Consider the following 57,671-nt stretch of genomic DNA (forward strand, 5'->3'; position numbering starts at 1 on the left):
CTCGCGGTCCAGGTTGTGCACGGAGGTCAGGACGGGAAGGCGGCCGATGAACTCGGGGATCATCCCGAACTTCACCAGGTCCTCCGGCATGACCTCCTGGAACTGGTCGCTGGCCTCGATCTCGCGCTTCGAGCGGATCGTCGCACCGAAGCCGATGCCCTTGGCACCCGCACGCGACTCGATGATCTTCTCCAGGCCGGCGAAGGCGCCGCCCACGATGAAGAGCACGTTCGTCGTGTCGATCTGGATGAACTCCTGGTGCGGGTGCTTGCGGCCGCCCTGCGGCGGCACGGACGCCGTCGTGCCTTCCAGGATCTTCAGGAGGGCCTGCTGCACGCCCTCGCCGCTCACGTCACGCGTGATCGACGGGTTTTCGCTCTTGCGGGCGACCTTGTCGATCTCGTCGATGTAGATGATCCCGGTCTCGGCCTTCTTGACGTCGTAGTCGGCGGCCTGGATCAGCTTCAGCAGGATGTTCTCGACGTCCTCGCCGACGTACCCGGCCTCGGTCAGCGCCGTCGCGTCGGCGATGGCGAACGGGACGTTCAGCATGCGGGCCAGCGTCTGCGCGAGGAGCGTCTTCCCGGAGCCCGTGGGGCCCAGCAGCAGGATGTTGGACTTCGCGAGCTCGATCGCGTCGTCACGGCCCTGCGCGCCGCCGTTCTCGCCGGCCTGGACGCGCTTGTAGTGGTTGTAGACCGCCACCGAGAGCGCCTTCTTCGCCGGCTCCTGGCCGACGACGTAGCTCTCCAGGAACTCGTAGATCTCACGGGGCTTGGGGAGTTCCTCCCACCGGACCTCGGAGGTCTCCGCGAGCTCCTCTTCGATGATCTCGTTGCAGAGGTCGATGCACTCGTCGCAGATGTACACACCGGGTCCTGCGATGAGCTTCTTCACCTGCTTCTGGCTCTTTCCGCAGAACGAGCACTTGAGCAGATCGCCGCCGTCACCGATGCGTGCCACGAGGTGCTTCCCCTTCGCCTGGGAGACGCCTGGTTCAGCGCTCCTGGTGCCTCATATCCGACGGTACCTTGCCGGGGGCCCCGTGCGGGGCCCCCTTGACGCGGTTCACATCCCCGAATCCGGTGGTGTGCCCGCGCCAACTGTCGGCAAGGGTCAGAGCTTGTTGCTCTTGCGGGTGGAGATGATCTGGTCGACCAGCCCGTACGCGAGCGCGTCCTCGGCCGTGAGGATCTTGTCGCGCTCGATGTCCTCGCGGATCTTCTCGATCGGCGTCGTCGAGTGCTTGGCCAGCATGGTCTCCAGCTGGTCGCGCATGCGCAGGATCTCGTTGGCCGCGATCTCCAGGTCGGAGAGCTGCTCACGGCCGGTGCCGCCGGAGGGCTGGTGGATCAGCACGCGGGCGTTCGGCAGGGCCATGCGCTTGCCGGGGGTGCCGGCGGCGAGCAGGACCGCGGCCGCGGAGGCGGCCTGGCCCATGCAGACCGTCTGGATGTCCGGCTTCACGAACTGCATCGTGTCGTAGATCGCCGTCAGCGCGGTGAAGGAGCCGCCGGGGCTGTTGATGTAGATCGAGATGTCGCGGTCGGGGTCCATCGACTCCAGGCACAGCAGCTGCGCCATGACGTCGTTGGCCGAGGCGTCGTCGATCTGCACGCCGAGGAAGATCACGCGCTCCTCGAAGAGCTTCGCGTACGGGTCGTACTCGCGCACGCCCTGCGAGGTGCGCTCGACGAAGCGCGGGATGACGTAGCGGTTGTCCACCTGCGGGCCGGTGTAAAGGCCGCTCGCGGAGCTCGCGGAGAAGTTGTTCTGCATCTGGGTGTTCACCATCCTGGTGGCGTTCTGCGGGCTGTCGGCTGCTGGGTACTGGCGGTGGCCTGGGCCGACGGGATCAGGCCCCGGTGCCGCCGCCGCCCGGAACGTTGGACGCGGCCGAGATGATCTCGTCGATGAGGCCGTAGTCCTTGGCCTCCTCCGAGGTGAACCAGCGGTCGCGGTCACCGTCGCGGATGATCGCCTCGACGGTCTGGCCCGAGTGGAACGCGGTGATCTCGGCCATCCGCTGCTTGGTACGCAGCAGGTACTGGGCCTGGATCTTGATGTCCGACGCGGTGCCGCCGATGCCGGCGGAGCCCTGGTGCATCAGGATGTCGGTGTTCGGCAGGGCGAAGCGCTTGCCCTTGGCGCCACCGGTGAGCAGGAACTGCCCCATCGAGGCCGCCATGCCCATGCCGATGGTCACGACGTCGTTGGGGATGTACTGCATGGTGTCGTAGACGGCCATGCCGGCCGTCACCGAGCCACCGGGGCTGTTGATGTAGAGGTAGATGTCCTTCTCCGGCTCGGCGGCCAGGAGCAGGAGCTGCGCGGTGATCTTGTTAGCGATGTCGTCGTCGACCTGCTGGCCGAGGAAGATGATTCGCTCGCCGAGCAGCCGGTTGTAGACATGGTCGCCGAGGCCGCCACCGATGGACGGCTCACCCGCGGCGTAAGGCTTCAGATTCGTCACGTATCCACCTGCTCGTCTCCGACGGCCATGTGCCGTCTCAGCGTCTCGTTCTGGGGCGCGGTCGAGCCGGAGCGGACGGGTCCGCCGGCGCCCGGGTACTCACGTGCCCTCGTATTCATGGACCCTAACGCGCAGGTCGGACAACGCCATCCCGCTTCCCGAACTGTTCGCTCGGAGCGCAAGCTCCGGCGGCCTTGCGGGGACCGCGCAGCGGCCACGCGCAAGGGCCCGGACGCGGCTGCGTCCGGGCCCTGCGGGGCACTGCTCAGCGGGCTTCGCCCGGGGTGTTACTTGGCCTCGTCGGCCTTGCCCTCGTCGTCACCGTCGACGGCGGCCTCGACGGTCTCGGCGGCCGTCTCGACCTCGTCCTCGTCGTCGGAGAGGTCGACGACCTCACCGTTGGTGTCGACGACCTTGGCGGCCTCGACGACGACCGCGAGGGCCTTGCCGCGGGCGACCTCGCCGACCAGCATCGGGACCTGGCCGCCCTCGACGACGGCCTGGGCGAACTGGTCGGGGGACATGCCCGAGGACTGCGCACGGCGCATGAGGTGCTCGGTGAGCTCCTCCTGGTTCACGCCCAGCTTCTCCTTGTTGACCAGGGCGTCCAGGACGAACTGGGTCTTGATGCCCTTGATCGCCTGCTCCTTGGTCTCGGCGTCGAACTCCTCGACCGTCTTGCCCTGGAACTCCAGGTACTTCGCCAGGTCCAGGCCCATCTGGCCGAGCTGGTGGTGCTCCAGGTTGTGCTTGCGGGTGTTGACCTCGTCCTCAAGCAGCTTCTCGGGGATCGGCACCTCGACGAGCTCCAGCAGCTTCTCCAGGACGCGCTCCTGGGCCTGCGTGGCCTGGTCGTACTGCTTCATGTTCTCAAGGCGCGTACGGCTGTCCGCCTTGAGCTCCTCAAGGGTGTCGAACTCGCTGGCCATCTGGGCGAACTCGTCGTCCAGCTCCGGGAGCTCCTTGGCGGAGACCTTGGTGACCTTGACGGTGACCTCGGCGTCCTTGCCCTCGGCGGAGCCGCCCTTCAGCTGCGAGGTGAAGGTGGCCTCGCCGCCGGCCTCCAGGCCGGTGACGGCCTCGTCGATGCCTTCGAGCAGCTCGCCCGAGCCGATGGTGTACGAGACGTCGGAGGCGACGCCGTCGGGCAGCACCTCGCCGTCGACCTTGGCCTCCAGGTCGATGGTGACGACGTCACCCTCGGCGGCGGCGCGCTCGACGTCCTTGGTGGACGCGAAGCGGTTGCGCAGCTGCTCGACCGACTTCTCGACGTCCTCGTCGGAGACCTCGATGGCGTCGACCTCGACCTCGATGCCGGAGTAGTCCGGGATCTCGATCTCCGGGCGCACGTCGACCTCGGCGGTGAAGGCCAGCAGCTCGCCGTCCTTCAGCTCGGTGATGTCGACCTCGGGCTGGCCCAGCGGGTTCAGGTCGGCCTCGTTGACGGCCTCGGTGTAGAACTTCGGGAGGGCGTCGTTGACGGCCTCCTCCAGCACCGCACCGCGGCCGAAGCGCTGGTCGATGACGCGGGCCGGGATCTTGCCCTTGCGGAAGCCCTTCACCGTGACCTGCTGGTTGATCTTCTTGTACGCCGCGTCGAGGCTGTCCTTGAGCTCCTCGAAGGGCACCTCAACAGTGAGCCGAACCCGCGTCGGGTTCAGGGTCTCAACGGCGCTCTTCACGGTTCGGTCTCCTTGTGGCTGACTGCTGGGGGATCTGCCGTCGCGCTGGAATCAGCGGCCCGGCGGACTTCGGCCCGGTACATCAGACACACGGGCACGCAGCTTGCATAGTAGCCGCAAGCGGCAATCAGCCCACAACGCGATCTTGCGGTGGGCCGCCAGTGGTCGGGGTGGCCGGATTCGAACCGACGACCTTCCGCTCCCAAAGCGGACGCGCTACCAAGCTGCGCCACACCCCGTCGGTGCGACACGTAGGGTACATGCCCGGAGACCCTCTGATGCGCGGTGTTTCCAGAGGCGTTTCGGCCGGCCGACGGCGCGGGCACGAATGTGGTGTGCGTACGGCCTGATCGACCCGCTAGGATGCTGTCCGTGCCGCGGTCCCCGGACCTGCGACGCACGCAATGCGGGCGTAGCTCAATGGTAGAGCCCTAGTCTTCCAAACTAGCTACGCGGGTTCGATTCCCGTCGCCCGCTCTGAAGTACGAAGGGCCAGGTCAGAGGGTGTTTCCTCCGCCTGGCCCTTCGTCGTTCCCGGGGCGGTCGGGCTCGGCGGTGCCGGCTGCTCCTCGGGCTCCCAGGCGATCAGACGCTCGAACACCCGCGGGTCGCCCTCGGTCTTCATAGGAGCCAGGAGCGGCCCTCGGTGGCGTGGTGGCGGATGGTGGCGGGCTCGTGCGGCCAGGCCGCCGGGGTGGAGTTGCAGCGCCGGCCCGTACCAGGTGCTGCACCAGATCGGACAGCGTCCACCCGGGGCAGGACGGCACCGGCGCGTCAAGGCGGGGCGCGGCGGCGACCGTACTCCTGAAGGCGACCTACCGCTCGTCGATCAGTCGCAGCGGGGCGGAATACTCAGGGCTCTCGGTCACATCGCCTGCCTACACGCCGGCTCGGCCGAACGAACGCACCCTGTTCGCAGGGCACTCAGAGCTTGATGTTGGCGATCATCGTGGCCAGGGAGTTGAGGAAACGGTTCACGTCGTCCGCGATCGAGCTGGACGCCAGGAAGAAGCCGAAGAGGGCCGCGACGATGGCGGGGCCCGTCTTGATGTGGTTGCCGCGGATCAGCACCACCAGGATGACGCCCAACAGAACCACCACTGAGAGCGAAATGGCCACTACTGATCACACCTTCGGTCGTCCCCTGGTCGGCCGGGGGCGCACGGCCTGGAATGCCCCCACATGGACCATCCTCCCACCAACCGGCCACAGTCATACGCCCCGTGACGAAAGGCCATGGTTCCGTTTTCACCGACCGCTTGGGGCCAAGGGTTCAGGGAGCCGTGAGGCCCAGGAGGGAACGGACATACGCGTACTTGGCGGTCAGCCGGTCGCGGGTGGCGGCGTCCAGCACGGCCAGGCGCGCGGGGTCGGCGTTGTGCGCGAGGTCGGCTTCCTTGACCAGCAGAGCGCCCGGCGTGGCCAGGATGCGGGCCGCGTACTGCTCGACCGGCTCGCCGGGGCGCTTGGTGACGGCGAGGACCATGTCCTTCACGGACTGCGGAAGAGCGGCGGTATCCAGCCATGTGAGGCTGAGCGCCTCGTCCTCGATCGCGTCGTGCAGCCAGGCCGCGGCCTGCTGTTCGGGGCTGCCGCCGCGTACGCGCACGCCCTCGGCCACGGCCGCGAGGTGCTCGGCATACGGCCTGCCGGCCTTGTCGGTCTGGCCCTCGTGCGCGCCGCGCGCCAGGGCCTCGACCTCCATCAGGGTCAGGGGACTGCTCGTCATGCGATCTCCCTCGCTGCCGTGCGCAGGGCCCGGGCGGCCCTGTCGACGTCTGCCCGTGTCGTACGCCAGTTGGAGAACGCGGCGCGCAGCCCGGCGGTTCCCTCGTGGACGGTGGGGGTGACGAACACCTCGGCGGCCACCGCCTCGCGCAGGGCGGTCAGCCGGGCCGGATCGGGGTCGTCGGCGAGGGTGAAGCAGACGACGTTGAGGCGGACGGGGGCGAGGAGGGTGAAGGCGGGGTCCTCGGCGAGGGCCGTGCCGAGGGCGCGGGCGCAGGCGATGTCGCGTTCGACGATCTCCCGGTGGCCCTGGCGGCCGTAGGCGCGCAGGGTGAACCAGGCGGCGAGGGCGCGCAGCCGGTGGGAGTTCTCCGGGGTGAGGTGGACGAGGTCGGGGTGCTCGCCGAGGGGGCCGAGGTAGGCGGCGGAGTTCTGGAACACGCGGGCCTGGAGGTCGCGGCGGCGGGTGAACTGGACGGCGCTGTCGTAGGGGACGTTGAGCCATTTGTGCAGGTCGACGCAGAGGGAGTCGGAGGCGTCGAGGCCTGCGGCGAGGTGTGCGTGGTCCGGGGAGAGCGCGGCGAAGGCACCGAAGGCGGCGTCGGTGTGCAGCCAGAAGTCGTGGCGCGGGCGGAGCGCGGCGATGGCGGGGAGGTCGTCGAAGTCGACGGTGTTGACGGTGCCCGCGTTCGCGACGACCACGGCCGGGCCGGGGGTGTCTGCCAGCGCCCGGTCCAGGGCGGCGGGGTCCACGGCCTCGCGGCCGGGCAGGGTGGGGACGCGCACGAGGGCGTTGCGGCCGAGGCCGAGGACGGAGAGGGCCTTGGCGATGGAGGAGTGCGGGGCGCCGGAGAGGACGCGGACCGGGCCGAGGGCGCCGGCGCCGTCGTCGGCCGGGGACACGCCGAGGCGTTCGCCGAGCCATTCGCGGGCGATGGCGAGGCCGGTGGTGTTGGACATGGTGGCGCCGCTGACGAAGGTGCCGGTGTGGGCGTCGGAGAGGCCGAACAGCTCGCGCAGCCAGCCCACGGTCTCGCGTTCGAGGTCCTGGCCGGCGCCGTCCATGGCGGAGTTGGAGTTCTGGTCGTGGGCGGCGGTGAGCCAGTCCCCGGCGAGCGCGGCGGGGGTGGCGCCGCCGGTGACGAAGCCGAGGTAGCGGGGGCCGGCGGAGGCGGAGAGCCGCGGCTCCCAGCGGGCGCGGAAGGCGGCGAGGGCGGCCTCGGTGCCGTGGCCCTGCTCCGGAAGCGGTTCGGGGCCGCCTGCCGGCTCCGCGGCGGCCGGTCCCGGTGCGGCCGGTCCCGGTGCGGCCGGTACGACGGCGCGCTCGTCGAGGGTGGCGAGGGCTTCGGCGGCGGCGCGGCGGGTGGCGTCGAGCAGGTCGGGGAGCCGTGCGAGGTCGGCGGCGAGCGTGCGGTCCATGGGGGCACGGTACGGTCCGCGCGGGCTCGCACGGGTGAGCCAATCCGGGGCGAGTGGCCCACCCGTACCCCGCCTCTCCCCCGCCGGGGCGTCGTACGCTCGACGGATGATCGCGAAGCGGCAGGTGCGGTGGACACGGCAGGTGCGGCAGGTGCGGCAGGTGCGGTGGGCGCGGGGCGTTGCCGGGGGCGTGCTGGCCCTCGGGGTGCTCGCCGGGACCGCGGGCTGCGACACACCGCCGGCTCCGCCGCCCGCGCCCGGCCCGACCGGCGGCCCGCCCGCCCGCCCCACGCAGCCGGGCGCGCAGACGCCCGGGCCGGCCTCCGGACCGTCGTGCCCCGAGGGCGGGGTCCGGCTGGTCGAGACGGGCGGGGACGCGGCGATGGGTCTGCGGGTGGAGGGCTTCCGGCTGGTCAACTGCGGTACGGAGGAGTACGTACTGGAGGGCTACCCAGGGGTCTCGCTGCGCGGCGACCGCAACGAACCGCTGGAGGTCGCGGTGGTGCACGGCACGGCGGGGATCACCACGGGGGTGCCGGACATCGAGGCGGCGCCGCAGCGTGTGGTGCTGGCGCCGGGGCAGGCGGCGGCATGGTCGGTTGTGTGGCGCAACCTGGTCACCGACCCGTCGGTGCCGGCCACGACGGCGGCGGCCATGGAGGTCGAACCCCGGCCCGGAGCGCCCCGGCTGCGGCTGCGGCTCACCCGGCCGCTCGACCTCGGGAACACGGGGAAGCTGGGCATCGGCCCGTGGACGGCGGCCACCCGGTGATCGTCTGGCTCAACCGGCCGTTCGGCGGCGGCAAGACACAGACGGCGTACGAGCTGTGCCGCCGACTGCCGGGAAGCGTCGTGTGCGATCCGGAGCACGTCGGCTTCGGGCTGCACCGGATGCTGCCGCCCGCCCTGCGCGGCGACTTCCAGGACCTGGCGGCGTGGCGACAGGGCGTGTTCGAGGTGCTGGACCTGGGGCGTGTTGCGAAAGTGGCGTCGTCCGCCCGCAGGGCGGTGCTCGCGGTGTCTGGTGCGGTGCCTCGCAAGGCGGAGGGTCGCCCGCGTACCGGTCGTACGCGGGCGACCCCGACAACGCGGCGAGGTGCCGTGCCAGGCGCCGCGAGCCAGACGAGACTTTCGCAACACGCCCTGCGGCCCGGCGGCATCCGGGGGTGTTGGTGGTGCCGATGAGCGTCACGGAGCCGGCGTACTTCGCGCAGACCGTGGGGCGGCTGCGGGAACAGGGCCACGACGTACGGCACTTCGCGCTGCTGGCGGAGCGGGCGACGGTGCTGCGGCGGCTGCGCGAGCGGGGGCTGGGGCGGGGGCTGAAGCGGGAGGGTTTCGCGGTGTCCCGGCTCTCGACGGGTGCCTGGAGGCGCTGCGCGCGCCGGAGTTCGCGCAGCACCTGGCCACCGACCGGTTGACGGTGTCCCAGGTGGCGGACCGGGTGGCCGCCTCCGCCGGGCTGGACCTCGCCGCGGACACGGACGGCCGGCTGCGGGGCCGGATCCGCCGCGCGCTGGTGGGCGTACGGCACATCCGCTTCGTCCAGGCCGTCTCCTGCGGATCCTGCCGGACACCGTCAGGGCGAGCGGCGGATGAGCAGCAGGGCGCGGTCGTCGTTGACGTCCTTGGCGACCTTCTCGATCAGGTGCCAGGCGGCGCCCTCCCAGCCGGCGGAGACGTAGCGGTCGGCTTCGCCGGTGAGGCGGTCGATGCCCTCGCTGATCTCCCGGTCGGCGGTCTCGACGAGGCCGTCGGTGAAGAGCATCAGGACGTCGCCGCGGCGGAGGTTGCCGCGGGCGGGGGTGAACTCGGCGCCGTCGTAGACCCCGAGCAGGGGGCCCTCGCCGGACTTCTCCTGCCAGCGGCCGGTGCCGGCGCAGAGCTGGAGGGCGGGGAGGTGGCCGGCCGAGAGGAGTTCGTAGTCGCCGGTCTCCAGGTCCAGGACGAGGTGGATGGAGGTGGCGAAGCCCTCGTCCCAGTCCTGACGGAGCAGGTAGCCGTTGGCGGCGGGCAGGAAGCCGTGCGGTGGCAGCGCGCCGAGCAGGCCGCCGAAGGCTCCGGAGAGCAGCAGGGCCCGGGAGCCCGCCTCCATGCCCTTGCCGGAGACGTCGGTCAGGACGATCTCCAGGGTGCGGCCGCCGTTGGTGCGTGCGGCGACGACGAAGTCGCCGGAGAAGGACTGGCCGCCCGCGGGGCGCAGGGCCATCTCGCGGTGCCAGCCGCGCGGCAGGGCGGGCAGCTTGCTCTGTACGCGGATGCGTTCGCGGAGGTCGAAGAGCATGGTGCCGCCGCGTCGCCAGGGCACGCCGACGCGGCTGCGGAACTGTGCGATGACCAGTCCGAAGAACCCGCAGGCCGCGACGACCAGCACGGTGCCGGGGGTGACGCGCGCCGGGCCCTGGGTGTAGGGGCCGAGGACGAGGGCTTCGACGACCAGCGCGGCCGCGGAGGCCGCGTACAGGGCGAGGAGGCTGGCGGGGCGCAGCAGCAGGCCGCCGGCGACGATCGGCAGGACGAGCGCGGCGGGCGAGAACCAGACGGGCAGCATCAGCGTGCCGAACGCTATGGCGGGGACGGTGAGCAGCAGCCCGATGAAGGCGAGCCAGTCGGAGGCGTCTCCGCGGAAGTAGTCGACGGCGGATTTGCGCAGGGCGGTGCGGCCCCGGCGCGACCGCATGCGCATCCGGGCCGGCAGGGTCTCCACATGTGCTCGGGCCATTGCTTGGGGACCCTATCCATCCTGGCTGTGAATGCGCAGGGGTACCCCCGGACCCGGCGTCCGGAGGCGTCCGAAAACGCTTCGAGTGCGACGGAATGGCCGGGTGGGGAGGACGGGTACGGATCTTCGAATGCGCGCGATGTGACAAGAAAGCCAGGCAAGGAGGCCGGGCAGGAAGGCCGGGCGAGGAGGCCGGAAGCTCAGCGGGCCTGGCAGGTGGGGCACCAGAAGAGGTTGCGGGCCGCGAGTCCGGCGGTGCGGATCTCGCCGCCGCAGATGTGGCAGGGCATGTTCGCCCTGCGGTAGACGTACACCTCGCCGCCGTGGTCGTCCACCCGTGGCGGCCGGCCCATCGCTTCGGGGAGGTGCTCGTCGCGGACGGTGTCGATGCGGTTGTGGCGCACGCCCTGGCGCATCAGGACGACCAGGTCGGCCCATACGGCGTCCCACTCGGCGCGGGTGAGGTCCTTGCCCAGGCGGTACGGGTCGATGCCGTGCCGGAAGAGGACCTCGGCGCGGTAGACGTTGCCGACGCCCGCGACGACCTTCTGGTCCATGAGGAGTGCGGCGACGGTGGTACGGGAGCGGGAGATACGGGCCCACGCGCGGTCGGGGTCGTCGGCCGCGCGCAGCGGGTCCGGGCCGAGCCGTTGGTGTATCGCCTTCTTCTCGCCCTCGCCGATCAGCGCGCAGGCCGTGGGGCCGCGCAGGTCGGCGTGGTGGTCCTCGTTCTGCAGGCGCAGCCGGACGGTGTCGGTGGCGGGAGGTGCGGGGGCGGGGCCGAAGCCGAGTTTGCCGAAGAGTCCGAGGTGGATGTGGATCCAGGCGTCGCCCAGTTCGAGGAAGAGGTGCTTGCCGTGCGCCTCGGCGCTCTCCATCACGCGCCCGTCGAGCAGGGCCGCGCTCTCGGCGAAGCGGCCCTGGGGGCTGCTCACGCGGACCGGGCGGGCGGCGAACCGCTCGGTGTGGTCCTGGGCGAGGCGGTGGATCGTATGCCCTTCGGGCACGGCGGACTCCTGGGGATGGAAACGGCCGTGCCACCCCCGGGAGGGAGCGGCACGGCCGGAGGCGGGATCAGCCCTGCGGGTGGTGGGCCGGGATCGGGGGGAGCTCGCCGGTCTGCTCGTAGGCGGAGAGCATGTCGATGCGGCGGGTGTGGCGCTCCTCGCCGGAGTACGGGGTCGCCAGGAAGGCCTCGATGAAGCTGACGGCCTCGTCCTGCGTGTGCATGCGGCCGCCGACGGAGATGACGTTGGCGTTGTTGTGCTCACGGCCGAGCTGGGCGGTCTGGACGCTCCAGGCCAGGATGGCGCGGACGCCCTTGACCTTGTTCGCGGCGATCTGCTCGCCGTTGCCGGAGCCGCCGATCACGATGCCGAGGCTGCCCTCGTCCGCGGCGGTCTTCTCCGCGGCGCGGAGGCAGAAGGGCGGGTAGTCGTCCACGGCGTCGTAGATGTGGGGGCCACAGTCGACGGGCTCGTGGCCGTTGTTCTTGAGCCAGTCCACGAGGTGGTTCTTGAGCTCAAAGCCGGCATGGTCGGATCCGAGGTACACGCGCATGTGACGAGTGTGGCACGAGGAGCCCCGACGACCCGCAGCGGGTGTCGCGTAAGTCACTTCTAAAGCTCAAGTAAACCCAAAGAACGCAGATGGGACAGGGCGGGGCGCCGGTCCGGGGCGTTCACCGCGGCGTACCGATCCGGATGAGGGTCTTCCGTCCTGCGTTCATCTCAGGTTTGAATGCCGGGGCTCGCAACCCGAGAACCTAAGGATCCGTCCATGAGCTCCACGACGACCCTTCAGAAGGAAGGCAGCCCCACCGGTAACCCCGGTGAAGGTCTGCCTTCCGACGGTCTGAAGGCCGGTCTCAAGAACCGCCACCTGTCCATGATCGCCATCGGTGGCGTGATCGGAGCCGGTCTCTTCGTCGGTTCCGGTGGCGGCATCGCCAAGGCCGGCCCCGCCATCCTGATCTCCTACGCGCTGGTCGGCGCGATGGTCGTCTTCGTGATGCGCATGCTCGGCGAGATGGCCGCCGCCAGCCCGAACTCGGGCTCCTTCTCCGCCTACGCCGACCGGGCGCTCGGCCGCTGGGCCGGTTTCTCCATCGGCTGGCTCTACTGGTTCTTCTGGGTCGTCGTCCTCGCCGTGGAGGCCACCGCCGGTGCCGCCATCCTGGAGAGCTGGATACCCGCCGTCCCGCAGTGGGCCTGGGCGCTGATCGTGATGGCGGTGCTGACCGCCACCAACCTCGGCTCGGTCGCCTCCTACGGTGAGTTCGAGTTCTGGTTCGCGGGCATCAAGGTCGTCGCCATCGGCGCCTTCGTGGTCATCGGCATGCTGGCGGTCTTCGGTGTGCTGCCGGGCTCCGACAACCCGGGCGCGGGCTTCGCCCACCTGACCGACACCGGCGGCTTCTTCCCCCACGGCTACGGCGCCGTCCTCACCGGTGTGCTGCTCGTCGTCTTCTCCTTCATGGGCAGCGAGATCGTCACCCTGGCCGCCGGCGAGTCGGAGAACCCCCGCAAGGCGGTCACGCAGGCGACCAACTCCGTCATCTGGCGCATCGGCGTCTTCTACCTCGGCTCGATCTTCGTCGTGCTGACGCTGCTCCCCTGGAACGACCCGTCGATCACCGAGAAGGGCTCGTACGTCGCCGCCCTCGACTCGATCGGCATCGCGCACGCCGGCACGATCATGGAGGTCATCGTCCTGACCGCCGTGCTGTCCTGCCTGAACTCGGGCCTCTACACCGCCTCCCGCATGGCCTTCTCGCTCGGTGAGCGCGGCGACGCCCCGAAGTCGTTCGCCAAGGTCAACAAGAACGGCGTGCCGGTCGCGGCGATCCTGGGCTCCACGGTCTTCGGCTTCGTCGCCGTCTACTTCAACTACGCGTTCAAGGACACGGTCTTCAACTTCCTCCTGAACTCCTCCGGCGCCATCGCGCTCTTCGTCTGGCTGGTGATCTGCTTCACCCAGCTGAGGATGCGCGGGATCCTGGTCCGCGAGGCCCCGGAGAAGCTGACCGTGAAGATGTGGTTCTTCCCGTGGCTCACCTGGGCCACCGCCGCTCTGATCATGTTCGTGATCGGCTACATGTTCGTGGACGACGCGAACCGCGAGGTGGTCACCCTGTCCACCCTCGTCGCCGCTGCCGTCGTGGTCGTCGGCGTGGTCCTGGACTTCCGCCGCAAGCGGGCCGCCGTCCAGGGCTGACCGGCCCGGCGCAGTCCCGTACGTACGCCGGAGCCCGGCCCGCCTCGTCAGGCGGGCCGGGCTCCGGCCGATACGGGGGGCGTGCGTCAGCCGCGGCGGCCCACCAGCTTCCAGGCGGCCGGCAGGGCCCCCATCGCGAGGGCCGCCTTGAGGGCGTCGCCGATCAGGAACGGGGTGAGGCCGGCCGCGACGGCCGCGCTCAGGGACATCCCGGTGGCGGCCATCAGGTACGGCACGCCCACCGCGTAGATCACCGCGGAGCCGAGCACCATCGTGCCCGCCGTACGCAGGACCGAGCGGTCGGCGCCGCGCCGCGCGAGGGCGCCGACGACGGTGGCGGCGAGCAGCATGCCGAGCACGTACCCGAAGGAGGCGCCGCCCGCGCCGGAGGTGCCGCCCGCGAACCACGGCACGCCCGCCATGCCGACGAGGGCGTACAGCGCCAGCGAGAGGAAGCCGCGGCGGGCGCCGAAGGCGGTGCCGACGAGGAGCGCGGCGAAGGTCTGGCCCGTGACGGGGACCGGGGAGCCGGGGACGGGCACCGAGATCTGCGCGGCGATCCCGGTCAGGGCGGCGCCGCCGACGACGAGCGCGATGTCGCGCACGCGGCTCGCGGGCAGCAGGTCGGCGAGGACGGCGCCGGGCCGGAGGGAGACGGAAGCAGTGCTCATGAGGGGCTCCGCGGGAGGGTGGGGGTGGGAACGATCACCGACGTTAGTGCGCGGCCCGCGGCCGCCCCACCGCCGGCCGGGACAAAGCCCCACTCCCCCCGTTGGTGGGGTCCGGACAAAGCCTGCTGACCCGATCCGGTCGACGTGATCCTCGTCACGAGCAACATCCGACAACACGTCCGTTTTGCACGGACGACCGCCGCTCAGCAAGACTGTTGGATCCCGCCAAGCCAAGGGCGGAGTCCCCACCACCGCTGGGCCGAACGAGAGTACGAGCACTCCTCATGCGTGAGCGCCTGCCAGACGCACCTCCCACGACGGGCGACCTGCCCGCGGAACCCCTCAGCCACAGCCTCAAGCAGCGCCACCTGACCATGCTGGGGCTCGGCGGCGTGATCGGCGCCGGCCTCTTCGTCGGCTCCGGCGCCGGCATCGCCATCGCCGGTCCCGCGATCATCTGCTCCTACCTCCTCGCCGGCGTCCTCGCGATGCTGGTGATGCGCGCGCTCGGCGAGATGTCGGCCGCGATGCCCGCCTCCGGCTCCTTCTCCGTCTACGCGGAGCGGGCCCTCGGCCGCTGGGCCGGCTTCTCGGCGGGCTGGCTGTACTGGTTCCTGCTGGTCGTGGTGCTGGCGGTGGAGGCCACCGGGGCCGCGAAGATCGCGAACGGCTGGCTGCCCGCCGTCGACCAGTGGATCTGGGTGCTGCTGTTCATGGTGGTCTTCACCGTGAGCAACCTGGCCGCGGTGAAGAACTTCGGCGAGTTCGAGTTCTGGTTCGCCGCCCTGAAGGTCGGCGCGATCGTGCTCTTCCTGATCCTCGGCACCCTCGCCATCTTCGGCGTGCTCCCGGACACGGACCCGGTCGGCATGGCCAACCTCACCGGGCAGGGCGGGTTCTTCCCCGAGGGCTTCGGCGGGGTCGTCGCCGGCATGCTCGCCGTCATCTTCGCCTTCGGCGGCCTGGAGGTCGTCACCATCGCGGCCGCCGAGTCCGACGACCCGGCCCGGTCGGTGTCGCGCGCGGTGCGCAGCGCCGTGTGGCGCATCCTCTTCTTCTACGTCGGCTCGATGGTGGTCATCGTGACCCTGCTGCCGTGGGACTCGCTGGTGCCGGGGCAGAGCCCGTACGTCGCCGTGTTGGACTCCATCGGCATCCCGGCGGCCGGCCAGATCATGAACATCGTGGTGTTCGTGGCCCTGCTGTCGGCGCTCAACGCGAACCTGTACGGGTCCTCGCGCATGGTGTTCTCGCTGGCCGAGCGCGGAGAGGCGCCCAAGGGGCTGCTGCAGGTCTCGCGCGGCGGGGTGCCGCGCCGGGCGGTCTTCGCGTCGGTGGCCTTCGGCTTCGCCTCGGTGGTGCTCAACCTGCTGTGGCCGGACACGATCTTCCTCTACATGCTCAACGCGGTCGGCGCCGTCCTGCTGTTCGTGTGGGCGCTGATCGCCGTGTCGCAGCTGAAGCTGCGCCGCCGGATCGAGCGGGACATGCCCGAGCGGCTGACGCTGCCGATGTGGCTGTTCCCGTACGCCACCTGGGCCGCGCTGGCCGGGATGGCGGCGGTCCTGGTCCTGATGCTGTTCGACGACTCCGCGCGGCCGCAGTTGCTGTGGTCGACGGGTGCGGCCCTGCTGGTCCTGGCCGTGGCGGGGGTCCGCGAGTTGCGGGAGCGCCGGGACGCCCAGGGCGCGTTGCGAAAGTAGCGCCGTCCGCCCGCAGGGCGGGGCCGCGAGCCAGACGGGACTTCCGCGACACGCCCTGACCCCGTCTCACTTCCGGAAGGCCTCCAGGACCCCCCGCGCCGCGGCGCGGGGGGTCCGGCCGTTCCCGGGTCGTGCGGACGTGATCACCATCCGTGAAGCGGTTGTCCGAATATCGGACGTCACACGTCCGGTGATCGGACACTCGGCACACTGGGGCCCGCTCCACCCCGCTCGACCCCCGCACCTGACAGGCATGCACCCCATGAGCCACAGCAGCACCGTCGCACCTCCCGAGCCCCCGCGGCCCGACTCCGGATCCCCGCTCGGCAACGGACTCAAGCAGCGCCACCTCTCGATGATCGCCCTCGGCGGTGTCATCGGCGCCGGACTCTTCGTCGGCTCCGGAGCCGGCATCGCGGCCGCGGGCCCCTCGATCGTGCTCGCCTACGCCGCGTCCGGACTGCTCGTGATGTTCGTGATGCGGATGCTCGGCGAGATGTCCGCCGCCAACCCCGCGTCCGGCTCCTTCTCGGTGCACGCGGAGCGGGCGATCGGCCCGTGGGCCGGGTTCACCGCCGGCTGGATGTTCTGGACGCTGCTGTGCGTGGGCGTGGCCATCGAGGCGATCGGCGCGGCGCACATCATGGCGGGCTGGTTCCCGGGCACCCCGTCCTGGATGTGGGTGCTGGTCTTCATGGCGCTGTTCTGCGGCTCCAACCTGGCCGCCGTATCGAACTTCGGCGAGTTCGAGTTCTGGTTCTCCGCCCTCAAGATCGGCGCCATCGGCCTCTTCCTGGGCCTCGGGGTGCTGGCCGTCCTGGGCCTGCTGCCCGGTACCGGCGCACCCGGTACCGCCAACCTGCTGCACGACGGCGGCTTCCTTCCGAACGGCGTCGACGGCCTGCTGGTCGGGCTGCTGGCGTCGGTCGTCGCGTACGGCGGACTGGAGACGGTCACCATCGCGGCCGCCGAGTCGGAGGACCCGGTCAAGGGCGTGGCCAAGGCCGTGCGAACCACCATGTGGCGCATCGCCGTGGTCTACGTCGGCTCCATGCTGGTCATCGTCACCCTGCTGCCGTGGAACGACCCGAAGGTCGCCGAGCAGGGCCCGTACGCGGCCACCCTGGCCCACCTGGGCATCCCGGCGGCCGGCGAGATCATGAACGTGGTCATCCTGATCGCCCTGCTGTCCGCGATGAACGCCAACATCTACGGCTCCTCACGCATGGCCTACTCCCTCGTCTCCCGCGGGCAGGGCCCGAAGGCGCTGGGCAAGGTCGCCGGCGGCGTTCCGCGCCGCGCGGTGCTCGCCTCCTCCGGGTTCGGCTTCGTCACCGTGCTGCTGTCGTACTGGTACCCGGACACCCTCTTCGCCTGGCTGCTGAACATGGTGGGCGGGGTCATCCTGATCGTCTGGGGCTTCATCGCCGTCTCGCAGTTCGTGCTGCGCCGCCGGCTGGAGCGCGAGGCGCCCGGGAAGCTGGTCGTACGGATGTGGGGCTTCCCGTACCTGACCTGGGTGGCGCTCGCCGGGGTGGCCGCGGTGCTGGTGCTGATGGCACTGGGCGAGGACACCCGGGTCCAGGTGGTCTTCACCGGCGGGCTCACCGCCGCCCTCGCCGTGACCGGCTGGATCATGCAGAACCGCGAGACGCGGCGCCGCGCGGCCGCCGCCCGCTGACGACCCCTCGACCGCAGGTGGGCCCCGTGCGAACGCACGGGGCCCACCTGCGTTTCACAGAGGTGACCCTTACGTGTGCGGCGGAATAGATACTGCTAGCGTGCAGTTGCGCATTAATTGCAATAAGCGATTGGCACGCCGAGGGGACCGGACAACACGCATGGCCATCTACACGCTTCCTGAGCTTCCGTACGACTACGCGGCGCTGGAGCCGGTGATCAACCCGCAGATCATCGAGCTGCACCACGACAAGCACCACGCGGCCTACGTCACGGGCGCCAACAACACCCTGGAGCAGCTGGCGGAGGCGCGCGACAAGGAGAACTGGGGCGCGCTCAACGGCCTGGAGAAGAACCTCGCGTTCCACCTCTCCGGCCACATCCTGCACAGCATCTACTGGCACAACATGGCGAGCCCGAAGACCGGCGAGGGCGGCGGCGAGCCGACGGCGGCCGACGGCCTGGGCGACCTGGCCGACGCGATCACGGAGTCCTTCGGCTCCTTCGCGAAGTTCAAGAAGCAGCTGACCTTCGCCTCCTCCGCCACCCAGGGCTCGGGCTGGGGCGTGCTCGCGTACGAGCCCGTCAGCGGCCGCCTGGTCGTCGAGCAGGTGTACGACCACCAGGGCAACGTCGGCGTGGCCAGCACCCCGATCCTGGTCTTCGACGCCTGGGAGCACGCCTTCTACCTGCAGTACAAGAACCAGAAGGTGGACTTCATCGAGGCGATGTGGAACGTCGTCAACTGGCAGGACGTCTCCCGGCGCTACGCCGACGCCAAGGCGAACACCCCGCTGCTGATCCCCGTCAAGGGCTGATCCCGCCCCAGAACCCGTCCGCCTCGTGATCGTCTTCTCAGCCTTCACCGGCGGACGTGTCCAGCGGAAGACCCCCGTGAGGACGTGACTCACGGGGGTCTTCTGTGCCTTTCGCCGTACGGGCTACTCGAAGGACGGGCCCTTGGTGCGGGTCCGCTTGATCTCGTAGAAGCCGGGGGTGGACGCGACGAGCAGGGTGCCGTCCCACAGCCGGGCCGCGGCCTCGCCGCGCGGGGTCGGGGTCACGACCGGGCCGAAGAAGGCGACGTCGCCCTCGCCGTCGGCGCCCGGAACGGAGATCACCGGGGTGCCGACCTCCTGGCCGACCCGGTCGATGCCGTTGTCGTGGGAGGCGCGCAGCACCTCGTCGTACTCGTCGGAGTCGGCGTAGGCGAGCAGTTCGGCGGGCAGGCCGACCTCGGCCAGCGCCTCGGCTATGACCTCACGGGTCGGGCCCTTGTCCTCGTTGTGGATACGGGTGCCGAGCGCGGTGTACAGCTTGCCGGTGACCTCGTCGCCGTGCTTCTGCTGGGCGGCCGTCACCACGCGGACCGGCGCCCAGCCCTTGGGGCCGAGCAGCTCGCGGTAGACCTCGGGCAGCTCGTCGAGCTTGTTCTCGTTGAGGACGGCGAGGCTCATCACGTGCCAGCGCACCTCGACGTCGCGCACCTTCTCGACCTCCAGCATCCAGCGGGACGTCATCCAGGCCCAAGGGCAGAGCGGGTCGAACCAGAAGTCGACCGGGGTCTTCTCGCGCACCTGGGTCTCGGTCATGTCTCTCCTCGGTGTCGTCTCAGGCGGAAAGGGCATCAGCCGCGCATGTCCTCCGTGCCCAACCAGGACTCCGTCGCGCGCATTCCCCTCGTGCGAGGATTCGACCCAAGAACGCGATCACGCACGAAGGAGTGCAGGTGCCCGGAGAGAATCTGTCCCGCGAGGAGGCCCGCGAGCGGGCCGAGCTGCTGTCCGTCGACGCGTACGAGGTCGTCCTCGACATCAGGTCGGCGGTGGACGAGGCCGAGCCGGCGGAGGGCCCCCGGACCTTCCGCTCGGTGACGACGATCCGCTTCCGGGCCGCGGTCCCCGGCGCCGCCACCTTCGCGGACCTGATCGCCCCTTCGGTCAACTCGGTGACGCTGAACGGGCGGTCGCTCGACGCGGCCGCCGTCTTCGACGGGTCCCGGATCGCCCTGGACGGCCTGGCCTCCGAGAACGTCCTGGTGGTGGACGCGAACTGCGCGTACAGCCGGACGGGCGAGGGCCTGCACCGCTTCGTGGACCCGGAGGACGGCGAGGTCTACCTCTACACGCAGTACGAGCCGGCCGACGCCCGCCGGGTGTACGCGAACTTCGAGCAGCCGGACCTGAAGGCCCCCTACCGCTTCGAGGTGACCGCGCCCGAGGGCTGGCAGGTGTGGAGCAACGGCGCCGAGGAGTCCCGCGAGGGCCAGACCCGGCGCTTCGCCGAGACCGCGCCGATCTCCACGTACATCACCTGCGTGGTGGCGGGCCCCTACCACTACGTGACGGACACCTACACCCGCGGGGACCTGACCATCCCGCTGGGCGCGATGTGCCGCAAGGGGCTGGCGAAGCACTTCGACGCGGACGACGTCTTCCTCGTCACCAAGCAGGGCTTCGACCTCTTCCACGAGATCTTCGACTACCCCTACCCGTTCGGGAAGTACGACCAGGCCTTCGTGCCGGAGTACAACCTGGGCGCCATGGAGAACCCGGGGATGGTGACCTTCCGGGAGGAGTACATCTTCCGCGGCAAGGTCACGCAGGCCTCCTACGAGCGGCGTGCGAACGTCATCCTGCACGAGATGGCGCACATGTGGTTCGGCGACCTGGTCACCATGAAGTGGTGGGACGACCTGTGGCTGAAGGAGTCCTTCGCGGACTTCATGGGCTCCTTCGGGCTCGTCGAGGCCACCCGCTTCGACCAGGCCTGGGTGACCTTCGCCAACAACCGCAAGGCGTGGGCCTACCGTGCCGACCAGCTGCCGTCCACGCACCCGATCACGGCCGACATCCGTGACCTGGAGGACGCCAAGCTGAACTTCGACGGCATCACCTACGCCAAGGGCGCGGCGGTGCTCAAGCAGCTGGTCGCGTACGTCGGCCGGGAGGCGTTCCTGGAGGGCGCGCGCCGCTACTTCAAGGCCAACGCCTACGGGAACACGACGCTGGACGACCTGCTGTCGGTGCTCGGCGAGGTGTCCGGGCGGGACATGACCGAGTGGTCGCGGGCCTGGCTCCAGACGGCGGGCGTGAACGCGCTGACCCCGGTGGTGACCTGTGACGCGGGCGGGCGGATCACCGAGCTCGCGGTCGTCCAGGAGGGCGAGGAGCTGCGGCCGCACCGGGTCGGCGTCGGCCTGTACCGGCTGGAGCCGGACGGCGCCCTGGTCCGCTACGCGCGGGCCGAGGCGGACGTCGCCGGCCCCCGTTCGGTGATCGGTGAGCTGGCCGGGCAGGACCGGCCCGACCTGGTCCTGGTCAACGACGAGGACCTCACCTACTGCAAGATCCGCTTCGACGAGGGTTCGCTGGCGACGCTGCGCGCGCACCTGGGCGACCTGGCGGATCCGCTGGCGCGGGCGCTGAGCTGGTCGGCGCTGTGGAACCTGACGCGCGACGGGCTGATGCCGGCGCGGGACTTCGTCTCGCTGGTGCTGGCGCACGCGGGCCGGGAGACGGACGTCGGCGTCCTGCAGATGCTGCACGCGCAGACGCAGACGGCGGTCACGCACTACGCGGCTCCGCAGCGGCGCGAGCGGATCGGCCGGGACCTGGCGGCGGGCGCGCTGCACCAGCTGCGGGTGGCGGAGCCGGGGTCGGAGCACCAGCTGACCTGGGCGCGGTTCTTCGCGGCGAGCGCGGCGACGGAGGGCGACTTCCAGCTGCTGCTGGGGCTGCTGGAGGGCTCGGCCCGGATCGACGGGCTGGAGGTCGACCAGGAGATGCGCTGGGACTTCCTGCTGCCGCTGGCCGCGCACGGGGCGGTGGACGAGGGCGTCCTGGCCGCCGAACTGGCCCGCGACGACACCGCGTCGGGCAGGCGGCACCAGGTGCGGTGCCTCGCGGCGCGTCCCTCGCAGGCGGTGAAGGACCAGGCGTGGGCGGCGGTCGTGGAGTCGGACGCGCTGTCCAACGCGCTGGTGGAGGCGACGATCGCGGGTATGCAGCAGCCCTCGCAGCGGGGCCTGCTGGCGGCCCACGCGGGGCGCTACTTCGAGGTGATCGAGCGGGTGTGGGCCGAGCGGTCGATCCAGATCGCGATGGACGTCGTGAAGGGGCTCTACCCCTCGCTCCAGGGCGACGCGGCCACCCTGGACGCCACGGACGCCTGGCTCGCCGGGCACGCGGACGCCGCCCCCGCGCTGCGCCGCCTGGTCCTGGAGTCCCGTGACGACCTGGCCCGGGCCCTTGCCGCGCAGCGGTGCGACGCGGCGGCCGGCTGACGGGGGCTCCGCCCCCGCACCCCGCGCCTCGGACGCCGGCGGGCTGGAACTGCCGACCCGCCGGCGTCTGAGGACCGGTCCGTTCACCCGTACGGGCGCACCTCATCGGCAGTCGAACGTCCGTACTTTAGCCCCGGCTTGTCCGGATTTGTCGACGAGCGTGTAACAGGGGTTAGCAAGGCCATGGCCTGAGGGAATCACCGCGTCATGAACCACAACGCACCCCTCCCCCTCGCCCACCTCACCGGCAACCGCCCCCGCGTGCTGACCCTCGCACAGCTGCGCGAGCACGGCGTCACCGCCTCCGAGGCCGCCGAGCGGCCGTGGCGGCAGATCCTGCCGGGCGTGTTCCTGCTCCACTCCGGGCCGGCGACCAGCGAGGAGCGGCTGCACGCCGCACTGCTGTACGCGGGGCGGCGCGGCGGGGGCGAGGTCATGATCACCGGATCGGCGGCGCTGGCCCTGTACCGCTTCGCCTCCGCGCCCCCGCTGCTCGCCCTGTCGCACATCGACGTACTGGTGCCGGGCACGCGGCGGCTGCGGTCCACGGGCGACGTACGGATCGTGCGCGCGCGCACCGCGCCGCGGCCGCAGGAGGTCACAGGGCTGCCCGTGGCACCCGTCGCGCGGGCCGTCGCCGACGCCGTCGCGCAGCTGTCCGACACCGGCGCCGTACGCCGGCTGCTGAGCGAGGCCGTCCGCAGCGGGCACTGCGAACCGGCCGCGATCGTACGGGAGCTGACGGTGGCCCGGCTGCTGGGCCGGCCGCACATCGTGGACGCCGTCGAGTCCCTGCTCGCGGAGGGCCGGGCCATGGCCGAGGACCGGCTGTACCACCTCGTGCGCGGCTACGAGCTGCCCGACCCGGTCTGGAACGCGGACCTGCGGATCCCGGGCGGCCCCCACCTCGGCGGGGTCGACGCGTACTGGCCGGAGCACGCCGTGGCGGTGGAGATCGACACGCGCGCCCCGCGCCAGGGGGAGGACGAGGAGTGGTCCGAGTGCGTGCGCAAGCGGGAGACCCTGGAGCGGCTCGGGGTGACCGTCGTCCACGTCACCCCGCGCAAGCTCCGCGACTGGCCCGAGCAGCAGGCCGCGGTCATCCGCACCGCCCTGACGGCGGCCGACGACCGCGAGCCCGCCGCCTACCTGGTGGTGCTCCCCAGGTGAGGCGAGTACTCCGGGGTGCTCCACAGCAGCCGCCCCGGGTGCACGGCCTCCACCACCGACTCCACCCGGAAGCGGGTGCGGCGGCCGCCGTCGGCCGCGAACTCCGTCCGGGCCCGGCCGCTGAGCTGGAGCACGGCGCCGCTCTCCCAGTCGGGGAAGAGCAGTCCGGCCCGCGGGTCGGCCGTCAGGTTGCCCAGGGTCAGGAACATCGCGTTCCCCGCATAGTCCGGCCAGGCCAGCTCGACCGGCGACAGCACCTCGACGAATCCCGGCAGGCCGCCGCGGTGACTGGCGTCGGCTCCGTCCGCCTCCGCCGTGGTGGCGACGAAGAAGGTGTCGGCGCGCCGGACGGCACGCACCTGGCCGGGGGTCAGAGCATCCCCGCGGCGCACGACGCCCGAGCCCCGCGCGACCCGTTCCAGCGGCTGCCGCTGCTGAAGGTACTTGGGGCAGTTGGCGAAGACCTGCTCGGCCTCGACGGCGAAGCCCCGCGGTGTCGCCGAGAGGGTTCCGTTCAGCCGCATCCGGCGCCGGGTGCGCGGGTCGAGCGCGATGGTCCCGACCCGCGTCCCGTCCGCGGCCAGCGCCTCCGCGAGGGGATCCCCGGCCGGCACCCCTCCGGCGACGGCGATCCGGTGCGGACCGGTGGCCCGTACGAAGCCGGGCGGGCCGGTGAGCAGGGAGGCCCACATCCGGCCCGCGCCGTCGGCGGCGCCGACGACCAGGTGTGGCTGGAGCTCCAGGAAGGCCGCGGCGACATCGCGGATGCCCGTACCGATCGAGCGGCCGACGTGCTCGGCCGGCCCGCGCACGCCCACCCGCTCCTGCACCGCCAGCGACCCCCAGTGGTAAACGCCGCCCATTAGAAGAACCCGCAGGTCGGCGCCCCCGCGACGGGGGCGGGCTCGTTCTCGGCGCCGGTCGGTACGGAGATCTCCAGGCGGGTGCCGTCGGGGTCGTGGAAGAAGATCCCGCCGGAGGCCGCGCCCTCGCCGTGCGCGACGACGCCCTCGTAGGCGAACGCGACGCCCAGGCCGCGCAGCCGCTCCTCGTAGGCGCGCACCTCCTCGACGGCGCCGGCGGAGAACGCCAGGTGGTGCAGTCCCGCGGCGGCCGGGGCGTAGGCGCCGTCGGCCTGCTCCCAGAGGGTGAGGACGAGCTCGCCGTCCAGGCCGAGGAAGGCGAAGCGGCGGCCCTCCTCCTTGCCCTCGCCGATCACCTGGAAGTCGAGGGCGTCCCGGTAGAAGTCGAGCGAGCGCTCCAAGTCGGTGACGTTCAGGCCGATGTGCCCGGTGCGGAGCTTGCTGATGGCAGTGGTCATGACGGGTCCTTCCCCGGAGGCCGTTCCACGAGTCTAACCTTCTAAACCCAAGTTAAAGGTTAGGATGGGTGGCGTCAACCGCTCACGTACCCTTGAGGGGTTAGCGAGCGAGGAGACGGACATGACGACGGCGGACGCACGGCCCCTGACCGGGGAGCCGATCGCCCTCGACCTGTTGAACACCCGCTGGATGCGGGAGGGGGAGATCGCCGACCTCTTCGCCGGCGCCTTCGGGCTGAGCCGGGTGGAAGGCCTCGCGGTCTGGCTGGAGTCCACCGGCCTGGCCGGCCGCTTCCGGGCCGACGCCCCCACGCTCGTCCACCTGATGACCGCGCGCGAGGCGCTGGCCCGCGCGGTGGCGGACCCGGCCGACGAGAGCGCCCGCACCCTGGTCGACGCCGTGCTGGAGCACGGCCGCATCCGCGCCACTCTGACGGCCGAAGGACCGGGCGAGCGCGCCGAGTTCGACGACGCCAGCTGGGGGCCGGCCTGGACGGCCGCCCGCAACTACCTGGAGCTGCTGGCCACCGCGCCCGACCGGATCCGCAAGTGCGCCTCGGAGAGCTGCGTGCTGCACTTCCACGACACCTCGCGCAACGGAACCCGGCGCTGGTGCTCGATGTCCGCCTGCGGAAACCGGGCGAAGGCCTCACGCCACTACGCGCGCACGCGCGAGCGCTGACCGGTCGAAATCTGTCACACCCGCATCGGCGAACATCCCCGGCAGGGTCCTGACTTGAGGCCATCAAGTCGACAAATCAACTCCTCGACCTCGATGGTTCGCACCACTGCGCCCTGATACGGCCCCACTGGCGGATTCCGTTCGGTGGCGGGTCTCCGCCACTGTAGGTCTCGGTCGATGACATCCCTCCCCAAAGACCTGTCGCTTGAGGAAAGCTGACCGGTCATCCGGCACCGAAATCCGGACCGTATCTTTCACTTACCAGGGATGCTGATGACCCTCGAATCCCCCAGCTCCATACCCGGGGCCAGACGCGTCGCGCGCGTCGCGGCCGCGGCCGGCCTGGTCGCCGCCCTCGCGGCGACCGGCGCCGGGCCCGCGTTCGCGGCGACCGGCGCGGACACCCCGGGCACCTCGCCCGCGGTCAAGTCCGCCGACCAGAAGCTCGGTTCGGCCGACGTCGAGCTCCTCCAGGAGGCCAAGGCCAAGGGCGAGGCGAACGTCACCGTCATGGTGGCCACCGCCCCCGGCCAGACCAAGCAGGTCGCCGACCAGCTGGACGCCGTCAAGGGCGCCTCGGTCGGCCGGACGTACGACAACCTCGGCTACGTGCGCGCCACCCTGCCGACCGGCCAGGCGGAGGCCGCGCTGAAGGCGGCCGCCAAGCTGTCCTCGGTGCACGGCATCGACCTGCGCCACGAGATCCAGCTGCCGAACCCGCGTCCCGACGCCGACCGGGAGACCGGCACGGTCAAGAAGACCGCGGCCGAGACGTACCCGGCGCCGGACAGGAACACGCCGGCGAAGAACCCGTACAACCCGTCCTTCGAGACCGGCGCGGTCGACTTCGTCGCGAAGAACCCGCAGGCCGACGGCCGCGGCGTGACCATCGGCATCATGGACTCGGGTGTGGACCTCGGCCACCCGGCCCTGCAGAAGACCACCACCGGCGAGCGCAAGATCGTCGACTGGGTGACGGCCACCGACCCGATCACCGACAACGACGGCACCTGGCGCGCCCAGATCACCCCGGTGACCTCGGCCGGCGGCACCTTCACCGCGGGCGGCCAGAGCTGGAAGGCGCCCGAGGGCAGCTTCCAGTGGAGCCGGTTCAGCGAGTCGATCACCGCCACCGGCGACATGGCGGGCGACGTCAACCGGGACGGGGACACCACCGACCGGTTCGGCATGCTCTACGACGCCGCCGCCGGCACCGTCCGCGTCGACACCGACCAGGACGGCGACTTCACGAACAACGAGCCGATGAAGCCGTACAAGGACGGCTACCAGATCGGCTACTTCGGCACGGACAACCCGGCGACCGAGGTCGCCGAGCGGATCCCGTTCGTGATCGAGATCCGCAAGGACGTCCCGATGGACCCGCTGGGCGGGGACTGGGTCGGCAAGAAGGCCGACTTCGTCAACATCGGCATCATCGAGTCCGAGCACGGCACGCACGTCGCCGGCATCACCGCCGCCAACAGCCTCTTCGGCGGCAAGATGAACGGCGAGGCGCCCGGCGCCAAGCTCGTCTCCTCGCGCGCCTGCTCCTGGTCCGGCGGCTGCACCAACATCGCGCTGACCGAGGGCATGATCGACCTCGTCGTCAACCGCGGCGTGGACATCGTCAACATGTCGATCGGCGGCCTGCCCGCGCTGAACGACGGCAACAACGCGCGCGCCGAGCTCTACCGCAACCTCGTCGACACCTACGGCGTCCAGCTGGTCATCTCGGCCGGCAACTCCGGTCCGGGTGTGAACACCATCGGCGACCCGGCCCTCGCGGACAAGGTCATCTCCGTGGGCGCCTCGGTCTCCAAGGAGACGTGGGCCGCCAACTACGGCTCCGGCGTCAGCACGAAGTACAACATGTTCCCCTTCTCCTCGCGCGGTCCGCGTGAGGACGGCGGCTTCACGCCGACCATCAGCGCCCCCGGCGCGGCCATCAACACCATCCAGACCTGGCTGCCCGGCGCGCCGGTGAAGGAGGCCGGCTACGGCCTTCCGGCCGGTTACGGCATGCTCCAGGGCACCTCGATGGCCTCGCCGCAGGCGGCGGGCGCGAGCGCGCTGCTGATCTCGGCCGCGAAGCAGCAGGGCATCAAGCTGACCCCTGCCTCCCTGCGGGTCGCCCTCACCAGCTCCGCGAAGAAGATCGACGGCGTTCCGGCGCACGCGCAGGGCTCCGGTCTGATCGACGTCGATGGCGCGTGGGAGTCCATCCAGCGCGACGCCAAGGCCAACGAGTTCACCGTCAAGGCGCCGGTCGACACCGCGATCGACCAGTTCCTGAAGACCCCGGGCTTCGGCACCGGCCTGTACGACCGCGAGGGCGGCCTCAAGGTCGGCCAGAAGAAGGTCTACAACGTCGTCGTCACCCGCACCACGGGTGTCAAGTACGGCACCCGGCACGACCTGAGCTGGCGCAACAACGACGGCACCTTCAAGGTCGTCGGCGGCTACGACTACGTCACCCTGCCGCTGAACAAGCCCGTCACCATCAAGGTCGAGGCCAACGCCAAGACCGCCGGCGTCCACAGCGGCATCCTGCAGCTGGACGACGAGACCACCGAGGGCATCGACAAGCAGATCCTCACGACCGTCGTGGCTTCCGCCCCCCTGGCCGCGCCGGCGTACTCCCTGTCGCAGTCCTCCACCGTGCAGCGCAACTCGCACAAGTCGTACTTCGTGACCGTGCCGCCGGGCGCCAAGAGCCTTGAGGTCGCCCTCGGCGGTCTCGCGGCGGGCGCCCAGACGCGCTTCATCGCGATCCACCCGTACGGCGTGCCGGTCGACCCGACGGCCACGACGAACTGCTACCCGAACTACGACAACCCGGCGAACACCTGCCGCCCCGACGTGCGCTCGTACCCCGAGCCGACGCCGGGCGTCTGGGAGATCGAGGTCGAGGCCCGGCGTACCTCGCCGGTGCTGGACAACCCGTTCAAGCTGGACGTCTCCGTGCTCGGCGCGGCCTTCGACCCCGCGGTCAAGGTCCTGCCCGAGGTGAAGCAGGGCACCCCGGCCGCGGTCCAGTGGAGCGTCAAGAACGCGGGCGCGGCCATCACCGGCGGCAAGCTCAAGGGCGGCCCGCTCGGTTCCGCGAAGGTCGCCAAGCCGACCCTCGCCAACGGTGAGACCCACACCACCGAGATCGCGGTGCCCGCGGGCACCTCGCGCCTCGACGTCGCCATCGGCAAGGTGTCCGACACCGGCGCCGACCTGGACCTTGAGGTCTACAAGGACGGCGTCAAGGTGGGCTCCGCCGCCGACGGCGACTCCGAGGAGGCCGTGAGCCTGGTGAACCCGGCCGCGGGCACCTACACCGTCAAGGTGATCGGCTACGCGATCCCGTCCGGCTCCACCACGTACGACTACCGCGACGTGTTCTTCTCGGCCGCCCTGGGCTCCGTCCAGGTCGACGAGGCCGCCGCGGTGAACCTCGCCACCGGCGCCACCGCGCAGGTCTCGGCGAACGTCCTGGTCACCGGCGCGGCCCCCGAGGGCCGTCAGTTCTTCGGCCAGGTCGAGCTGCTCAACGCCCGCGGCACCGCCGCCGGCACCGGCAGCGTGCAGATCGAGAAGGTCCTCCCGTAGCACCTTCCGCAGAAGGACCCCGAGGGGGCGGCGCTCTTGGCGAGCACCGCCCCCTCGGGCCGTTCCCCGGCGTGCGTTTTCGGCCCCCGGTCGATCATGTCCGGATACCGGACGTGACAGATCGGTTGTTAACCGGCCCCGACCAGGCAAAACGGCCGTCCGGAGGCCGTGAAACAAGGCCGCGACGCACACGTCACAGGTGTTCACATTCAGAACACCGTCCGGTCCTCGGACAATGGATTGGACAAGGCTCGTGGGGTCGAACGCATGATGGCCTCACGCGCGCCCGCGACACATGGATCAAGAGGAGTCAACGTGAGGGTCGGAATCGTCGGAGCCACCGGTCAGGTCGGCGCAGTCATGCGCAGCATCCTCGCCGAGCGCAAGTTCCCGGTGGACGAGCTGCGCCTGTTCGCCTCGGCCCGGTCCGCCGGCTCGACGATCGAGTGGGAGGGCCGCGAGATCACGATCGAGGACGCCTCCGCGGCCGACTACTCCGGCCTGGACATCGTGCTCTTCTCGGCGGGCGGCGCCACCTCGAAGGCCCTGGCCGAGAAGGTCGCCTCGCAGGGCGCCGTCGTCATCGACAACTCCTCCGCCTGGCGCAAGGACCCCGAGGTCCCCCTCGTGGTCTCCGAGGTCAACCCGCACGCGATCAGGAACCGACCCAAGGGCATCATCGCGAACCCGAACTGCACCACCATGGCGGCCATGCCGGTGCTGCGCCCGCTGCACGACGAGGCCGGCCTGTCCGCGCTGGTCGCCACCACCTACCAGGCCGTCTCCGGCTCGGGCCTGGCCGGTGTCGCCGAGCTCGACGGCCAGGTCAAGGCCGTCTCCGAGGGTGCGACCGGGCTGGTCCACGACGGCGGTGCCGTCGACTTCCCCGAGCCGGGCGTCTACAAGCGCCCGATCGCCTTCAACGTGCTCCCGCTCGCGGGCTCGATCGTCGACGACGGCTCCTTCGAGACCGACGAGGAGCAGAAGCTCCGCAACGAGTCCCGCAAGATCCTGGAGATCCCGGAGCTCAAGGTCTCGGGCACCTGCGTGCGCGTGCCGGTCTTCTCCGGCCACTCCCTCCAGATCAACGCCCGCTTCGACCGCCCGATCAGCGTCGAGCGCGCCTACGAGCTGCTGAAGGACGCTGACGGCGTGGAGCTCTCCGAGATCCCGACCCCGCTCCAGGCCGCCGGCAAGGACGCCTCGTACGTGGGCCGCATCCGCGTCGACGAGACGGTGGAGAACGGCCTCGCGCTGTTCGTGTCCAACGACAACCTCCGCAAGGGTGCCGCGCTGAACGCGGTCCAGATCGCGGAGCTGGTCGCCGAGGAGCTGCGCGGCTGATCCACCGCAGGCACGAAGGGAGGGCGGGCGCCGTGCGGCGCCCGCCCTCCCGCCGTGTCAGGGCCGCGTCAGGGCCGGCGCGGCGGTCCGGAAGTTCCACGGCCTCGCGTTCGCCCGTGGATTACTCAGGGGCGGCGGCCCTCACCCCGTGGAAGGATGTCCGGGCAACGTCACCATCGAAGGAGATGACCGCGTGCCAGGCACGAACCTCACCCGTGAAGAGGCTCAGCAGCGTGCGAAGCTGCTCACCGTCGACTCGTACGAGATCGAACTCGATCTCACCGGTGCGCAGGAGGGCGGGACCTACCCGTCCGTGACCACCGTGCGCTTCCAGTCGGCCGAGGCCGGGGCGGAGACCTTCATCGACCTGGTCGCCCCCGCGGTGCACGAGGTCGTCCTCAACGGCAAGTCGCTCGACGTCGCGGCAGTCTTCCGCGACTCGCGGATCGCCCTGGCGCACCTCGCGGCCGGAGCCAACGAGCTGCGCGTCGTCGCGGACTGCGCGTACACCAACACCGGTGAGGGCCTTCACCGCTTCGTCGACCCGGTCGACCAGCAGGCCTACCTCTACACCCAGTTCGAGGTGCCTGACGCGCGGCGGGTCTTCGCCAGCTTCGAGCAGCCCGACCTGAAGGCGACGTTCCAGTTCACCGTGACGGCCCCCGAGGGCTGGACGGTCATCTCGAACTCCCCGACGCCGGCGCCCGCGGACGTCAAGGACAACGTCTGGCGCTTCGAGCCGACCCCGCGCATCTCCTCGTACATCACGGCGCTCATCGTCGGCCCGTACCACTCGGTGCACAGCTCCTACGAGGGCCCGAACGGGCAGAGCGTGCCGCTCGGCATCTACTGCCGGCCCTCGCTCGCCGAGTTCCTCGACGCGGACGCGATCTTCGACGTGACCCGGCAGGGCTTCGACTGGTTCCAGGAGAAGTTCGCCTACGACTACCCCTTCGCCAAGTACGACCAGCTGTTCGTGCCGGAGTTCAACGCGGGCGCGATGGAGAACGCGGGCGCGGTCACCATCCGCGACCAGTACGTCTTCCGCTCGAAGGTGACGGACGCGGCGTACGAGGTGCGCGCGGAGACCATCCTCCACGAGCTCGCCCACATGTGGTTCGGCGACCTCGTCACCATGGAGTGGTGGAACGACCTGTGGCTGAACGAGTCGTTCGCCACGTACACGTCCATCGCGTGCCAGGCGTACGCGGAGGGCTCGAAGTGGCCGCACGCGTGGACCACCTTCGCCAACTCCATGAAGACGTGGGCGTACCGGCAGGACCAGCTGCCGTCCACGCACCCGATCATGGCCGACATCCGCGACCTCGACGACGTCATGGTCAACTTCGACGGCATCACCTACGCCAAGGGCGCCTCGGTCCTCAAGCAGCTCGTCGCCTACGTCGGCATGGACGCCTTCTTCAAGGGCGTGCAGGCGTACTTCAAGGCGCACGCCTTCGGCAACACGCGTCTGTCGGACCTGCTGGGCGCCCTGGAGGAGACCTCGGGCCGTGACCTGGCCGCCTGGTCGAAGGCGTGGCTGGAGACGGCCGGCATCAACGTCCTGCGCCCGGAGATCACCACCGATGCCGACGGCGTGATCACCGCCTTCGGCATCCGCCAGGAGGCGCCGCCGCTGCCCGCCGGGGCCAAGGGCGAGTCCACCCTGCGCCCGCACCGCGTCGCGGTGGGCCTGTACGAGCTGCGGGACGGCGCGCTCGTGCGTACCGACCGGATCGAGCTGGACATCGACGGCGCGTTGACGACGGTGCCGGAGCTCGTGGGCCGCGCCCGCCCGGCGGTCGTCCTGCTGAACGACGACGACCTGTCGTACGCGAAGGTCCGCCTGGACGAGGAGTCCCTCGCCGTGGTCACCTCGCACATCGGCGACTTCACGGAGTCCCTGCCGCGCGCCCTGTGCTGGGCCTCGGCCTGGGACATGACCCGTGACGGGGAGCTCCCGACCCGCGACTACCTCTCGCTGGTGCTGTCGGGCATCGGCAAGGAGTCCGACATCGGCGTCGTGCAGTCCCTGCACCGGCAGGTGAAGCTGGCGATCGACCTGTACGCGGACCCGGCGTGGCGCGAAGAGGGCCTGGCGGCCTGGACGGAGGCCACCCTGGAGCACCTGCGTGCGGCGGAGCCGGCCGGCGACCACCAGCTGGCGTGGGCGCGGGCCTTCGCGGCGACCGCCCGTACGGAGGAGCAGCTGGCGTACCTGTCGGCGCTGCTGGACGGCTCGGCCGTCGTCGAGGGGCTGGCCGTCGACACCGAGCTGCGGTGGGCGTTCCTGGAGCGGCTCGCCGCGACGGGCGTCGCCGACGAGGCGGCGATCGCGGCGGAGCTGGAGCGGGACGCGACGGCGGCCGGCGAGCGCCACGCGGCGACGGCGCGGGCGGCCCGCCCGACGGCCGAGGCCAAGGCCGCGGCGTGGGCGTCGGTGGTGGAGTCCGACGACCTGCCGAACGCGGTGCAGGAGGCGGTGATCGGCGGCTTCGTCCAGACCGACCAGCGCGAGCTGCTGGCCCCGTACACCGCGAAGTACTTCGCGGCGGTCAAGGAGGTCTGGGAGACGCGCAGCCACGAGATCGCCCAGCAGATCGCGGTGGGCCTGTACCCGGCCCTCCAGGTCTCGCGGGAGACCCTTGAGGCGACGGACGCCTGGCTGGCCTCGGCGGAGCCGAGCGCCGCGCTGCGGCGGCTGGTGTCGGAGTCCCGGGCGGGCGTGGAGCGCGCGCTGAAGGCCCAGGCCGCCGACGCCGCCTCCGCTGCCGCTCAGGCCTGACGGCTCGCGCCGTAGCCGGGGCTCCGCCCCGGACCCCGCGCCTCAAACGCCGGCGGGGCTGAATTTCAGCCCGCCCGGCGTTTGAGGGCACGGGCGCGGAGCGCACGTAGGGGTCCGGGGCGGAGCCCCGGGAGCGTACCGTCAGGGCCTGGCGGCGACGGTCCGCAGGGCCGTGAGTACGTGCGCCACCGCGGGAGCGGATTCGGCTCCGCGGCGGACCGCCGCGATCACGTGGCGCGTCGGCCGGTCCCGCGAGAGCACCCGCACGGCCACGCCCGACGCCCGGCTCGACACCATCCGCGGGACCAGGGCGACGCCCATCCCCGCCTCGACCATGGCCAGGATGGCCGTCCAGCCCGACGCCGAGTGGGCCTGTTCGGGGACGAAGCCCGCCGCCTCGCACGCGCCGCGGGCGATCTGTGACCACGGGCCGCTGCCGCCGTAGATCCACGGGTCCGCGGACAGGTCCGCCAGCCGCAGGTCCTCCGCGTCGCGCAGGGGGTGCCCCGGCGGGAGCGCCACGTCCAGCGGGTCCTCCATCAGCGTGACGCGGGTGAAGCGCCGGTCCCGCGCGGTCGGGGCGTGCGCGGCCAGGGACAGTGCCAGGTCGACGCCGCCGGCCGACAGCAGTTCGTACGATTCCGCGGCCTCGGTCTCCCGGACCCGGACCTCAACCCCCGGGTGGGTCGTCCGCAGCCGAGCCACGGCCGGGACCACCAGCGCGGGCACGGCGGTGGAGAACGCGCCGACGCGTACCTCCCCCGCGTCCCCGGCCAGGTATCCCGCCAGTTCCGCGTCGGCCCGCTCCAGCTGTGCGAACACCGCCTCCGTGTGCCGCAGTACGAGGTGCGCCGCGTCGGTGAGGCGGACCCGGCGGCCCTGGGCCTCCAGCAGCACCACCCCCAGTTGCCGGGCGAGGTTCGTCAGCTGCTGCGAGACGGCCGAGGGCGTCATGTGCAGCGCCTCGGCCGTGCGGGTCACGGTCCCCCGTTCGGCGAGGGTCCGCAGGATCCGCAGCTTCTTGATGTCCCACTCGGTCATGGGCCCGAACCTACCGGCGGGCACTTCCCAGCCCGACCCCGCCGAGGATCAGCGCCATGCACAGCAGTTGGGCCGGCCCGGTCGGCTCGCCCAGGAGCAGGAGGCCGAGGCCCGCGGCGCACACCGGCTGGAGGTAGTAGACGATTCCCGCCCGGGCCGCCCCGATGACCGACACGGCCTTGTTCCAGGCGAAGAAGGCGACGGCCGAGGAGAACACCCCGACGTAGAGCAGCGGTCCGACGGTGCCGGCGGTCGTCTCGAAGCCGCCCTGGACGTGGAGGGAGACGGCGTAGGCGGGGGCCAGCATCAGCGCGCCGAGGACGAAGGTGGTGATCAGGAAGGCGAGTCCGCCGAGTTCGGCGGGCTTGCGCTTGAGCAGGGCGCTGTACGTGGCGAAGGAGAGGGCGGCGGCGAACATCCACAGGTCTCCGGCGCCGAGGTCGAAGCCGATCGAGCCGTCCCCGACGAGGAGCAGCACTCCGAAGGCGGCCAGCAGCATGCCGAGGGTGCGGCGGGCGCCGAGGCGTTCGCCGCCGAGGCGGGCGTAGAGCGCCATGATCACGGGCGAGGCGGCCATGATCATGCCCATGTTGGAGGCGGAGGTGGTCAGTCCGGCCTGGTGGACGAGGGTGTTGTAGAGGGCTACGCCGAACAGCGAGGCGAGGGCGACGAAGCCGAAGTGGCGCCGGATCAGGGCCCGCTGCTGCCAGGCCTGGCGTGCGGCGAAGGGGGCGACGGCGAGCAGGGCGATGATCCAGCGCCAGAAGACCGCCTGTACGGGTGGCACGGTTTCGGCCATGCCGCGGGTGGCGACGAAGCTGCCGGACCAGACGACCGTCGCGAGCAGGGCCAGGAGTACGCCGAACCCGGCGGCACCCTTCCTGCCGGTGCCGCCGGTGCTGCCGGTGCTGCTGCCGGGCTCGGCGTGCGAAACGGTGCGGGCGCGGTCCGTGACGGCCACTGTGTGTCTTCCCCTCGGGGTCGGTCCGGTGTGAGGGTCCTACCGTCGCACCCGCCGATCGGTCAGGTCCATCGAAATGTTTCGATTGTTCTTTTCAGCAGAACTGAACGGTTGCGGGGTGCGGGCCACCGCCAGCTGTCCGGCGACGGTGGCTCCGAAGGCGATGGCCATGCCGGCGAGCTGTACGGGAGTGAGCGCCTGCCCGAGGGCCGCCCAGCCGATGACGGCCGCGGTGAGCGGGGAGAGCGGTCCCAGCAGGGTGACCGAGGTGGCGCTGAGCTGCCCGATGCCGCGGAACCAGAGCCAGTAGGCGATGCTGGTGTTGATCAGCATCATGTAGCCGTAGCCGAGGAGGGCCTTGCCGTCGAGGGCGGGAGGGGCGCCCTCGACGAGGGCGGCGACCGGGATGATCGCCAGTCCGCCGGCGGTGAGCTGCCAGCCGGTCATGGCCAGCGGCCCCACGCCCTCGGGGCGCCCCCACCGCTTGGTCATGACGGTGCCCGCGGCCATGGAGGCGGAGGAGACCACACCGGCGACGACGCCGACCAGGTCGAGTGCCGCGTTGGCCGTGAGGACGACCATGCTCACGCCGAAGGCCCCCGTGACGGCGGCCAGTACGGTACGCAGGCTCGCGCGCTCCCCGAGGAGGAGGGCTGCCAGGCCGACGACGAACAGGGGGCCGGCGGAGCCGAGGACGGCCGCGACTCCGCCGGGCAGGCGGTAGGCGGAGAGGAACAGGAGCGGGAAGAAGGCGCCGATGTTGAGGGTGCCGAGGACGGCGGACTTCCACCACCACTCGCCCTTGGGCAGGGTGCGGGCGAGTGCGGTCAGCAGCAGTCCCGCGGGCAGGGCCCGCATGACGCCGGTGAACAGGGGCCGGTCGGGCGGCAGCAGTTCGGAGGCGACCGCGTAGGTCGATCCCCAGGAGACGGGGGCGAGGGCGGTCAGCGCGACGGTGGCGAGACGCTTCATGGCGGACGGCTCCTCGGGCGGGTGAGGACAGGGGGACGCGGGACCGTGCGGCTGGTTCAGGCGGCGGCGGTGGCCGGCCGTCGGTCGGCGGCGGGCGCCGACGCGGCCGCGTCGGTCGGGGCCGGAGTCGGGGGCTCGGCGTGCACGGCCTCGGCCGGCAGGTGCCGCTCCAGCCTCAGCAGCGCCAGGGCGGCGCCGAGGGCGGCGGCGGTGAGGACGGCCCAGGGCAGGCGGCCGTCCACGGCGAGCAGGGCGGTGAAGAGGGAGGGGGCGAGAGCGGTGGCCAGCGAGTAGGACAGCTGGTAGGTGGCCAGGTAGCGGCCGCGGACCGGCTCGGGGGCGGCGGAGACGGAGAGGGCGCCGCCGGAGGGGCTGTGCACCAGCTCGCCGAGGGTGTAGACGACGACGATGACGAGCAGGGCGACCAGGGTGGCGCTCTGGCCGGGGCGCAGTGTGCCGAGGACGATCTGGCCGGCGAAGGCGGCGGCGAAGAGCAGTGCGCCGAGGGCGGCCGAGCGGGTGCGGCGGGCTCCGGAGCGGCGCACCCGGCCGGCGACGAGTACGCCGATCCCGGCGCACAGGGCGGTGTTGAGGGTGAAGGCCGCTCCGGTGAGGGAGTCGGGGGCCGCCAGCCAGGTGGAGAGGTAGAGGGGGAAGAGGACGGAGAGGGCGGAGTAGCCGAGCGCGGTGAGGAAGTTGGCGGCGGTCAGCCCGAGGAAGGGGCGGTCGCGCAGGACCATCCGGTAGCCGGCGGCCGGCCGTCCGGCGGAGGGGCCGGCCGGCTCGGCCGGGACCGGCCGGACCCGGCCGACGAGCAGTCCGGCGAGCGCGAAGGCGAGGGAGTTGGCCCAGGCGGTGTAGGTGAAGCCGCCGGTGCCCCACAGTGCGAGCACGCCGGAGACGGCGAGCGCGCCCGCCCCCATCCCGGCGTTCTGCAGGGCCCGGGTGGACGCCTGGAGCCGGTCGCGGGCGGCGCCGCGCGCCACCTCCCCGATCAGGGACTGCTGCACGACGGAGAAGGAGCGGTCGGCGAGGGCGGTGACGAGGGCGACGGCCGCGAACGCCGGCAGGGAGCTCGCGAAGGGGTAGAGGGCGAAGCCGAGCGCCCGGATCCCGTAGAGCACCAGGTTGACCCGTTTGGCGCCGAACCGGTCGACGGCGGAGCCGGCCAGGGGCATGAAGGCCAGTCCGGCCACCCCGGTGATCGTCATGACCAGGCCGACGAGGGTGAAGGAGAGGCCGGTGACGTGGTGGAAGAAGACGAGCGAGAAGGGGACGTACATGCCGATCCCGATCGCGCTGATTCCGATGCCGAGGAGCAGCGACCGCTCCCCCGCGACCTTCGCCTCTCCGGCTTCGGATGTCCTGCCCCTGAACACTGCCATGACGGCCTCTCCCCCGATTCGGTTGCCGGTAAATAGCTTACCGCTAAGCTACTTACCGTCAAGCAACTTTCTTGCGAACGATCTGGCGGGACCGGAATACTGCGCTCATGAGTGAGGACAAGGACGCGGTCGACGCGATCACCGCCCAGTGGTTCGCCGTGCGCCCCGAGCTGAACACGGCACCCATGGCCGTCTTCGGGCGCATCTACCGGATCGCCAAGGCGATGGGCGACGCGATGGAGGACTGCTACCAGCGCTTCGGCATCTCGCGCGGGGAGTTCGACGTCGTCGCCACGCTGCGCCGCTCGGGCGCCCCGTACACGCTCTCGCCCCGCCAGCTCTCGGCCACGCTCATGCTCACCACGGGCGGCATGACCGGGCGGCTGGACAAGCTGGAGAAGGCCGGGCTGCTCTGCCGCAAGCCCGATCCGCACGACCGGCGGGGGCTCCAGGTCACGATCACCGACCGCGGCCTCGCGCTCGTCGACGAGGCGGTCAGCGCCGGCCTCGATGTGCAGCGCGCCGCGCTCACCGGTTTCACCGACGAGGAGGTCGGGCAGCTCGCCGGCCTGCTCCGCAAACTGCTGGCCGGCGTCTGAGGACATGACGAGGCGCCGGGGGTCGACGCACGGCCGATGCGGTTCGGCGGTGCGGACCCCCGGCGCCCGGGAAGGTCACGCGGCTCCGGCCCCCCAGGGGCCGGGCCGGGTCAGGCCTGCTTCTTCTTCGGCCTGTCCGTCGACTTGTCAAGGGCCATCACGAGACCCACGATGACCAGGAAAATCACGAGCGGCAGGGCCACGTACAGGCCGAGCGTCTCGCCGATGCTCAGGCCCGGGCCCGGGTCGTCGCCGTCGTCGCGGGTCAGCGCGAGGGCCGGAGACGTCATCAGCAGCATCATCAGCGTCGTTCCGGCCGTGACGGCGCCGGCGCGCAGAGCGTTCTTCTTGTCCACGGTGCAAACGTAGCGAACACCTAAACGCGGCGCGCGCCCGGGGGTGCCGTACGGGGAAGCGCCCCCTCCCGGACCGCGCTGAGCAGCGCGTTCGCCCGGGGCGCGGCCATCAGCTCCTCCAGTGTCAGGGGCCGGCCCGAGGCATCGGCGACCGGCAGGCGCCAGTTGGGGTACTGGTCCCAGGTGCCCGGCAGGTTCTGCGGCCGCCGGTCGCCCACCGCGTCCGGCAGCCATACGCCGACCAGGCGCGCGGGGGTGCGCAGCAGGAAGCCGTACAGGGCCTGTACGGCGGCCTCCTCGCCCTTGGTGTCGAGGCCGAGGCCGTCCAGCAGCTCCAGCCACTCGGCGGTGTCGGCGGCGTCCTCGGCCCGTTCCCCCTCGGCCGGGCGGGTCAGCAGGCCCAGGCGGTCGCGCAGTTCCACGTGCGCGCCGGCGAGCTTGGCGGCCGTGGGGGGCAGGTCGTGGGTGGTGACGGTGGCCAGGCAGTCCGCCCGCCAGGCATGGGGGGCGAGCGGGCCGCCGTCGCCCGCCCAGTCCCGCTCGAACCACAGCACCGACGTGCCGAGCACCCCGCGCCGGGCCAGCGCCCGCCGTACGTGCGGCTCCACCGTCCCCAGGTCCTCGCCGATGACCGGGGCCCCGGCCCGGTGCGCCTCCAGCACCAGGACCGCCAGCATGGCCTCGCCGTCGTAGCCGACGTAGGTGCCCTCGGCGGGCGGGGTCCCCTCCGGGATCCACCAGAGCCGGAAGAGGCCCATCACGTGGTCGATGCGCAGGGCTCCGGCGTAGCGGAACACCCCGCGCAGCAGGGACCGCAGGGGCTCGTAGCGCAGGCCGGCGAGCGCGTCGGGGCGCCACGGCGGCAGGCCCCAGTCCTGGCCGCGCGCGTTGAAGGCGTCCGGCGGGGCGCCGACGCTCATGTGGCGGGCGTAGAGGCCCGGCTCGGAGGCGTCCGAGCCGCCCGGGTGCACCCCGACGGCCAGGTCGTGGACGATGCCGACGCCCATGCCGGCCTCGCGGGCGGCCCGCTGGGCCGCGACGAGCTGGCCGTCCGTCAGCCAGGCCGTCCAGCGGTGGAAGTCGGCCACCGCCCCCGGGCCGCCCCCGGCGTACGAGGCCTGCCGGTCGGCGTGGAGGTCCAGCATGGCGCCCCCGGCCTCGCAGAACGCGCGGTAGTCCGCGTCCCGTTCGGCGGTCCGCGGGACGGGGTACAGCAGTTCCAGCGCCTGCCGCTTGAGGTCCCAGACGGCGTCCCGGTCGATCAGCGCGCCCTTCTCCAGCACCTCGTGGCGCAGCGCCGCCCCGCGGGCGGCCAGTTCGGCGAGGGCGTCCCGCTCGGGGCAGTCGGCGTACTCCGGCACGTCCTCGATCCGCAGGTGGACGGGGTCGGGGAAGCGGCGCGAGGACGGCCGGTACGGGGAGGGGTCGGTCGGCGTGCCGGGCAGGGCCGCGTGCAGCGGGTTGACCTGGATGAAGTCCGCGCCGTGGATGCGGGCGGCCCAGCCGGCGAGTTCGGCGAGGTCTCCGAGGTCGCCCATGCCCCAGGAGTGCTCGGAGAGCAGGGAGTAGAGCTGGACGAGCAGCCCGTGGGCGCGTCCGGGTGCGGCCGGGGCACGTTCGGGCGCCACGACCAGGGTGGCCTCGGCGGTGCGCCCGTCGGGGGCCTGCGCGGTGATCCGGTGGATCCCGAGGGGGAGTCCGGGACCCCAGGGCAGTTCTTCGCCCGATTCCTCGGCCAGCACCGCGACCCGGCTGCCCGGCGGCAGGCCGGCGGGGAGGGGCGGGACGGGCTCCCCCTGCCAGAGCACCACCGTGGGCGGCAGCAGCCGGCGGTCGGACGCCGCGGCGGCCTCCTCGGCGGACACCCGGATGCTCTCGGCGTCGTCGGTGGCGACGCCCAGCGTGCCGAGGACCGTTCTGACGGTGGCCCCGGGGACCTCGACGGTGACGTCGGGGGCGGGCCGGTAGGAGGTGGCGATGCCGTGGAGTGCGGCGAGCCGGGCCAGGTCGTCCATGGACGGGCGCTCCTTCGTGCGTGCGGGCAGGCGGGGGTGAGGGTGGGTCAGAAGCGTGGAGCACAAAGGCGGGACGCCGCCGGGGAACACCGCAGCCATACCCACTGGGAGGGGTCGCATTCCTGTCGCATCCGGGGCAGATCACCCACCCGCATTGACACTCCAGCCGCACGGGTGGTGGGCTCGTGCTCATTCGTACGAGTGGGGGACGTCTCGCGACGAGGAGGCTCTGTGCAGCTCAGGGGCAGGAAACGATCGACGGCCGCGGCCATCGCGGTCATCGGGTCGCTGCTCGGCGGCGCCGTGGCCTCGGCGCCGCCGGGGTTCCTCGCGGGCCCCGCCGTTCCGGACTCGCCGACCCCCGCGCCGGGCGCGGCGGGTGCCGCCGGAGCCTCGGGCGTGGGCGCCAACGGCGCCGTCGGTCCCGCGGTCGACCCCGGCGCCGACACCCCCCGGGCCGCCTCCGAGGGGCCCGCCGTGTGGCCCCGTCCGCAGTCGATGGCGGCCGATCAGGCGCGTGAGCTGGCGCTGGGCACGGAGGCCGTGCTGGTGGCCCCGGTCGACGCCGACCCGTACGCCGTCCAGGTGGTGCGCGACGCCCTGCGCAGGGCGGGCGTGAAGACCCTGCACGAGCCAGAGCCCGGGGCCCCGCTGCCCGAGCGGGGCACCGTCGTACGGCTCCAGGACGCGGGCGCGCAGGAGGCGCTGCTGGCGCTGGGGGCGACCGCCGCCACGGACCTGCCGCCGGGCGGCTACCGGCTGGCCGTGGGCCGGCCCGGCGGACGGGACACGGTCGCCCTGGCCGGCGTGGGCGGGGAGGGGCTCTTCCACGCGGCGCAGACGCTGCGCCAGCTGCTCGGCGCGGGCCGCGGGAAGGTGCCCGGCGTCCTGGTGCGGGACTGGCCGGCCGCGCCGGTGCGCGGGATCACCGAGGGGTTCTACGGACAGCCGTGGACCCAGCAGCAGCGCCTGGCCCAGCTGGACTTCATGGGCCGCACCAAGCAGAACCGGCTGCTGATCGCGCCCGGCGACGACCCGTACCGCACGACGGGCTGGCGCGAGGACTACCCCCGGGAGCGGCAGGAGGAGTTCCGGGCGCTGGCCGAGCGGGCCCGCGCCAACCAGGTCGTCCTGGCCTGGGCGGTGACTCCGGGGCAGTCCATGTGCCTGTCTTCGGCGGCCGACCGGGCGGCCCTCGGGCGCAAGGTGGACGCGATGTGGGACCTGGGCTTCCGCGCCTTCCAGGTGCAGTTCCAGGACGTCAGCTACACCGAGTGGGGCTGCCGCGCGGACCGGGAGCGGTACGGGCGGGGCCCGCAGGCCGCCGCGAAGGCGCACGCGGAGGTCGCCAACGAGCTGGCCGCACACCTGGCCGCCCGGTATCCGGGGGCGCCGGCGCTGTCGCTGCTGCCGACCGAGTACTACCAGGAGGGTGCCACCGCCTACCGGACGGCCCTGGCCCGCGCGCTGGACTCGCGGGTGGAGGTGGCCTGGACGGGCGTCGGCGTGGTGCCGCGCACGATCACGGGCAGGGAACTGGCCGGGGCGCGCTCCGCCCTGGGACAGCAGCCCCTGATCACCATGGACAACTACCCGGTCAACGACTGGGATCCGGGCCGGATCTTCCTCGGCCCGTACGCGGGCCGCGAACCGGCGGTGGCGGGCGGCTCGGCGGCACTGCTGGCCAACGCGATGCAGCAGCCCGTCCTGTCGCGCATCCCGCTCTTCACGGCGGCCGACTTCGCCTGGAACCCGCGCGGCTACCGCGCCGGCGAGTCCTGGCAGGCGGCGGTACGCGATCTGTCGGGCTCCGACCCGCGGGAGCGCGAGGCGGTGGCGGCGCTGGCCGGGAACACCGTGTCGTCCGGGCTCAAGCAGGAGGAGTCGGCGTATCTGAAGCCGCTGGTCGAGCAGTTCTGGAAGGCCCGCGCCGCGGGCGATCCGGCGGCCGGGACCGAGCTGCGCAAGGCGTTCACGGTGATGCGGGAGACCCCCGCCCGGCTGACCGCGCTGTCGGACGAGGCGGGCCCCTGGATGGAGCGGCTCTCCCGCTACGGAGCGGCCGGCGAACTGGCCGTGGACGTCCTGCGGGCCCAGGCCAACGGCGACGGGGCGGCCGCCTGGCAGGCCTCCCGGGCCCTCGCCGAGGCACGCCGGGAACTGGCCGAGCCGGGCCCCGCCCAGGTGGACAAGGCCGTACTGGAGCCCTTCCTGAAGAAGGCGGCGCAGGAGGCGGACGCCTGGACGGGTGTCGCCCGCACGACCGGCACGGTGGCGAAGGACGCGCGGTCCTGGACGGTCCGGCTGGATACGGCGCGCCCCGTGACGGCGGTGACGGTGATGACGGACCCGCTGCCGTCGGGCACGCGGGGCGCGGTGGTGGAGGTCCACGTACCGGGCGAGGGCTGGCGGAAGGTCGCGGACGCCGCGGCCTCGGGCTGGACCCAGGTCGACACGGCGGGCGTCCGCGCCGACGCGGTGCGCCTGGCGTGGGCCGGGGACGCGCCCGCGGTGCACCAGGTGGTCCCGTGGTTCGGGGACGGCCCGCGGACCCGTTTCGAGCTGGCGGACGGGGGCCGGGCCGACGCGGAGATCGGCGGCGCGCCGCAGCGGGTCACGGCGCAGTTGTCGGCCGTGGGCCCCGGCGAGATCCGCGGGCCGCTGACGGCGCAGCCTCCGGCGGGTATGGAGGTACGCCTGCCGCAGACCGCGGTGGTCCCGCGGGGCGGCCAGGCGTCGATCCCGCTGGAGGTCGTCGTGGCCGCGAACACCCCGCCGGGCGACTACCGGATCCCGGTGGCCTTCGACGGCGAGACCCGCATCCTGACCGTGCGGGCGGTGCCCCGGACCGGCGGGCCGGACCTGCTGCGGACCGCGCGTGCGAGCTCCTCGGCGAACGAGACCCCGTCCTTCCCCGCCTCGGCGGTCGTGGACGGTTCCCCCTCCACCCGCTGGTCGTCACCGGCCGCGGACGGCGCCTGGTGGCAGGCGGAGCTGCGCGCCCCGGCCCGCGTCGGGCGGCTGGAGCTGCACTGGCAGGACGCGTACCCGTCGGCCTACCGGGTGGAGACCTCGGCGGACGGGGTGACCTGGCGGCCGGCCGCGGCCGTCACGGACTCCCGCGGCGGCCGCGAGTCGCTGCGGCTGGACGCGTCGGCGGCGGACACCCGCTTCCTGAGGGTGACGTGCGAGCGCCGCGCGACGCGCTACGGCTGCTCGCTGTGGTCGGCGGAGGCCTACGCGGTGACGCCCTAAGGCGTGTTGCGAAAGTGGCGTCGTCCGCCCGCAGGGCGGTGCTCGCGGTGTCTGGTGCGGTGCCTCGCAAGGCGGAGGGTCGCCCGCGTACCGGTCGTACGCGGGCGACCCCGACAACGCCGCGAGGTGCCGTGCCAGGCGCCGCGAGCCAGACGAGGCTTTCGCAACACGCCCTAGGTGTATTGGCCCCGGTCCGCACCGGCCGGGCCGCGCGTCTGACGACGGCACGCGGTCCGGTGGTGGATCGGCGCGGCCCCGGCGGGGGCCGTCAGGAGGCGGCCACCGTGATCCCGATCCGTTCCAGCGCGTCCTCGGCGCCGTACGGCTGGAGGTACGGCATCCACCTGGGGTCCCGGTGCCCGGTTCCGATGATGCGCCAGGCCAGACCCGAGGGAGGGGCCGGCTGGTGGCGCAGGCGCCAGCCCAGTTCCAGCAGGTGCCGGTCGGCTTTGACGTGGTTGCAGCGCCGGCACGCCGCGACGACGTTGTCCCAGGCGTGCTGTCCGCCCCGGCTGCGCGGAATGACGTGGTCGACGCTGGTGGCGACCGCGCCGCAGTACATGCAGCGGCCGCCGTCCCGCGCGAACAGGGCGCGCCGGGTGAGTGGAACGGGCCCCCGGTAGGGGACCCGCACGAAGCGCTTGAGCCGTACCACGCTGGGCGCGGGGACGACCCGTGTCGCGCTGTGCAGATAGGCGCCGGATTCCTCCAGGGAGACAGCTTTGTTCTCCAGGACGAGGACGAGCGCGCGGCGGAGCGGTACGACGCCGAGGGGCTCGTACGACGCGTTGAGGACCAGGACGTGCGGCACGGACTGCCTCCTTGTACGCCGGCGGCGCGTGGCTCGCGCCGGGACGATCTGCTCTCCAGTCTCTCCTTACGGCTGGTCGAAGCGCCACCACTCGCCTGTAACGGGTCCGTGGTGTTTTCAACCACAGTCAGTCATCCCCAGGTGAGTCTGGTCTCTCCCTCGAACACGGCACCAAGGTGAAGGGATTGCCCCGTTAGTGTGGATGGTCTGCCCCGCATATCCGCCCGCGGTCCCCTTCCGCGGCCACCCCGGCGGGCAGACCGCTACATCTGGAGGTTCCCGTCGTGCCCTGGCCCGCCGCTCTGCTGCCGCTGGCAGCCGATGTCCCGGACGCGCCCGCTTCGGTCAAGGAGGCGCAGGAGAGCGTCACCGAGGCCGCGAGCTTCATCGAGCAGAACTGGGCCACCTGGCTGAGCATCGGCCTGCGGATCCTGCTCATCGTCGTGATAGCGGCGGTGATCCGCTCGGCGGTCCGCAAGGCGCTGACCAAGCTCATAAACCGGATGAACACCAGCGCCGAGGCGGTCGAGGGCACCGCGCTGGGCGGGCTGCTGGTCAACGCCGAGCGGCGGCGCCAGCGGTCGGAGGCGATCGGCTCGGTCCTGCGGTCGGTGGCGTCGTTCCTGATCCTGGGCACGGCCGCGCTGATGGTCCTGGCCGCCCTGAAGATCGACCTGGCCCCGCTGCTGGCGAGTGCCGGTGTGGCGGGTGTCGCCATCGGTTTCGGTGCCCGCAACCTGGTGACGGACTTCCTCTCCGGCGTCTTCATGATCATGGAGGACCAGTACGGCGTCGGCGACAAGATCGACGCCGGGGTGGCCTCGGGCGAGGTCATCGAGGTCGGCCTGCGTGTGACGAAGCTGCGCGGGGACAACGGCGAGATCTGGTACGTGCGCAACGGCGAGATCAAGCGGATCGGCAACCTCAGCCAGGGCTGGGCGACCGCCGGGGTCGCCGTGCAGGTCAAGCCGTCGGAGAAGCTGACGCGGATCCGCGAGGTGGTCGGGCAGGTCGCCGACGCGATGGCGAAGGAGTCCCCCTGGGACGAGCGCCTGTGGGGTCCGGTGGAGGTCCTCGGTCTGGACGAGGTGCTGCTCGCCTCGATGACGGTGAAGGTGTCCGCGAAGACGATGCCGGGCCAGCAGTTGGCGGTGGAGCGGGAGCTGCGCTGGCGGATCAAGGAGGCCTTCGACGCCGCCGGCATCCAGATCATCGGCGGCCTGCCGGCGGGGGACGAGGAGGACGAGGCCCCGGCGGACCCGGCCGCCTCGGTCGCCGCGCCGTCCGCCCTGGCCAACCCCACCTCCCCGCAGTCCCTGGCCGCCGCCCCGATCCCGGCGCCCTCCACCCCGCGGATCACCAAGTAGCGCCGTACCGGCATCCCCGCTGCCCCGCGGGCCGGTCCTCATGGACCAGGCCCGCGGGGCAGCGGCATTGACACGCCCCGAAGGACGACAGGAAACTTACCTAACAGATCACTCCGGTGAGGGAGAGCCGCCGCATGCCCGCCACCACGCCCGGAACGCCCAGTCTGCTGCGCGCCATGAACGACCGGGCCGCACTCGACCTCCTGCTGGCGCACGGCCCGCTGTCCCGGACCCGCGTCGGGCAGCTGACCGGACTGTCGAAGCCCACGGCCTCCCAGCTGCTGGCCCGGCTGGAGGCCGCCGGACTCGTGGTGGCCACCGGCACCGACGGCGGCCGCCCCGGCCCCAGCGCCCAGCTGTACGCGATCAACCCGCGGGCCGCGTACGTCGGCGGTGTCGACGTCACCCCGGCGCGCGTCCTGGCGGCCGTCGCCGACCTGACCGGCACCGTGACCGCCTCCCACGAAGTCCCCCGCACCGAGGGTGCCGACGCCGTCGCCCTGGTGGCCGAAGCCCTCGGCGGGGCCGTAGGCGCCGCCGGCCTGCACCCCCGCGACCTGCACCGGGTGGTCATCGGCACGCCCGGCGCCTTCGACCCGCGGACGGGCCGGCTGCGCTACGCCGGCCACCTCCCCGGCTGGCACTCCCCCACCCTCCTCGACGACCTGGCGGCGGCCCTGCCGATGCCCCTCGCGTACGAGAACGACGTCAACCTCGCCGCCGTCGCCGAGCAGCGCCTCGGCGCCGCCCGCGGGTACGGGGACTTCGTCCTGCTGTGGAACGAGGAGGGGCTCGGCGCCGCGCTGGTCTTCGGCGGCCGGCTGCACCGCGGCTGGACCGGCGGCGCGGGCGAGGTGGGCTTCCTGCCCGTACCGGGCCGCCCTCTGATACGCCAGGTCGCCCGGGCGAACTCCGGCGGCTACCAGGAGCTGGCCGGTGTGGAGGGGCTGCCCCGTCTCGCCGCGGCACTGGGCGTCGCGGCCTCCGCCGTCCCGGCTCCCGGCGCACCGCAGCCTCCCCAGGCCCGGCCGGCCACCGGCACCGCGTCCGGCCCGCGCAACCCGGAGGTCGCCGCCGCCGTAGCACTGCTAGCGGACGCCGCCGCCGCGCCCGAGGGGGCGCGCCTGCGCTTCCTCCAGGAGTACGCCACCGCCCTGGCCACCGGTCTCGCCTCGCTGGTCGCCGTACTGGACCCGGAGATCGTGGTGCTGGCCGGAGCCGCGATCAGCGCGGGCGGCGAGCCGCTGCGCGAGCTGCTGGAGGCCGAGCTCGCCGAACTGGCCCCCGCCCGCCCCCGCCTGGTCCCCGGCCTGGTCCTGGACCGGCCCGTCCTGCGCGGCGCGCTGGAGAGCGCGCTCGCCGCCACCCGCGACGAGGTCTTCGACACCTCCCGCTGAACCGACCACCCACGGCCGCGACCGTACGGGTCACGGCCCCGGTGACCGCCCTCTTCCGTCCGCCCGGAAGGCGTTCGTCGAGGGGGTTCACCCTGACCGGCGTGAAAGGCTGACGACATTGAAACTCGCAGTGGTGGGCGGCGGTTCCACCTACACCCCCGAACTGGTCGACGGCTTCGCACGGCTGCGCGACACCCTGCCGGTGAGCGAGCTGGTGCTGATCGACCCGGCCACCGAGCGGCTGGAGCCGGTCGGCGCCCTGGCCCGCCGGATCTTCGCCCGGCAGGACCACGCGGGCAAGATCACGACGACCACCGACCTCGACGCGGGCGTCGCCGGGGCCGACGCGGTCCTCCTCCAGCTGCGCGTCGGCGGGCAGGCCGCCCGGCTCCAGGACGAGACCTGGCCCCTGGAGTGCGGCTGCGTCGGGCAGGAGACGACCGGCGCGGGCGGGCTCGCCAAGGCCCTGCGTACGGTCCCGGTGGTCCTCGACATCGCCGAGCGGGTCCGGCGGGCCAGCCCCCACGCCTGGATCATCGACTTCACCAACCCGGTCGGCATCGTCACCCGGGCCCTGCTGCGGGCCGGCCACAAGGCCGTCGGACTGTGCAACGTCGCCATCGGCCTCCAGCGCAAGTTCGCGGCCCTGCTGGAACTGGCCCCCTCCGACGTCCACCTGGACCACGTGGGCCTCAACCACCTCACCTGGGAACTGGCCGTGCGCAGGGGCGGCCCGGACGGCGAGGACATGCTGCCCGGGCTGCTCGCCGCGCACGGGGAGGCCGTCGCGTCGGACCTGCGGCTGCCGCGGACCGTACTGGACCGCCTCGGCGTCGTGCCCTCGTACTACCTGCGCTACTTCTACTCCCACGACGAAGTCGTACGGGAGCTGGGCACGAAGCCCTCGCGGGCCGCCGAGGTCGCCGCGATGGAGCGCGAACTCCTGCGCCTGTACACCGATCCGGCCCTCGACGAGAAGCCGGCACTGCTGGCCAGGAGGGGCGGCGCCTTCTACTCGGAGGCGGCGGTGGATCTGGCGGCCGCGCTGCTGGGCGGCGGCGGCCCGGAGGTACAGGTGGTCAACACGTACAACAACGGCACGCTGCCCTTCCTGCCGGACGACGCCGTCGTCGAGGTCCAGGCGCGCGTCCGGGCCGCCGGCGGCGACGGCCCCGTACCGCTGCCGGTACCGCTGCCCGTACCGCGCCTGGACCCGCTGTTCGCCGGGCTGATCGCGCACGTGAGCGGATACGAGGACCTGGCCTTGGACGCGGCCCTGCGGGGCGGCCGCGAGCGGGTGTTCAAGGCGCTGCTCGCGCACCCGCTGATCGGCCAGTACGACCTGGCCGAAGGACTGGCCGACCGGCTCCTCGCGCACAACAGGGAGCACCTGCCATGGGCGTGACCCTTCCCGCGGTCCTGGCGGTCGACGCGGGCAACAGCAAGACGGACGTCGCCCTCCTCGGCCCCGACGGATCCGTGCTGGCCACCGGGCGGGCCGGGGGCTTCCAGCCGCCGCGGACCGGGGTGGCCGCGGCCGTGGACGTACTGGCCGAGGCACTGGCCGGCGCGGGGGTGCGCCCCGGCCACGGGGGCGCGCCGGTCGCCGCGCACGTGTCGGCCTGCCTGGCGAACGCCGACTTCCCGGTGGAGGAGCGGCGGCTCGCGCGGGAGATCGAGCGGCGCGGCTGGGGGCGCACCACCGCGGTGCACAACGACACCTTCGCGCTGCTGCGCGCCGGACTGCCCGCGGGCGCACCACCGCGCGGTGTCGCGGTGGTGTGCGGTGCGGGCATCAACTGCGTCGGGATGGCCCCGGACGGGCGGACCGCGCGGTTCCCCGCGGTCGGACGGATCTCCGGCGACTGGGGCGGCGGGGGCGGACTGGCCGAGGAGGCCCTGTGGTTCGCGGCCCGCGCGGAGGACGGGCGGGGCGCGGCGACGGAGCTGGCCCGGGCGCTGCCCGCACGGCTCGGCCACGGATCGATGGCCTCGCTGATCGAGGCCCTGCACCTGGGGGACGTGCCGGCCGCGCGGCGGCACGAGCTGACGCCGGTGCTGTTCGAGGTGGCGGCCGCCGGGGACGCGGTGGCGCTCTCGCTGGTGCACCGGCAGGCGGACGAGGTCGTGGCGATGGCCGTCGTGGCGCTGGGCCGCCTCGGCCTGCTGGACGAGGAGGCGCCGGTGGTGCTGGGCGGCGGGGTGCTGGCGGCCCGGCACCCGCGGCTGGACGAGCGGATCGCGGCGGGCCTCGCCGAACGGGCCCCGCACGCCCGCGCCACCGTGGTCACGGCGCCCCCGGTACTGGGCGCCGGGCTGCTGGGCCTGGACGCGGTGGGGGCTCCGGCGGCGGCCCACGCAGAACTCCGTGCCCATTTCGGGTGAACCCGCCCCTGGAGGCGCCCGGTCTGCAACCGTTACGGCGGTAAGGACGTATTGACGGTGAAGGGGTGGCGGAGGGCACCCGCGGGGGCGGGCCGCCCCGGATCCGGCACCGGGTGCTGTGGTCCACCGGGACTACGGCCATACTGCTGCTGCGCAGGGGGCATTCTCCGGCGCCGGCTGGGGGACGACAGGACCGAGGGGGAGGTCACGGTGGCGATGACATCACGCGCGCCCGCGCCCGGGGGTGGTGCCCCCGTGGCGCCCGCCGGCGCGTCGGCGCCGCCGCCCGCCGGGCCGCCGGGACGGCGCACCGCGTGGTCCGAGGGAGAGCAGCGGCTGCGGGAGGCGGCCACCACCGAGCCGGGCCGGCTGCGGATCATCGGCGCCGTACTGGCCGCCCTGATCGTGCTGTTCGGCACGGTCAGCGTGTGGGAGATCTCCGGGCGGGCCGCCGCCGCCGACGACGTGGTGGGCCGCAGCCAGCCGCTGAGCGCGGACGCGGCCAGCATCTACCGCTCCCTCGCCGACGCCGACACCACCTCCTCCAGCGGCTTCCTCCTCGGCGCGCAGGAGCCGCGCGAGGTCCGGCGGCGCTATGAGAAGGACATCGCCAACGCCTCCCGGCTGCTGGTGAGCGCCGCCGCCAACACCGGTGGCAGCAAGGAGTCCCGCGAGCAGATCACCCTGCTGAGCGAACAGCTCCCGCGCTACACCGGCCTGATCGAGCAGGCCCGCGCAACCAACCGGCAGGGCCTGCCGCTGGGCGGCGCCTATCTGCGCTACGCCAACGAGCAGATGACCACGCAGCTGCTGCCCGCCGCCCAGCGGCTCTACGAGGCGGAGACCCGGCGGCTGCACACCGACGACGACGCCGCCCGGGCCTGGCCGCTGGGCTCGCTGGGCCTCGGCCTGCTGGCCGTGGCCGCCCTGGTGTGGGCGCAGCGGCGCAACTACCGGCACACGAACCGGGTCTTCAACCACGGCCTGGTGGCGGCGACCGCCGCCTCCGTGGTGGTGCTGCTGTGGCTGTCCGTCGGACACACGGTGGCGCGTTCTTCCCTGAGTGAAGCCCGCGCGGACGGGCAGGAGTCGATGAAGGTGCTCAACGACGCGCGGATCGCCTCCCTGCAGGCCCGGGCGAGTGAGAACCTGACACTGATCGCGCGGGGCGCCGTACTGGCCGAGGACAACAAGTCCGACAAGTACGACGTGGACTTCACGAACAACATGAAACAGCTGGACGCGGGGCTCGCGACCGCGCTGCGGCTGGCCGACGACGAGGACGGCCGGACGCCCGTGAGTCGCGCCGTGGACGGCGTGAAGCAGTGGAAGCAGCGGCACGCGGCGGCCCGGGAGGCGGACTTGAAGGGCGACTACGAAGCCGCTCTGCCCCAGGTCGTCGGGGACGAGCAGCACAAGGAGAGCAGCGGCGCCGCCTTCGACACGGTGGACGCCTCCCTGGAGCTCGCCGTCGCCCACGAGCAGCGGGAGTTCACCCGCGCGGCCCAGGACGGAATCGGCGCGCTGGGCGGTCTGGTGACGGGCTCGGCGGTACTGGTGCTCGTCGGCGCGGCAGCGGCCCTGCTCGGTGTCGGGCGCAGGCTTTCGGAGTACAGGTGAGAGCGATGCGGATACGGGCGCGGCGGGCCGCCGAAGGCCATGGGGGACACGGCAAGCACGAGGAGCACGAGGGCCGTACGCGCGCCCCCGGCGGGCGCTCCGGGCTGCGGCGGTCCGGGCTGGGGCGGGCCGCCGGCCGGCTGCGCGGCTGGGGCGGTGTGAGCGCGATGGCCGTCGCCTGCGCCGTGACGGCCGCGGCCGTGCTGCTGCCGCTGGCCCACGCGACCACGGAGACCGCACCCGGTGTCCCCCGCCCGCCCGCGTCGGCGGTGGCCGCACCGGCGGCGCCGTGGGTCCTCTCGGACACCTGCCAGGACCCCGAGGCCAGCCTGCGCCCGTCCGACGTGGACGGTGCCGCCATCGCGCGGATCAAGGCGGCGGGCAAGCTCGTGGCGGGCGTGGACCAGAACAGCTTCCGCTGGGGGTACCGCAACCAGACCGCGGAGGGCGGCCGGCTCGACGGCTTCGACATCGACCTGGTGAAGGCCATCGCCAAGGACATCCTGGGCGACGAGAACGCGGTCATCTACCGGGCCATCCCGACCAGCCAGCGCGTCCCCGCCCTCCAGGAGGGCCGCGTCGACATCGTCGTGCGGACCATGACCATCAACTGCAAGCGGCTGGAGGACGTCGCCTTCTCGACGGCCTACTTCGAGGCCGGCCAGCAGGTGCTGGCCCCGAAGGGCTCGCCGATCACCGGCTACGACGCCTCGCTGAAGGACAAGCGGGTATGCGTCGCGGCCGGCTCCACGGCGGAGAGCGCGCTCAAGGCCCAGTCGTACGGCTCCCTGCCGGTCACGGTCGCCAACCAGCTGGACTGCCTGGTGCGGCTCCAGCTGCACGAGGTCGACGGCATCATCACGGACAACGCCCTCGCCGCCGGCCAGGCCGCGCAGGACCCCTCGGTGCAGCTCGTGGGCTCGCCCTTCACCCGGGAGTTCTACGGGGTCGCCATGAACAAGGACGCCTCCGACCTGGTCCGCCGGGTCAACAAGGTGCTGGAGAACTACCGCGCCGGCGGCAGCGACAGCCCGTGGATGAGGGCGTACCTCAAGCACCTGCAGCCCGTGCTGCCCGGCGTCACCGCACCGCCCGCGCCCAAGTACCGGGACGGCTGAGGCCGGTGGCGACTCCGGGCACGGGACCGGGCACGGGACCGGACGGGGGGTCGGACGCGGAGGGGAGCGGGGAAGCGGACACGGAGGCGGCGGAAGCGGAGGCACGGTCGGTGGAGACAGGGTCGGCAGTGATGGACCGGGACGGCGTCGACCGTGCCCTGGCCCGGCTGGGCGCGGAGCACGAGGCCGTCGAGACCTCGCTGCTCGCCCTCCAGGACCACGCGGGGCGCCGACTGCTGGAAGGCGCCGAGCTGACCGGGCTCACCAAGGAGCGGTGGGTGGCGGCCGAGGCGGACATCACCCGCCTGTGGCGGTACTTCGACGCCTACAGCGGCGCGCTGGCCGCCGCCCGGGAGATCCGGGAGCGGCGCCGCTGGCCCCACCGCGAGGACCTGGTCGAGCTGACCGAGCGGCTGCGCGGGCCCGGCGTGCTGATCGCCGGTGCCGCCGCGGAGGGCGCCGCGCTCGCCGAACGGCTCTCCCTCGCCGAGCTCGTGACCCGGATGAACGACCTCTACGCGCGTTCCCTGGACGTGGTGGTCGCGGCCGACGCCGTGTGGTCGGCGCTGCCCGCCCGGATCGACCTGCTCGCCGCGGAACTGCACCGCACCCGTTCGCTGGCCCACTCCGTGGGGGTGCGGCCGGGCGAGCACCCCTCGGGCGACGACCTGGAGTACATCACCGCCGAGCTCGCGGAGCTGCGTACCCAGGTGATCGCGGACCCGCTGGCCTTCTGGCGGCCCGCCGCGGGGAGTTCAGCGCCCGGCGGCGGCCGCCCGGACACCGACCGCTACGACCGGGCCGCGCTCGCGCTGGAGGACGTACGCCGGGAGGTCGAGGCGGTCCTGGCCGTGCGGCAGGACGCCGAGCAGCGGCTGATCAGCCTGCGCGACGTGCTCTCGCGGGCCGACCGGACGCTGGCGGAGGCGCGGACGGCGCGCGGCGAGGTGCTGGCGAAGATCGCCGCGTCCGAGGTGCCCGTGGTCAGCGGCCCCCCGACGGTGTTGCAGGAGCAGCTCGCGGCGGCGGCCGAACACCGTCGCCACGCCCGCTGGCACCGGCTGTCCCCGCTGCTGGAATCCCTGGAGGAGCGGGCCGAGGAGGAACTGCGCAGGGCCCGTGAGTCGTTGACCGCGGTGACGGCGCCGCTGGCCGTGCGGGCCGAGCTGCGCGGGCGGCTGGACGCCTACAAGGCGAAGGTGGCCCGGCACGGGCTGGCTGAGGACCCCCTGCTGATCGAGAGGTACGACGTGGCCCGGCGGATGCTGTGGAGCGCGCCCTGCGACCTGCGGGCGGCCGAACAGGCCGTCCTGCGCTACCAGCAGGCGGCCGCCGAATCGCTGGTGCCGCGGCACCGGCCCGAGCAGACGATCCGGCCCGAGGGGCCGGGGACGGAGGACGCATGAGCATGATCGGAGCAGTGTGCGTTCGCCCCGGCTGCCCGGGATCGTACGAGGACATGGGCGGCGGCGAGCTGTACTGCGACACCTGCGGCCTGGCCCCGGTCGGCTCGATCGCGGCGGGCGCGGAGGAGCTGGTGTCACCGCCGACGGGGATGACGAGCGCGGCCCGCGGCTCGCTGGGGTCGGGCGGCTCCCACGGGTCCTACGGGTCGCACGGGTCGCAGGGGTCCCACGGCTCGGCGCGTTCCGCGGCGTCGGCGCGCTCCTCCCGCTCCTCCTCGTCCCGCCGTTCGGTGTCGGGGCGGCTTTCGCGGTCGCTCAGGGGGCAGGCCTCCACGCGTTCGGTGTCGGTGCGCAGTTCGGGCTCGGCCGCCTCCTCCTCGGGGCGCGGCAGGCTGGGCGCCGGCCTGGTCAACGTGCCGGAAGTGCCGCGTCCGGACCCTTCGACGGCGGTCCTGGAGAATCCGGAGGTGCCGGAGCGCAAGCGGTTCTGCTCGCGCTCGGACTGCGGAGCCCCGGTGGGCCGGGCCCGCGGTGACCGTCCCGGCCGGACGGAAGGGTTCTGCACCAAGTGCGGGCACCCGTACTCCTTCGTGCCCAAGCTGCGCGCCGGTGAAGTGGTGCGCGGCCAGTACGAGGTCGCGGGCTGCCTCGCGCACGGCGGTCTGGGCTGGGTGTACCTGGCGGTGGACCGGGCGGTCGCGGACCGGTGGGTGGTCCTCAAGGGCCTGCTGGACACCGGGGACCAGGACGCGATGGAGGCCGCGATCTCGGAGCGGCGCTTCCTCGCGGAGATCGAGCACTCCAACATCGTGCGGATCTACAACTTCGTGGAGCACCTGGACCAGCGGACCGGTTCGCTGGACGGGTACATCGTCATGGAGTACGTCGGCGGCAAGTCGCTGAAGGAGATCGCGAACGAGCGGCGGCGCCCGGACGGCCGGCGTGACCCGCTGCCGGTGGAGCAGGCGTGCGCGTACGGCATCGAGGCGCTGGAGGCGCTGGGCCACCTGCACAGCCGGAACCTGCTGTACTGCGACTTCAAGGTCGACAACGCGATCCAGCAGCAGGACCAGCTGAAGCTGATCGACATGGGTGCGGTGCGGCGGATGGACGACGAGGAGTCGGCCATCTACGGCACGGTGGGCTACCAGGCCCCGGAGGTCGCGGAGATGGGGCCGTCGGTGGCCTCGGACCTCTACACGGTGGCGCGGACGCTGGCGGTCCTGACGTTCGACTTCCAGGGCTACACGAACGTGTTCGTGGATTCGCTCCCGGATCCGGAGCACATCGAGGTGTTCCGGCGGTACGAGTCCTTCTACCGGCTGCTGGTACGGGCGACCGACCCGGATCCGGGGCGGCGGTTCGCCTCGGCGCAGGAGATGGCCGACCAGCTGACGGGTGTGCTGCGGGAGGTGGTCGCGCTGCAGACGGGCCGGCCGCGGCCGCAGCTGTCCACCCTCTTCGGGCCGGAACTGCGGGTACCGGACACCCTGCTGTTCCCCGGCACGGACACGGTGGACACGGTCGTCTCCCGCCTGGGCCACCGCCCGTCCGCCTCCCGGCCGCTCGCCTCCCGGCGGGGTGGCGGACTCCTGGGCCTCCTCGGCCGCGGCCCGGTCGCGGGCGGAGCCGGGCTTCCCGGCCCGGCTGGGGCGGGCGCCGGGGTTGCGGCCCCGGCCGCCCGGCAGGTCCACACCCCGCCTGGCGGCGTCAGCTTGCCCGGCCCGACCGCGGGCGGCGGCGCATCCGCACCGGCGGGACCCGGTGGGCCGGCACACGGTCCCGCCGCCGGCGCGGCCGGCGGGTCCGGCGGCACGCCGGGCGGGTGGCACCACGCGTCCGGCGGAAGCACCCCGCCCGGCGGCGCGGCCGCACCGGCGGGACCCGCCGCGTCGAGCGGTCCGTCGGGCACCTGGCATCCCGCGACAACCCCTCCCGCACCGGGCGCGGGCACCCCGCCGAGCGGCGGGGCCCCGCTCGCGGGCGGCGGCCCGTCCGGCGCGGCCGGGATCGGGAGCACGGCCACGCATGTGGCGGCGGCTTCCGTGCCCGGCGCCCGGCAGGCTCCCGCGGCCGGGCCGGGCCCGGCGGCATCACCGCCCGCCCCCGCCCCCGCGGCCACCCCCGCGGGAGCGACCGTCACGACGCTCGACGCCCGCGACACCGCGCTGGCGCTGCCCGTCCCGCTCGTGGACGCCGCAGACCCCAACGCCGGTTTCCTGACCGGTCTGCTGGCCTCCGCGCCCGCGGACCTGCTCGGCGCACTGGCCGCCGCGCCCGCCGACTCGGCCGAGTTGCGGCTGCGGGAGCTACGCGCCCGCCTGGAGCTGGGTGAACTCACCGCTGCCGGGGACGCCTTGGCCGAGTTGGAGGCCCGCCACCCGGACGACTGGCGTGTCGTGTGGGCCCGCGGCATCGCCTCGCTGGCCACCGGTGACGACGAGACGGCGGCGCTGTCCTTCGACGCGGTCTACGACGCCTTCCCGGGCGAGCCCGCGCCGAAGCTGGCCCTCGGGCTGTGCGCGGAGGTGCTGGGCCAGTTGGACAACGCCGCCGAGTACTACCGCCTGGTCTGGATCACCGATCCGGGGTTCGTCAGCGCGGCCTTCGGGCTGGCGCGGGTGCAACTGGCCGCCGGCGACCGGGACGGAGCCGTGCTCACGCTGGAATCCGTACCGGAGGCGTCCATCCACTACACCGCCGCGCGGGTGGCGGCCGTACGCGCACGTCTGCGCGACCGGTCACCGGACGAGCCGCTGCTGGCCGATCTTTCGGCGGCGGCCGACCAGGTGGAGGCGCTGCGGCGGTTCGGGCTGGACCCGGAACGGCAGGAGTCGCTGGCGACGGAGGTTCTGGGCTCGGCCCTGGACTGGGTACTGTCGGGTGGCCGGGGTGCCGACCCCGGCCGCACCTCGCTGCTCGGCTGTCAACTGGACGAGCGGGGCCTGCGCTTCGGACTGGAGCGCTCGTACCGCGTCCTCGCCCGGCTGGCACGGCGTGGCGAGGAGAGGATCGAACTGGTGGAGCGGGCCAACCGTTTCCGTCCCCGGACGTGGGTGTGATTGATGTCGATGCATCGGCTGTCGGGCTGCCCCAGCTGCGCGGAACCCCTCGAAGAGGGTGACCGTTTCTGCGGCCTCTGCGGCTACGCCCTGACCTCCTCTCCCCCGGCCGCGTCCACGGACCACCCGACCCTTCCCATCCCACCGGCGCCACCGGCGCCCTCCGCCCCGCCGGCGCCCTCCGCCCCGCCGGCGCCGTCCGCGCCGGCCGCCCCCGCGGGCGGGTACGGGGTCCCGGCCCCGGCCGGGCAGCCCGCCCCCGGGTGGGGCAGTGTGGCCGCCGCCGCGCCGACCCTGGTGGGTGACCCGGCCGACTGGGCCACCGCCCCGCCGCAGCCGCGGCCGGAGCGTGGACCGGAACAGCAGCCCGAGCCGGAGCACCGGCCGAGCCCGGCCGGAGCCTCGTACCCGGGCGCCGGCCACGAGAACCCGTACGGCAGCGGGGAGGGCTCGGCGGACGGCCCCGAGACCCGCCACGACCGCCCCGGCGGCGACCCCGCCGGCGGCCACCCCGGGGCACCCGGCGAGGCGGCGCCGCCGTGGAGCACGGGCGAAGCCGCTCACGAGGCCCCGCGCGAGAACCCGTACGACAGCGGGTACGACGGCCCGTCGCCGTCCGGCGCGGCACCGTCCGGCGCGGCGCCGGCCGGCGGGAAGACGTGCGTGGCCTGCCGGGCCGGGCATGTCGACACCGACGGGTACTGCGAGCACTGCGGGCACGCGCAGCCCCGCGAGCGCGACCACGTCGAGGAGGAGCTCGGCAGCGTCGCCGCCGTCAGCGACCGGGGACTGCGCCACCACCGCAACGAGGACTCGTTCGCCGTGTCGGCCACCGCCCTGCCCGACGGCTCCGCCGCCACCGTGGCCATCGTGTGCGACGGGGTCTCCTCCGCGAGCCGTCCCGACGACGCGGCGGCCGCCGCGGCGGCCGCCGCGAACGAGGCGCTGCTGGAGGCGCTGCCCCGGGGGGCGCACCCCCAGGAGGCCATGCACGAGGCGATCCTGGCCGCCGCCGCCGCGGTCGACGCGCTGGCCCCTGAGGTTCCCGGCGCGCAGAACGCGCCCGCCTGCACGCTGGTCGGCGCCGTCGTCAGCGGCGGCCTGCTCACCATCGGCTGGGTCGGCGACAGCCGCGCCTACTGGGTGCCCGACGACCGTGCCGCGCTGCCCCGCCGCCTCACCGAGGACGACTCGTGGGCAGCGCAGATGGTCGCGGCCGGCCTGATGGGCGAGGCGGAGGCCTACGCGGACGTCCGCGCGCACGCAATCACCGGCTGGCTCGGGGCCGACGCGTACGAGCTCGAACCGCACACCGCGATCTTCAAGCCGGACCACCCCGGGGTGGTCGTGGTCTGCACCGACGGCCTGTGGAACTACGCCGAGTCCGCGCGGGAGATGGCCCAGGTCCTGCCCGCCGACGCGGCGGTCCGCCCGCTGCACAGC

The 57,671-nt window shown here is 72.8% G+C and carries 44 protein-coding genes, 2 tRNA genes and 2 pseudogenes (2 of these 48 only partly in view); 25 read left to right on the forward strand and 23 right to left on the reverse strand.

Annotation, left to right across the window (positions count from 1 at the left end):
* The 5 genes from clpX to BSL84_RS11420 form a co-directional block, all read right to left on the reverse strand.
* Window positions 1–963: the 5' portion of an ATP-dependent Clp protease ATP-binding subunit ClpX gene (clpX, locus tag BSL84_RS11400; protein ID WP_030026955.1), read on the reverse strand. Its footprint begins 324 nt before the window's first position; the window shows 963 of its 1,287 coding nt (coding positions 1–963); the start codon lies at window positions 961–963; its stop codon lies off the left edge, out of view.
* A 153-nt stretch (window positions 964–1,116) separates the two neighbouring features.
* Entirely contained in the window at window positions 1,117–1,794 is a 678-nt protein-coding gene (locus tag BSL84_RS11405) for an ATP-dependent Clp protease proteolytic subunit (protein WP_030026956.1), read from the reverse strand.
* Window positions 1,795–1,855: 61 nt separating this feature from the next.
* Window positions 1,856–2,473, reverse strand: a complete 618-nt coding sequence (locus BSL84_RS11410; protein ID WP_030026957.1) for an ATP-dependent Clp protease proteolytic subunit — start codon at window positions 2,471–2,473, stop codon at window positions 1,856–1,858.
* A gap of 287 nt (window positions 2,474–2,760) precedes the next feature.
* Window positions 2,761–4,155, reverse strand: coding sequence for a trigger factor (gene tig, locus BSL84_RS11415; protein WP_030026958.1), 1,395 nt, complete (start codon window positions 4,153–4,155; stop codon window positions 2,761–2,763).
* Between the two features lie 162 nt (window positions 4,156–4,317).
* Window positions 4,318–4,394 (reverse strand) — tRNA-Pro (locus BSL84_RS11420).
* 167 nt (window positions 4,395–4,561) lie between these two features.
* Between BSL84_RS11420 and BSL84_RS11425 the strand changes: the two genes are divergently transcribed.
* A tRNA-Gly gene (locus BSL84_RS11425) sits at window positions 4,562–4,632 on the forward strand.
* Between the two features lie 20 nt (window positions 4,633–4,652).
* On the opposite strand, the gene BSL84_RS11430 is transcribed toward BSL84_RS11425, so the two are convergent.
* The 4 genes from BSL84_RS11430 to BSL84_RS11445 form a co-directional block, all read right to left on the reverse strand.
* A complete protein-coding gene (locus tag BSL84_RS11430) occupies window positions 4,653–4,922 on the reverse strand; it encodes a maleylpyruvate isomerase N-terminal domain-containing protein (RefSeq protein WP_159393514.1) in 270 nt (89 codons plus the stop codon).
* A gap of 157 nt (window positions 4,923–5,079) precedes the next feature.
* Window positions 5,080–5,274 (reverse strand): membrane protein, encoded by a 195-nt coding sequence (locus BSL84_RS11435; RefSeq protein ID WP_030026959.1) that lies wholly within the window; start codon window positions 5,272–5,274, stop codon window positions 5,080–5,082.
* 154 nt (window positions 5,275–5,428) lie between these two features.
* Window positions 5,429–5,884 (reverse strand): HD domain-containing protein, encoded by a 456-nt coding sequence (locus BSL84_RS11440; RefSeq protein WP_030026960.1) that lies wholly within the window; start codon window positions 5,882–5,884, stop codon window positions 5,429–5,431.
* Complete coding sequence (locus tag BSL84_RS11445) at window positions 5,881–7,302, reverse strand: pyridoxal phosphate-dependent decarboxylase family protein (protein WP_075970276.1); 1,422 nt, start codon at window positions 7,300–7,302, stop codon at window positions 5,881–5,883. The genes BSL84_RS11440 and BSL84_RS11445 overlap by 4 nt, the downstream gene beginning before the upstream one ends.
* Window positions 7,303–7,408: 106 nt before the next feature.
* Between BSL84_RS11445 and BSL84_RS11450 the strand changes: the two genes are divergently transcribed.
* From BSL84_RS11450 to BSL84_RS36960, 3 genes and pseudogenes are all read left to right on the forward strand, one after another.
* Window positions 7,409–8,074, forward strand: coding sequence for a DUF4232 domain-containing protein (locus BSL84_RS11450; RefSeq protein WP_075970277.1), 666 nt, complete (start codon window positions 7,409–7,411; stop codon window positions 8,072–8,074).
* Window positions 8,071–8,271 (forward strand): annotated as a pseudogene (locus BSL84_RS36955) (ATP-binding protein); the annotation flags it as partial. The gene BSL84_RS11450 and the pseudogene BSL84_RS36955, both read left to right, overlap by 4 nt.
* Window positions 8,272–8,447: 176 nt before the next feature.
* Window positions 8,448–8,845: pseudogene (locus BSL84_RS36960) on the forward strand (ATP-binding protein); the annotation flags it as partial.
* A gap of 36 nt (window positions 8,846–8,881) precedes the next feature.
* Here BSL84_RS36960 and BSL84_RS11465 read toward each other — a convergent pair.
* From BSL84_RS11465 to BSL84_RS11475, 3 genes are all read right to left on the reverse strand, one after another.
* Window positions 8,882–10,024: a PP2C family protein-serine/threonine phosphatase gene (locus tag BSL84_RS11465; RefSeq protein ID WP_030036249.1), complete on the reverse strand. Its 1,143-nt coding sequence runs from the start codon at window positions 10,022–10,024 to the stop codon at window positions 8,882–8,884.
* A gap of 200 nt (window positions 10,025–10,224) precedes the next feature.
* Window positions 10,225–11,031, reverse strand: a complete 807-nt coding sequence (locus tag BSL84_RS11470; protein ID WP_030036247.1) for an Fpg/Nei family DNA glycosylase — start codon at window positions 11,029–11,031, stop codon at window positions 10,225–10,227.
* A 67-nt stretch (window positions 11,032–11,098) separates the two neighbouring features.
* Window positions 11,099–11,584 (reverse strand): ribose-5-phosphate isomerase, encoded by a 486-nt coding sequence (locus tag BSL84_RS11475; protein WP_030036244.1) that lies wholly within the window; start codon window positions 11,582–11,584, stop codon window positions 11,099–11,101.
* 219 nt (window positions 11,585–11,803) lie between these two features.
* Here BSL84_RS11475 and BSL84_RS11480 point away from each other — a divergent pair, with 219 nt between their 5' ends.
* Window positions 11,804–13,240, forward strand: a complete 1,437-nt coding sequence (locus BSL84_RS11480) for an amino acid permease (protein WP_075970280.1) — start codon at window positions 11,804–11,806, stop codon at window positions 13,238–13,240.
* 86 nt (window positions 13,241–13,326) lie between these two features.
* Here the strand turns inward: BSL84_RS11480 and BSL84_RS11485 are convergent, their stop codons facing one another.
* The gene (locus tag BSL84_RS11485; RefSeq protein WP_075970281.1) at window positions 13,327–13,911 is read right to left on the reverse strand and encodes a biotin transporter BioY; all 585 of its coding nucleotides are present in this window, start codon (window positions 13,909–13,911) and stop codon (window positions 13,327–13,329) included.
* A 284-nt stretch (window positions 13,912–14,195) separates the two neighbouring features.
* Between BSL84_RS11485 and BSL84_RS11490 the strand changes: the two genes are divergently transcribed.
* The 3 genes from BSL84_RS11490 (at window position 14,196) to BSL84_RS11500 (ending at window position 18,112) form a co-directional block, all read left to right on the forward strand.
* On the forward strand, window positions 14,196–15,614 hold the full coding sequence (locus BSL84_RS11490) for an amino acid permease (protein ID WP_037666101.1): 1,419 nt from the start codon (window positions 14,196–14,198) through the stop codon (window positions 15,612–15,614).
* 262 nt (window positions 15,615–15,876) lie between these two features.
* Window positions 15,877–17,295, forward strand: coding sequence for an amino acid permease (locus BSL84_RS11495; RefSeq protein ID WP_045323977.1), 1,419 nt, complete (start codon window positions 15,877–15,879; stop codon window positions 17,293–17,295).
* A 160-nt stretch (window positions 17,296–17,455) separates the two neighbouring features.
* Window positions 17,456–18,112, forward strand: a complete 657-nt coding sequence (locus tag BSL84_RS11500) for a superoxide dismutase (RefSeq protein ID WP_030036236.1) — start codon at window positions 17,456–17,458, stop codon at window positions 18,110–18,112.
* 123 nt (window positions 18,113–18,235) lie between these two features.
* On the opposite strand, the gene BSL84_RS11505 is transcribed toward BSL84_RS11500, so the two are convergent.
* Complete coding sequence (locus tag BSL84_RS11505; RefSeq protein ID WP_030036235.1) at window positions 18,236–18,886, reverse strand: DsbA family protein; 651 nt, start codon at window positions 18,884–18,886, stop codon at window positions 18,236–18,238.
* A 137-nt stretch (window positions 18,887–19,023) separates the two neighbouring features.
* Between BSL84_RS11505 and pepN (BSL84_RS11510) the strand changes: the two genes are divergently transcribed.
* On the forward strand, window positions 19,024–21,579 hold the full coding sequence (pepN, locus tag BSL84_RS11510) for an aminopeptidase N (protein WP_045323975.1): 2,556 nt from the start codon (window positions 19,024–19,026) through the stop codon (window positions 21,577–21,579).
* A gap of 207 nt (window positions 21,580–21,786) precedes the next feature.
* A complete protein-coding gene (locus tag BSL84_RS11515; protein ID WP_075970282.1) occupies window positions 21,787–22,749 on the forward strand; it encodes a hypothetical protein in 963 nt (320 codons plus the stop codon).
* On the opposite strand, the gene BSL84_RS11520 is transcribed toward BSL84_RS11515, so the two are convergent.
* On the reverse strand, window positions 22,725–23,612 hold the full coding sequence (locus tag BSL84_RS11520) for a pyridoxamine 5'-phosphate oxidase family protein (RefSeq protein WP_030036230.1): 888 nt from the start codon (window positions 23,610–23,612) through the stop codon (window positions 22,725–22,727). The two genes, BSL84_RS11515 and BSL84_RS11520, sit on opposite strands and share 25 nt — an antisense overlap.
* On the reverse strand, window positions 23,612–24,070 hold the full coding sequence (locus BSL84_RS11525) for a VOC family protein (protein ID WP_075970283.1): 459 nt from the start codon (window positions 24,068–24,070) through the stop codon (window positions 23,612–23,614). The genes BSL84_RS11520 and BSL84_RS11525 overlap by 1 nt, the downstream gene beginning before the upstream one ends.
* Window positions 24,071–24,191: 121 nt before the next feature.
* Between BSL84_RS11525 and BSL84_RS11530 the strand changes: the two genes are divergently transcribed.
* The 4 genes from BSL84_RS11530 (at window position 24,192) to pepN (BSL84_RS11545) (ending at window position 32,478) form a co-directional block, all read left to right on the forward strand.
* A complete protein-coding gene (locus BSL84_RS11530) occupies window positions 24,192–24,752 on the forward strand; it encodes a CGNR zinc finger domain-containing protein (protein WP_075970284.1) in 561 nt (186 codons plus the stop codon).
* 273 nt (window positions 24,753–25,025) lie between these two features.
* Entirely contained in the window at window positions 25,026–28,349 is a 3,324-nt protein-coding gene (locus tag BSL84_RS11535) for a S8 family serine peptidase (protein ID WP_075972052.1), read from the forward strand.
* Window positions 28,350–28,664: 315 nt separating this feature from the next.
* Complete coding sequence (locus BSL84_RS11540; protein WP_030029037.1) at window positions 28,665–29,693, forward strand: aspartate-semialdehyde dehydrogenase; 1,029 nt, start codon at window positions 28,665–28,667, stop codon at window positions 29,691–29,693.
* Between the two features lie 193 nt (window positions 29,694–29,886).
* Complete coding sequence (gene pepN / locus BSL84_RS11545; RefSeq protein ID WP_075970285.1) at window positions 29,887–32,478, forward strand: aminopeptidase N; 2,592 nt, start codon at window positions 29,887–29,889, stop codon at window positions 32,476–32,478.
* A gap of 141 nt (window positions 32,479–32,619) precedes the next feature.
* Here the strand turns inward: pepN (BSL84_RS11545) and BSL84_RS11550 are convergent, their stop codons facing one another.
* Genes BSL84_RS11550 through BSL84_RS11565 form a run of 4 tightly spaced genes read right to left on the reverse strand, consistent with a single transcriptional unit; the run spans window position 32,620 to window position 36,837 of the window.
* Window positions 32,620–33,519 (reverse strand): LysR family transcriptional regulator, encoded by a 900-nt coding sequence (locus tag BSL84_RS11550; protein WP_030031422.1) that lies wholly within the window; start codon window positions 33,517–33,519, stop codon window positions 32,620–32,622.
* Between the two features lie 10 nt (window positions 33,520–33,529).
* Window positions 33,530–34,480: a DMT family transporter gene (locus BSL84_RS11555; RefSeq protein ID WP_075970286.1), complete on the reverse strand. Its 951-nt coding sequence runs from the start codon at window positions 34,478–34,480 to the stop codon at window positions 33,530–33,532.
* A 39-nt stretch (window positions 34,481–34,519) separates the two neighbouring features.
* Window positions 34,520–35,452 (reverse strand): EamA family transporter, encoded by a 933-nt coding sequence (locus BSL84_RS11560; protein ID WP_075970287.1) that lies wholly within the window; start codon window positions 35,450–35,452, stop codon window positions 34,520–34,522.
* A 56-nt stretch (window positions 35,453–35,508) separates the two neighbouring features.
* Complete coding sequence (locus BSL84_RS11565; RefSeq protein ID WP_075970288.1) at window positions 35,509–36,837, reverse strand: MFS transporter; 1,329 nt, start codon at window positions 36,835–36,837, stop codon at window positions 35,509–35,511.
* Window positions 36,838–36,944: 107 nt separating this feature from the next.
* On the opposite strand from BSL84_RS11565, the gene BSL84_RS11570 reads away from it, so the two are divergent.
* On the forward strand, window positions 36,945–37,436 hold the full coding sequence (locus BSL84_RS11570) for a MarR family winged helix-turn-helix transcriptional regulator (protein ID WP_075970289.1): 492 nt from the start codon (window positions 36,945–36,947) through the stop codon (window positions 37,434–37,436).
* Between the two features lie 110 nt (window positions 37,437–37,546).
* Here BSL84_RS11570 and BSL84_RS11575 read toward each other — a convergent pair whose 3' ends face one another.
* Together BSL84_RS11575 and BSL84_RS11580 are read right to left on the reverse strand one after the other, a co-directional pair.
* On the reverse strand, window positions 37,547–37,792 hold the full coding sequence (locus tag BSL84_RS11575) for a hypothetical protein (protein ID WP_030031854.1): 246 nt from the start codon (window positions 37,790–37,792) through the stop codon (window positions 37,547–37,549).
* A 20-nt stretch (window positions 37,793–37,812) separates the two neighbouring features.
* Window positions 37,813–39,807, reverse strand: coding sequence for a 4-alpha-glucanotransferase (locus tag BSL84_RS11580; protein WP_075970290.1), 1,995 nt, complete (start codon window positions 39,805–39,807; stop codon window positions 37,813–37,815).
* 231 nt (window positions 39,808–40,038) lie between these two features.
* Between BSL84_RS11580 and BSL84_RS11585 the strand changes: the two genes are divergently transcribed.
* Window positions 40,039–43,062 carry a beta-N-acetylglucosaminidase domain-containing protein gene (locus BSL84_RS11585; RefSeq protein WP_075970291.1) on the forward strand — a complete coding sequence of 1,008 codons (3,024 nt, stop codon included), beginning with the start codon at window positions 40,039–40,041 and terminating at the stop codon, window positions 43,060–43,062.
* A 268-nt stretch (window positions 43,063–43,330) separates the two neighbouring features.
* On the opposite strand, the gene BSL84_RS11590 is transcribed toward BSL84_RS11585, so the two are convergent.
* Window positions 43,331–43,873, reverse strand: a complete 543-nt coding sequence (locus BSL84_RS11590) for an HNH endonuclease (protein ID WP_030031442.1) — start codon at window positions 43,871–43,873, stop codon at window positions 43,331–43,333.
* Window positions 43,874–44,157: 284 nt separating this feature from the next.
* On the opposite strand from BSL84_RS11590, the gene BSL84_RS11595 reads away from it, so the two are divergent.
* From BSL84_RS11595 to BSL84_RS11640, 9 genes are all read left to right on the forward strand, one after another.
* On the forward strand, window positions 44,158–45,240 hold the full coding sequence (locus BSL84_RS11595) for a mechanosensitive ion channel family protein (RefSeq protein WP_234308473.1): 1,083 nt from the start codon (window positions 44,158–44,160) through the stop codon (window positions 45,238–45,240).
* A 134-nt stretch (window positions 45,241–45,374) separates the two neighbouring features.
* On the forward strand, window positions 45,375–46,637 hold the full coding sequence (locus tag BSL84_RS11600; protein WP_075970292.1) for an ROK family transcriptional regulator: 1,263 nt from the start codon (window positions 45,375–45,377) through the stop codon (window positions 46,635–46,637).
* A 118-nt stretch (window positions 46,638–46,755) separates the two neighbouring features.
* On the forward strand, window positions 46,756–48,042 hold the full coding sequence (locus BSL84_RS11605) for a 6-phospho-beta-glucosidase (protein ID WP_075970293.1): 1,287 nt from the start codon (window positions 46,756–46,758) through the stop codon (window positions 48,040–48,042).
* Window positions 48,033–49,022, forward strand: a complete 990-nt coding sequence (locus BSL84_RS11610) for an N-acetylglucosamine kinase (RefSeq protein WP_075970294.1) — start codon at window positions 48,033–48,035, stop codon at window positions 49,020–49,022. Before BSL84_RS11605 ends, BSL84_RS11610 begins: the two co-directional genes overlap by 10 nt.
* A 216-nt stretch (window positions 49,023–49,238) precedes the next feature.
* On the forward strand, window positions 49,239–50,642 hold the full coding sequence (locus BSL84_RS11615; RefSeq protein WP_075970295.1) for a hypothetical protein: 1,404 nt from the start codon (window positions 49,239–49,241) through the stop codon (window positions 50,640–50,642).
* Window positions 50,643–50,809: 167 nt separating this feature from the next.
* Complete coding sequence (locus BSL84_RS11620; RefSeq protein WP_094744124.1) at window positions 50,810–51,760, forward strand: glutamate ABC transporter substrate-binding protein; 951 nt, start codon at window positions 50,810–50,812, stop codon at window positions 51,758–51,760.
* A gap of 131 nt (window positions 51,761–51,891) precedes the next feature.
* On the forward strand, window positions 51,892–53,166 hold the full coding sequence (locus BSL84_RS11625; protein WP_075970296.1) for a hypothetical protein: 1,275 nt from the start codon (window positions 51,892–51,894) through the stop codon (window positions 53,164–53,166).
* Complete coding sequence (locus tag BSL84_RS11630) at window positions 53,163–56,228, forward strand: serine/threonine-protein kinase (RefSeq protein ID WP_079273170.1); 3,066 nt, start codon at window positions 53,163–53,165, stop codon at window positions 56,226–56,228. Before BSL84_RS11625 ends, BSL84_RS11630 begins: the two co-directional genes overlap by 4 nt.
* Window positions 56,229–56,231: 3 nt before the next feature.
* Window positions 56,232–57,671: the 5' portion of a protein phosphatase 2C domain-containing protein gene (locus BSL84_RS11640; protein WP_234363445.1), read on the forward strand. 165 nt of this gene lie beyond the right edge of the window; 1,440 of the gene's 1,605 nt are visible here — the first part of the coding sequence; its start codon is at window positions 56,232–56,234; its stop codon lies off the right edge, out of view.

It is taken from the genome of Streptomyces sp. TN58 (assembly GCF_001941845.1).
GTDB lineage: Bacteria > Actinomycetota > Actinomycetes > Streptomycetales > Streptomycetaceae > Streptomyces.

Excerpts from the sequence above, each read along its gene's own strand:
- BSL84_RS11405 (WP_030026956.1), bottom strand. The coding sequence starts at position 1,794 with ATGGTGAACACCCAGATGCAGAACAACTTCTCCGCGAGCTCCGCGAGC.
- BSL84_RS11440 (WP_030026960.1), bottom strand. The coding sequence starts at position 5,884 with ATGACGAGCAGTCCCCTGACCCTGATGGAGGTCGAGGCCCTGGCGCGC.
- BSL84_RS11445 (WP_075970276.1), bottom strand. The coding sequence starts at position 7,302 with ATGGACCGCACGCTCGCCGCCGACCTCGCACGGCTCCCCGACCTGCTC.
- BSL84_RS11450 (WP_075970277.1), top strand. The coding sequence starts at position 7,409 with ATGATCGCGAAGCGGCAGGTGCGGTGGACACGGCAGGTGCGGCAGGTG.
- BSL84_RS11465 (WP_030036249.1), bottom strand. The coding sequence starts at position 10,024 with ATGGCCCGAGCACATGTGGAGACCCTGCCGGCCCGGATGCGCATGCGG.
- BSL84_RS11475 (WP_030036244.1), bottom strand. The coding sequence starts at position 11,584 with ATGCGCGTGTACCTCGGATCCGACCATGCCGGCTTTGAGCTCAAGAAC.
- BSL84_RS11480 (WP_075970280.1), top strand. The coding sequence starts at position 11,804 with ATGAGCTCCACGACGACCCTTCAGAAGGAAGGCAGCCCCACCGGTAAC.
- BSL84_RS11485 (WP_075970281.1), bottom strand. The coding sequence starts at position 13,911 with ATGAGCACTGCTTCCGTCTCCCTCCGGCCCGGCGCCGTCCTCGCCGAC.
- BSL84_RS11490 (WP_037666101.1), top strand. The coding sequence starts at position 14,196 with ATGCGTGAGCGCCTGCCAGACGCACCTCCCACGACGGGCGACCTGCCC.
- BSL84_RS11495 (WP_045323977.1), top strand. The coding sequence starts at position 15,877 with ATGAGCCACAGCAGCACCGTCGCACCTCCCGAGCCCCCGCGGCCCGAC.
- BSL84_RS11500 (WP_030036236.1), top strand. The coding sequence starts at position 17,456 with ATGGCCATCTACACGCTTCCTGAGCTTCCGTACGACTACGCGGCGCTG.
- BSL84_RS11505 (WP_030036235.1), bottom strand. The coding sequence starts at position 18,886 with ATGACCGAGACCCAGGTGCGCGAGAAGACCCCGGTCGACTTCTGGTTC.
- BSL84_RS11515 (WP_075970282.1), top strand. The coding sequence starts at position 21,787 with ATGAACCACAACGCACCCCTCCCCCTCGCCCACCTCACCGGCAACCGC.
- BSL84_RS11520 (WP_030036230.1), bottom strand. The coding sequence starts at position 23,612 with ATGGGCGGCGTTTACCACTGGGGGTCGCTGGCGGTGCAGGAGCGGGTG.
- BSL84_RS11525 (WP_075970283.1), bottom strand. The coding sequence starts at position 24,070 with ATGACCACTGCCATCAGCAAGCTCCGCACCGGGCACATCGGCCTGAAC.
- BSL84_RS11530 (WP_075970284.1), top strand. The coding sequence starts at position 24,192 with ATGACGACGGCGGACGCACGGCCCCTGACCGGGGAGCCGATCGCCCTC.
- BSL84_RS11535 (WP_075972052.1), top strand. The coding sequence starts at position 25,026 with ATGACCCTCGAATCCCCCAGCTCCATACCCGGGGCCAGACGCGTCGCG.
- BSL84_RS11550 (WP_030031422.1), bottom strand. The coding sequence starts at position 33,519 with ATGACCGAGTGGGACATCAAGAAGCTGCGGATCCTGCGGACCCTCGCC.
- BSL84_RS11560 (WP_075970287.1), bottom strand. The coding sequence starts at position 35,452 with ATGAAGCGTCTCGCCACCGTCGCGCTGACCGCCCTCGCCCCCGTCTCC.
- BSL84_RS11565 (WP_075970288.1), bottom strand. The coding sequence starts at position 36,837 with ATGGCAGTGTTCAGGGGCAGGACATCCGAAGCCGGAGAGGCGAAGGTC.
- BSL84_RS11570 (WP_075970289.1), top strand. The coding sequence starts at position 36,945 with ATGAGTGAGGACAAGGACGCGGTCGACGCGATCACCGCCCAGTGGTTC.
- BSL84_RS11580 (WP_075970290.1), bottom strand. The coding sequence starts at position 39,807 with ATGGACGACCTGGCCCGGCTCGCCGCACTCCACGGCATCGCCACCTCC.
- BSL84_RS11600 (WP_075970292.1), top strand. The coding sequence starts at position 45,375 with ATGCCCGCCACCACGCCCGGAACGCCCAGTCTGCTGCGCGCCATGAAC.
- BSL84_RS11610 (WP_075970294.1), top strand. The coding sequence starts at position 48,033 with ATGGGCGTGACCCTTCCCGCGGTCCTGGCGGTCGACGCGGGCAACAGC.
- BSL84_RS11615 (WP_075970295.1), top strand. The coding sequence starts at position 49,239 with ATGACATCACGCGCGCCCGCGCCCGGGGGTGGTGCCCCCGTGGCGCCC.
- BSL84_RS11620 (WP_094744124.1), top strand. The coding sequence starts at position 50,810 with ATGGCCGTCGCCTGCGCCGTGACGGCCGCGGCCGTGCTGCTGCCGCTG.
- BSL84_RS11625 (WP_075970296.1), top strand. The coding sequence starts at position 51,892 with ATGGACCGGGACGGCGTCGACCGTGCCCTGGCCCGGCTGGGCGCGGAG.
- BSL84_RS11630 (WP_079273170.1), top strand. The coding sequence starts at position 53,163 with ATGAGCATGATCGGAGCAGTGTGCGTTCGCCCCGGCTGCCCGGGATCG.